Below are 56,651 nucleotides of genomic sequence, written 5' to 3' on the forward strand. Positions count from 1 at the left end.
GAGGGTGTTGCAAAACTCATAAATATCCAAAAATGAATGCATAAAGAAACCCGTTTTCCTGGAAGAATGATAGTATCCTAAAACTATCTCCAGAAAGGACGGATTTACTAGTATGATAACCAATTTTGATCAAAATCAATCCATTTTACAAATTTTATTTGCCTACGTAGACAGTTTAACCATTGGAGGCGTTCCGCCTATGACAGGCCGCCCACCCATCTGTAGAAAAGCTTTACTCAAATGTTTTTTTATAAAAACGGTATTCCAGATCAATTCATTACGTAAGTTAACTCGTTTTTTACATCAATATCCTTCATTTCGTGTATCTTGTGGCCTTTCGCTTGTTCCTCATATATCTACTTTTTCACGTGTAGGCACTTGGTTTCGCAACGAAGAAATTCCGTTGCTTCATAAACAAATTCTTCAAGAAAAGAATTTAGGGTTAATTCCGTGCGTTTTAATTGATAGTACAGCCTTACGGAGTAGTTTATATGATTCTCAAGCGAAATGGGGAAAATCTACTCGCTATGGTTGGTATAAGGGATATAAAACTCATGTCTGTTCTACACCAGAAGGTGTTATATTGTCGTATGCATTTACAACCGCAAATGTACATGATAGTAAAATAGCTCCTGCATTGCTTCGGGATATACAAAACCAAAATGTGTTATTTTCCGTTGCAGATGCCGCTTATGATAGTCAGCACATTCATGAAATTGCCGGAGCATGTGATATCTTTGCGATCAATCCAATTAACCCGCGTAATAGCGGACCAATCAAAAGTACACATCGTCGTGTAGTGTCTCATTTTCTACAAACTACCTTTGGCAAACAGTTGATGAAAGAGCGTGGAAAAATTGAACAACAGTTTAGTCATCTCAAAGATAAAGGGCTGGAACAGCCACGTTGGTATGGTCAAAATCGCTATCTATTGCATGTTCAGCTAGTTTTTCTGATTCATAACATTGCATATTTATTTTAGTTTTGCAACACCCTCATTTATACAATGGAATACTGCGTAATTCAATTTGTAACAATGCTATTTTCATAACGAAATAGCCTGTATTATGAGTAAATGCATCCCAAACAACATGCGTGAGCATACCGAATAATGCAGAATAGCAAAATACAAAGAATTCTTTCCAGGTATGTAGCCCCCACCTCTCATCTATTGCATATGAATAATAACCAGCAAACGGTTTAGGCAAATGCGTTATAAACGGCTTTTTTAAAATGTAATGATATATGTATGCGATTAGAAATACAAGCGGTAAATTTAAATATAAGAACCCAAGCCATGTATGGCCAATAACACCATAGGGTCTAAAGTGCAAAAAATATTCAAAGTCAGGCGCCATACTACCTAATATAAGAGCCGTTACTGAAATATGTTTAGAATGCTTTTTCGCAAAAGGAAGAACTGCTGCTGGATGTGCAAATGTAAACGGCATACTTTAACTCCTTCTCACATTTTCAATAGAATACCATATATCATAACGAGAGAATGGATCTCCATGCAATATTTATTTTCACATTGGAATATGATAGTTTAAATGATATAATCCACATAAAATATTCAGAAAACAAGAAGGGATTCAGGTGTCATTAACACTTGTATTTGCTGCCTTTTTAAATTCAAAATCCGTTATGAATTGAGGTTTATATATTGATTGACGTACCCTTTTTACAAAATGTCACATTAAAAAAAGAAAATATCCCTAGTTTTTCCGCATATCCTTACTGCTTACCCGCTATTCGAACATTACAATCACTAGCTTTCCATCCAAATGTAACATTCATTATTGGAGAAAACGGAACAGGTAAATCAACATTACTTGAAGGAATTGCAATTGCGTTAGGTTTTAACGCAGAAGGTGGAACGAAGAACTTCCGCTTTAGCACAAACGATTCCCATTCATCTTTACATGAATACCTTCGCATTTCAAAAAGTTTCAATACACCAAACGACGGTTTCTTTCTTCGCGCTGAATCATTTTATAACGTTGCTTCTTATATTGATGAAATAGATGCTGATAGAGAAGCACGTGGGAATCCGGTTATCAACTCTTATGGTGGTATCTCACTACACAAACAATCACACGGTGAATCATTCTTCTCATTATTTATGAACCGTTTTTCAGGACAAGGTTTATACATTTTAGATGAGCCTGAGGCAGCTTTATCACCAATGAGACAACTTTCCATGCTCATTCGAATGCACGAACTAGCTGAACAAGGTTCACAATTTGTTATCGCGACGCATTCTCCTATTTTAATGGCTTATCCTGAATCCACTATATATTCTTTAACACAAGAGGGAATTCACGAATCCACATTAGAAGAAACTGAGCATTACCAAACGACGAAACTTTTCTTTGAAAATCGCGATCGATTATTCCATCATCTATTTGAGTCGTAAAAAAAGAAGCAGCAATAGCTGCTTCTTTTTTATAGTGCTTCTATAAATAAGGCAACCCCGATACCGCCACCGACGCATAAAGAGGCAATTCCTTTTTCTAACCCACGTCTTTTTAATTCGTGAATTAAACTTACTGTAATACGAGCCCCTGTACAACCAATTGGATGCCCAAGTCCTACGCCACTACCGTTTACGTTCACTTTTTCACGGTCTAAGCCTAACTCTTTCTCTACAGCTAAATATTGAGCCGCGAAAGCTTCATTAATTTCAAGTAAATCTGCATCTTCCAATGACCAATCTACTTTTTCTAAACCTTTACGAATTGCTGGTGCTGGTCCAATACCCATAATTTTTGGATCTACTCCAGCTACTGAATATCCAACAATTCTAGCTAACGGTTGTAAACCTTTTTCTTTCGCTTTTTCTTCGCTCATTAATACTAGAACTGCACTCCCGTCATTAAGGCCAGATGCATTTCCAGCAGTCACTGATCCATCTTTACGGAATGCCGGCTTCAATCCAGCTAATTTTTCAGCTGTAATATCTGCACGTGGATGTTCATCCTTCGAAAATACAACTTCTTTTCTACGCTCTTTTATTGTAATAGGAACAATTTGATCGTCAAAGTATCCAGACTCGATTGCCTTCAGTGCCAATGTATGACTGCGAAGAGCAACTTCATCTTGTTCCTCTCTTGTAATTTCATATTGTTCAACTAAATTTTCCGCTGTTTCACCCATCATAATATGGTGAATCGGATCTTCTAACACTTCCCACACCGTATCACGAATTTCTCCGTGCTGTAGACGTTGTCCCCAGCGGTGCTGTTTCAATGCATAAGGGCTCGAACTCATCGCTTCTACCCCACCTGCAACAACAACATCACTTACACCTAATTGGATTTGCATTGCAGCTGACATAATTGCTTGCATACCTGAAGAACATTGACGTTGGATTGTATATCCCGTAACTGTGTCAGGAAATCCTGCCGCTAATGCAGCTGTTCTCGCCGTATTTGCTTCATCAGTTCTTTGAATACAATGACCTAAAATTACTTCATCAACTTCATGTGGTTCTACCCCGCCTCGTTTTACAGCTTCCTGAAGTACAGGAACAGCTAATTCTACTGGCGTTACATTTTTTAGCGCTCCTCCAAAAGTTCCAATTGGCGAACGAACTGCAGCTGTAATAACAACATTATGCATTTTGCACTTGCCCCTCTCTTATGTACCCTAGTCAGTTTTTAGGTGAAATTCCATAAGATGTATATCTATAACTATCATACTATAAACATACTAAAAAATCAAAATATTTAATATAATAAAAATAGAAGGAATTAACCTTCTATTCTGTCAGCGCATATAAAAACTTTTGTAAAATTTTCTCTGTCGTTTCATTCAATTTTGGCAACTTATCTACTGGAAAATATTGAAGTTTTAACCCTTCATGATCGAGCTTTAATTCCCCGCTCACATGATGTGCCTGATACAGATGAATAACATTGAAAATTTCATCGCCATTCGGATAACGGAAATATACTTCTTTTCCAGATAGAACACCAAGAAATTGCATTATTTTTGCAGTTAACCCCGTTTCCTCAAATAACTCTCTACGTGCAGTTTCTTCTGTCGTTTCGCCCAGTTCCATCGCCCCACCAGGTACACCCCAATCATATGTATCTGAACGATATTGAAGCAATACTTCTTGATTATCGTTTAATATAATAATTGCTGATCCTACGAGAATAAGCGGCCTTGTACCAACGACTTTTCGTAACTCTTCAATATACCCCATATGTAAATTCCCCTTTCCCTAACCTCCCTTATCATAACAAAATTTTGCTCTTTTTGTTCATGTAATTTTAAAGAAAAAAAGAAGCTTTCGCCTCCTTTTTTTCACCTTTATTTCTTAAAACTTTCATATTTTACAGCTTCAAAAGCTTCCTCAATTTCATCATTACGATAATGGACATATGTAAAACGCCCCAATTCTACTAATCTTGCTATTTCCTGTAACGCTTTATGCTGCTCATATGTTTCTTTCAGCTTAATATGTACATAAAACTTCATTAACGGATGTTCATATAAAGGTTCTCCCACCTCTACATATACATCTTCCACCCCTTGTACAACTCTTACATAACTCGCAAATTGATAAAGTGCTTCTCTGTCTGAAACGATTTTTAATGTATACATATATTCTCCCCCTTTCCTTTACTATATCAAAAAGATGATCACACTACGTTATAGAACTATGAAATTTTTTCGACTTGTCATCTATATATTCAATAAAGAAGGCGTTTATCCATACATGACATCTTTTTCCCACATATATTATAGGAAGAACTTTTTTCATTTGAGGTGTTCCTTATGGATCCATACGTCAATATATGTATTTGTATTACTCCCGGCGCCGATATTTCTGATGACCGCATCGCAAAAGATTTAGCTGTTGCAGAATCAATTTGGCACCCCATTACATTTCAAATTCAAGAAGTAATTGTATTAAATGAACTTTTCCGTTTTTTTGACCGTGAAATCAGTTATAAAAATTCCATTCAAAGTCAAGAAAAGCTGGCATCCTTTTTCCAAACATGTGTAAATGAAGCTCCTGAATGCGACCTTTATATTTGTTATATTGGCAGTGATTATTTCAAAGAAACAGCAGTAATTGCCTGCGCTTACTCTTTAGCAAAACAGCAACAACTTACAGGATATATCGTTTTAACAAACTCAGCTGCTCCTATGAAAAATATATATACGCTCGCTCACGAAATCGGTCATATCTTATTTACAAGACGTATTCACGGAAAACTTACTCATGCAGATCCTCATTCCCCAACTGGCTCGGAGCACCATCCTTCTCCAACCAATCTTATGTATCCGATAGTCCCTCGTCCAGAAAACGTTCATATTCATTCCTTATTAACAGCAGAACAAAAAGCGCTCTCTTTACAAAGCTCTTTATTACAAAGAAAAAAACAGTAACCCTCATGTTACTGTTTAAAACGACTTATTCCAATCAACAAACCAAATCCCGGCTGCTAGAAATAAAAATAGACAACTAAATGTAAATGTAATCCCTCTAAAAATCCCTATATAATATTTCTTTGGAAATAATTTTTGGTGTATCCAGAGCAGCCCTTTTCCAATAAAACCGAAGAACAGAATATAACCCGATGTGTCATCTAATAAAGTATCGAAATAGTCATCATGTACCTTTTTCAAAAAGGTAGTATAGAGCCCAAAAATCGTTAAACCTAAAAACACAATAGACAATATACCTAGAAATATACTTTGCATATTCGTTCCCCCCTTGATAAAAAATTCAGTTCGTTCACTTCACTATTAGTACAAAACTAGCTTACAGTTTTTTCCTCTTCATTTTTAAAAGACCATCTCATTAATACATATAAACTTCCGTACAGAAGTAAAGGCTCTAACATTCCCCAATATGGGTTTTGCTTCCCTAATTCTTTAAATACAAACATAATTAATAACGGTATGATAACAGCTAATATTCCAATCCATCCAAGTATGTACGCTTCACCAATTAGCAGTACTAATAAGATTATTCCAGCTAGTATATAACTTTGCATTGTAGTTAATTGCAATACAGGTGTCCCGTACCATTTATTCATAAACATTAATAACACTAATAATAAAATAGGTATCATTACTATTACATAAATAATTCCAAACTCTACTAATTTACTTTTAAAAGAAGACATTCTAAACGCAAAAACCGTTCCAATAATTGTAATAATTAAAACGATAGGATAACCAATTAACTGTACATTTGTTAACGTAAATTGTTGATTCGAATTTCCAAATAAAATATTGGTTAGTAACCAATACCCACCAATACCAATAATCATTCCTAAAACACTCTTTATACTTCCGCTTTTATCCTTCTCCATCTCTTTCGCTAATTCTTCCGCATACTCTTTTGGTGAGTCACCAAATATGTCCCTTACCGTCTTTCCCTTTTTTTCACCTTCTATTAAATGAAGTTCTGCATCTTCTAGAAAGGCGTTCACCTCTTCTTCTTTAATCCCTTTTGTTATTAAATATACTTTCGTATCGATTAAAAACTTTTCTCCTTCTTTAGAAACATTCATTATAACCCCTCCCTTATTTAACCATTTCTCTTCTATTCGTCTTCATCATAATTTCAAGGAAAATTAAAATAAACAAACTTCCGTATAAACATATAATTTGAAATAGCATTGGCATAAGATCTTCCGATGTAAATGTTTTAAACAGTAACATAATAGAAAGTGGAATGATTAAATATAAGTTTTTAAACCATCCTTCAAAATATATATTTATCGCTACTGTGATCATAAAAATCCCACCAGCTACTATATAACTTTGGACTTCGGTGAATGTGAGCATTTTTGTAGGATATATCACATCTAATATCGTAACAGCTCCTAATAAAAACAATGGAGCAATCATAACTAAAGACCACATGGAAAACCATGTTTTTGTAAAGCTTGTGACGAAGGTCATTTTGCGAAGTAGAAAATTAGGACCTATAACAACTAAAATCAATGAAAAACTGTAACCGATACACTGAATAAGTGAAATCTGTAACATTCCATGATTCACTATTAAGATAGAAGCAATAATCCAAAACGATACGATATTCATTACTGTAAAACCAATTTGCTTCCACGTTTCCTGTCTATCTCTTTCCATTACTTTGACAAGTTCATTTGCATATTCTTTCGGTGAGCTTCCGAAAATATCTTCTACACTTTTCCCATCACTCTCCCCCTCAATTAAATGGAGTTCCGCATCTTCTATAAAATTTTCAATATCGCTTTCTTTCACACTCTTTGCCGTCAAAAATAATCTCATATCTAACAAAAACTTTCGCGCTTCACTTGATAGCATTATTTTCTCCTTCCCTTCCCTTCAAGTAGACGTTCTACACTACTTTGCATCGTTTCCCAGCGATCCATAAATTCATCAAGTGCTTCCTCGCCTTTTTCTGTTAATGTATAATATTTTCTCTTTGGACCAGATGGAGATTCCTTCATTACGCTTGTTATTAGTCCTTCTTTTTGCATTCGTATTAATAACGGATAAATACTTCCCTCACTCGCCATTGTAAAACCATACTTCGCTAGCTTTTCACTCATTTCATAACCGTATATTTCGCCTTCAGAAATAATAGCAAGTAAGCATCCTTCTAAAATCCCTTTCAGCATTTGACTTGTCGACATAATTCAAATCCTCCTACTATCTTGCTTTACAAGATAGATAAGCGTAAGTATCTTGCTTTACAAAATAGTATAGCAAAGACTATTTTGCAAAACAAGATAGCTAACGATATTTTTTCCAAATGTTTGCAGGAATTTCATTATAGCTTCTCTAAATAGAGCACTATGAAAACTTTATTATGAAGGGATGTTTTTCATCATGGTTACAAATCGAGTTGTCTTTTTAACAGGTGCTGCAAGTGGCATTGGTTATGAAATGGGAAAGGCTTTTGCAAAAGAAGGTGCAAAAGTTGTGATTACCGATCGGCTTGAAGAACGCGCAAAAGAAGCTGCTGAACAATTACAAAATGAAGGTTTTCAAGCTATCGGTTTAAAATGTGACGTTACATCTGAAGAGGAAATTACAGCAGCAATTTCTCAAACAGTTGATCATTTCGGTTCATTACATATATTAATTAACAACGCAGGAATGCAACACGTTTCACCCATTGAAGACTTTCCAACTGAAAAGTTCGAGCTACTAATTCAAATTATGCAAATTGCTCCGTTTATTGCAATTAAGCATGCCTTTCCGATTATGAAACAACAAAAATATGGTCGTATTATTAATATCGCTTCTATTAACGGCCTTGTCGGGTTTGCTGGAAAAGCTGCCTACAATAGTGCAAAACATGGCGTAATTGGATTAACAAAAGTTGCCGCTTTAGAAGGTGCTACGCATGGTATTACTGTTAATGCCCTTTGCCCTGGTTATGTTGATACCCCCCTTGTACGTAATCAACTACAAGACTTAGCTACTACACGAAATGTACCACTTGAAAATGTTTTAGAAGATGTTATTTATCCACTCGTTCCACAAAAGCGCTTATTACAAGTACAAGAAATTGCAGATTATGCGATGTTTTTAGCGAGTGAAAAAGCTAAAGGTATAACTGGTCAAGCTGTCGTTATCGATGGTGGTTATACCGCTCAATAAAAATAAAGTTTGCTCAAGAAGAGCAAACTTTATTTTTTATCCCGAGGATCTTCGTACTTTAGTAATTGCCGCGGGAGCTTCTCAATTGCAACAATTACCCCCTCTAATTTACTTTCAATACGGTGGAGTAAATATAATGTTACAACAATTGGAAACCCTACATTACCTATCATCTTGATCCACTCTTCCACCCTCTTCCCCTCCTTTCATTATATAAGTAAGAGAAAACACTGCATTTAGGCATAAAAAAACAAGCTATTATGTATTAGCTTGTTTTTCAAATAATGATGCAATTTCTCGTTTATAGTCCCCGCGTATAATACCTTTCTCAGTAATAATTCCTGTAATTAATTCATTCGGCGTTATGTCAAATGCTGGATTATAAACATCCGTTCCAATTGGTGCTACTTGTTTTCCAAAGATTTTCGTAACTTCTGTTTCATCTCTTTCTTCAATAATAATTTCGGCTCCAGTTTCTTTCGTAACATCAAATGTTGACAGTGGCGCAGCAACGTAAAATGGGATATTAAAGTACTTTGCTAAAATAGCTAAATTCATTGTCCCTATTTTATTGGCTGTATCTCCATTTGCGACAATTCGATCCGCCCCCACAATAATTGCGTTTATTTCTTTCGTTTGAATAGCATGAGCTGCAGTATTATCTGTTATAAGGGTCACATCAATATTTGCTTGCTTCAATTCCCACGTCGTTAAGCGACCACCTTGTAAAACTGGTCTCGTTTCACACGCATATGCATGTAAACGCACACCTTTCTCTTTTCCAATATAAAAGGGAGCTAATGCAGTTCCATATCTGGCAGTTGCGATACTTCCAGCGTTACAGATTGTTAAAATATTATCGCCATCTTTAAAACATGTTAACGCATATTCCCCAATATTTCGACACACCTCTTCATCTTCCTGTTGAATGCGAAGCGCTTCTTCTTCTAATATTTTTTGTGCTTCTTTTATTGTAGTAATCTCTCGAATAGATTCTCTCATACGATCAATTGCCCAAAATAAATTTACTGCCGTTGGGCGTGATGTCCCTAAATAGTTACAGTCTCTATTAAACTTCTTTTGAAATTCTTCGATATGTAAAGTATTATATTTTTTCGCTGCAAGCGCCAAGCCAAATGCAGCTACAATTCCAATTGCAGGCGCTCCACGTACTTCTAACATTATGATACTTTTCCAAACCCCTTCAATAGTCGTTAATGTTTTGTATTCTGTGCTATGTGGCAATTTCGTTTGATTTAATACTGCAATTGCATCACCTTTCCAACTTACAGATCTCGGAACAGTAACAATTGTACTCATGCTTTTACACCCCTTGAAACTGTCTGTTGAAATAATGTTCGAAACAGTTGAATATCAGCACTTTTAGATTCATATTTTATTAGTTCTTTTCCTAAGGATAGCGCTTGTTTCTTAGCTTGAATTCTTGTTTCTTTATTTTCTATTTCATCTAAATCTGCTACATGAGCTAAACCAATTGTTCTACGAATTAGTTCACATCCGGCAAATCCAACAGCATCAGTAAAGATATTTTGCAAAATAATTGGTAACCATTGTTTTTCTTTCGTATATGCTTCTACACCTTCCCCAATCCATAACTTTGTAAAAGTCTCTACAAAATAACTCCACGTCTTTTCTATATGAAAAAATAGTACACTTCTCTTTTCTTCTTCTCTAGATAAAGCATTTAATAATAGATTTGCAATAAATTGACCTATATCAAATCCAAATGGGCCATATGTCGCAAATTCTGGATCAATCACTTTCGTTTCAGAAGGTGACGAAAAAATACTACCAGTATGTAAATCACCATGAATAAGAGTTTCTTTTCTTGTTAAGAACTTATATTTATATTGTGCTACTTTTAGTTTTAAAGTTTTATCACTCCAAAGTTCATCAACCACGAGCTGTAAATCTGGCTCATAATCATTTGTATCATAATGCCCAAAAGGATCTGTAAACACTAAATCCTCTGTAATTTTACATAGGTCCGGATTTACAAAGGTACCTTCTAGTATCCTCTTCTCTTCTGACTGTAAACCAAAATCTGAAGTGTAAAATAAAACATGTGCTAGAAAACGACCAATATGCTGGGATAAAAGCGGATATTCTTCTCCGTCTATTAATCCTTTTCTTGTAATTGTTAGTCTTGATAAGTCTTCTATTACCGTTATCGCTAACTCTTCATCATGACTGTACACTACTGGAACATAATCCGGTACATACTGCGCAAAAATTTGTAATGCCTTGCTTTCAATCGTTGCTCTTTTTATAGACAATGGCCAGCTTTCACCAACTACTTTAGCATAAGGCAGTGCTTGTTTTATTATAATGGATTTCTCTCCATCATCTAATTTGAACACGTAATTTAAGTTTCCATCTCCAATTTCATGACAAATGACATTTGCCTTCTCTTCAAAATAACCATGATCTTTCGCATATTGTACAGCTGTTATTTCTGTTAATGAATAATATCCCATCGTCTTCTCCCCCTTTTTAAATTCAGAGGTTTTTCTAACACAGAAAAACCTCTTTCCACTAAGAAAGAGGTTTGAAGTTTATCTTCTCCCCTCTTATCTGCCAGAAATTTTTACTTTCTGCTGGAATTAGCACCGTGCCTTTTGGCGTAATAAACGCCCCATTTCACAATGGTATTACGGTCGGTTGCTGGGCTTCATCGGGCCAAATCCCTCCACCTGCTCTTGATAAGAGTTGTATAATTTTTTGAATTTTTAACTTTATGTTGATGACTATACCAAGAATAAAAATCACTTGTCAACATTTTATTTGTATAATTCTGGACGACGATCCGCAAAAACTGGAATTCCTTTTCGTACTTCTCTAATTTTCTCGAATACAAGCTCTCCAAATAAAATTGATTCCTCTTCATTCGCCTCTACTACAACTTCACCCCAAGGATCCACAATTAAAGAATGACCTGCAAACACATTATTCGGATCCTTTCCTGCTCTATTACACGCAACAACATAACACTGATTTTCAACTGCTCTTGCTTGCAATAGCAAACGCCAATGTGCTAAACGAACTAATGGCCATTCTGCTACAACAAATAATACTTTTGCCCCTTTAGCAGTATGAACACGCATCCACTCTGGAAAACGAATATCATAACAAATTGTTCCAGCGCATTCAACATCATCTAGCTTAAATTCGCCCGTACCATTACCAGCTATTAAATATTTATGTTCATCCATAAGCTGAAATAAATGTACTTTACTATATTCGTTGACTAACTGTCCTTCATTATTTACAACATACATCGTATTTGTAACGCCTTGCTCTGTTTGCTTTGCTATGGACCCACCAACAATATGTATATCATATTGCTTCGCCCATTCTATTAACTTTTCTTTCGTTTCCACTCCATCCCTATCTGCAATTTCAGAAAGTCTCGTTAAATCATATCCTGTTGTCCATAGTTCTGGTAAGACGATAACATCTGGCCTTTCCTTCATAGCTTCACTTATTTTATTTTTAGCATTCTCAATATTTTTTTCTACATCTCCAAAAACAATATCCATTTGAATACATGCGACTTTCATTTTTTCAGCCCCATTCTTATTTTTCTCTTTACAAAATACTGGAAAGATTATATCATTTGTCACTAGAATTGTAACAACTTTCAAAAGAGGTGGAAAGTATGAAATTATTTCAACCTTCTGAGATAGTAACATCATTGCCAACACAATTTTTCGCTTCACTTGTTGCAAAAGTTAACAAAGTCGTTGCAGCTGGTCACGATGTTATTAATCTAGGTCAAGGTAATCCAGATCAACCAACACCGCAGCATATCGTAAAAGCTTTACAAGATGCTGCCGAAAAGACCATTCATCATAAATATCCGCCATTTCGCGGACATGAAAGCTTAAAGGAAGCCGTGGCTACATTCTATAAACGTGAATACGGCGTGGAATTAAACCCAAAAACTGAAGTTGCTATTTTGTTTGGAGGGAAGGCTGGACTAGTAGAATTACCGATTTGTTTTACAAATCCCGGTGATACGATTCTCGTTCCGGATCCAGGTTATCCAGATTATTTATCCGGGGTTGCTTTAGCAAAAGCACACTTTGAAACAATGCCGCTTATTGCAGAAAATAACTTTTTGCCAGATTATACGAACATTGATGACTCTATTGCAGAGCGTGCAAAATTAATGTTTTTAAACTATCCAAATAATCCTACCGGTGCTACTGCATCAAAAGATTTTTTTGATGCAACCATTCACTTTGCTAATAAACATAATATATTAGTTGTTCACGATTTTGCTTATGGCGCTATCGGATTTGATGGTCAAAAACCTGTTAGTTTCTTGCAAGCAGATGGCGCGAAAGATATAGGAATTGAAATTTACACATTATCAAAAACTTTCAATATGGCTGGCTGGCGCATCGCTTTTGCTGTAGGGAATGAAAGTGTGATTGAAACAATTAACCTATTACAAGATCATATGTATGTTAGTATATTCGGTGCAGTTCAAGATGCTGCTCGAGAAGCGCTATTAAGTTCACAGTCTTGTGTAATAGACCTTGTAAATAGTTACGAATCTCGAAGAAACGCTCTTATTTCAGCCTGTCACTCAATTGGTTGGAATGTAGACATTCCAACAGGATCATTCTTTGCATGGCTTCCCGTTCCAACAGGATATACCTCTGAGCAATTTTCTAATATTTTACTAGAAAAAGCACATGTCGCAGTTGCTCCTGGTGTTGGATTTGGTGAGCATGGGGAAGGGTATGTCCGTGTTGGTCTCTTGCATACAGAAGATAGATTACGAGAAGCCATTAATCGAATTGATAAATTAAATTTTTTCAAAAAGTAATTGACAACACGAAAAATATCTGACAAAATTCAGTTATCTTAAAAATTTAAACATTTCTAAATACTTCTTATCAAGAGCAGGTGGAGGGACGAGCCCGACGAAACCCGGCAACCGATCTACAATTGTAGACACGGTGCTAATTCTCGCAGCATTACGCTGACAGATAAGGAGCTGGTTGTAAAAAAACCTCTCCTTAGCTGAGAGGTTTTTTTATTTAACTAGGAGGTTATAACAATGAGCGGAATTATAGCGACGTATTTAATCCATGATGATTCACATAACTTAGAAAAAAAAGCTGAGCAAATTGCACTCGGTTTAACAATTGGCTCTTGGACTCATTTGCCACACTTATTGCAAGAACAATTAAAGCAGCATAAAGGCAACGTCATTCATGTTGAGGAATTAGCTGAACATGAACATACCAATTCGTATTTACGTAAAAAAGTAAAACGCGGAATTATTAAAATCGAATATCCGCTATTAAACTTCAGTCCAGATTTACCAGCGATTTTAACGACTACATTTGGAAAGCTATCACTTGATGGCGAAGTAAAACTAATTGACTTAACTTTTTCAGACGAGTTAAAAAAACATTTTCCTGGTCCAAAATTCGGGATAGATGGTATTCGAAATCTTTTACAAGTGCATGATCGTCCCCTTTTAATGAGTATTTTTAAAGGAATGATTGGACGAAACATTGGGTATTTAAAAACGCAATTACGCGATCAAGCAATTGGTGGTGTAGATATAGTAAAAGATGATGAAATATTATTTGAAAATGCATTAACACCCCTTACGAAACGCATTGTATCTGGAAAAGAAGTTTTACAATCTGTCTACGAAACATACGGTCATAAAACGTTATATGCCGTAAATTTAACAGGGCGAACTTTTGATTTAAAAGAAAATGCTAAACGTGCAGTGCAAGCTGGAGCTGATATTCTATTATTTAACGTATTTGCTTACGGACTAGATGTACTACAATCACTTGCAGAAGATGATGAAATCCCAGTTCCTATTATGGCACATCCTGCTGTAAGTGGTGCTTATTCAGCATCCAAGTTATATGGAGTTTCATCTCCATTATTACTTGGAAAGCTACTACGTTATGCTGGGGCTGACTTTTCATTATTCCCATCTCCATACGGAAGTGTTGCGCTAGAAAAAGAGGAGGCTCTTGCTATCTCAAAATATTTAACTGAAGACGATGCATTTTTCAAGAAGAGCTTTTCTGTTCCGTCTGCTGGTATTCATCCTGGTTTCGTTCCCTTTATTGTACGAGATTTCGGTAAAGATGTTGTTATTAATGCTGGCGGCGGGATACACGGACATCCAAATGGAGCGCAAGGCGGCGGTAAAGCTTTTCGTACTGCAATTGATGCTACTTTGCAAAATAAACCACTCCATGAAGTAGACGACATAAATTTGCATAGTGCACTACAAATATGGGGAAATCCCTCTTATGAGGTGAAATTATGAGTATTCAAGTATTTTGTGATTTCGATGGCACGATTACAAATAATGATAACATTATGTCCATTATGGAAAAATTCGCACCACCAGAAGCCGAAGAAGTAAAGAATAAAATTTTATCACAAGAACTATCCATTCAAGAAGGTGTTTCTCAATTATTTCAATTAATACCTACTAATCTGCACGATGATATTATTCAATTTTTAATAGAAACTGCTGAAATCCGTAGTGGTTTTCATGAGTTTATACAATTCGTAAAGGAAAATAACATTTCTTTTTACGTGATATCAGGTGGAATGGATTTCTTCGTCTATCCACTCTTACAAGGAATCATTCCAAAAGAGCAAATTTATTGTAATGAAACAGACTTTTCAGCAGAGTTTATTACAGTTAAATGGCCTCATTCTTGTGATGATCATTGTCAAAATCATTGCGGATTATGTAAATCATCATTAATCCGTAAATTAAGTGATACAGATGACTTTCATATTGTAATTGGAGATTCTATTACTGATTTACAAGCCGCGAAACAAGCTGATAAAGTATTCGCTCGCGATTTTCTTATTACAAAGTGTGCAGAAAATCATATTGCTTATACACCGTTTGAAACATTTCAAGATGTGCAAGCTGAATTAAAACTTTTGTTTGAGGTGAAGGCATGAAACAACTTTTTCGTCAATGGTATGACTTAAGCGAGATAAAAAAAGAGTTAACAACACGAAATTGGTTCCCAGCAACAAGTGGTAATATTTCTATAAAGGTTAGTCATGAACCACTTACTTTTCTTATTACGGCAAGCGGTAAAGATAAAACAAAAACCACTCCAGATGATTTTCTATTAGTAGATCATGTAGGAGTTCCCGTTTTAGAGACTGAATTACGTCCTTCAGCAGAAACAATATTGCATACACACATTTATAACAATACGAATGCCGGTTGCGTACTTCATGTTCATACAACCGATAATAATGTCATCACAAATTTATATAGTGATGCAGTCACCCTTCAAAATCAAGAAATTATTAAAGCACTCGATATTTGGGAAGAAGGTGCAACAATTCACATTCCTATTATCGAAAACCATGCCCATATCCCAACGCTTGGAGAAAACTTCCGAAAGCATATACAAGGAGATTCGGGTGCAGTATTAATCCGTAACCACGGTATTACTGTATGGGGCCGAGATAGCTTTGATGCAAAGAAGAGATTAGAAGCTTATGAGTTTTTATTCCAATTTCATATAAAACTATTATCAATTCAGGGAGGCGTTTCTAATGGCGCAAATTCGTATTCATGAAGTAAATACTCGTATTGAAAATGAAGTGGAAGTATCTAAATTTCTACAAGAGGAAGGCGTTTTATATGAGAAATGGAATATTTCTAAACTTCCTACTCATTTAAATGAAAATTATTCGTTAACAGATGAAAACAAAGCTGAAATATTAGCTATTTTTTCAAAAGAAATCGCTGATGTTTCAGCACGCCGTGGTTATAAAGCACATGATGTAATTTCACTTTCAAATAGCACCCCTAACCTTGACGAATTATTAATTAATTTCCAAAAGGAACACCATCATACAGATGACGAAGTTCGCTTTATCGTCAGTGGTCATGGCATTTTCGCTATTGAAGGTAAAGATGGGAAATTCTTTGATGTTGAACTTGAGCCAGGCGATTTAATATCTGTTCCTGAAAATGCAAGACATTATTTTACCTTGCAAGATGATCGCCAAGTTGTAGCTATTCGTATTTTTGTGACAACTGAAGGCTGGGTTCCAATCTATTAAGGTAGTTAGTTGAATAAAAGGACTTGGACCCCCTTTTCCAAACTTTTATTCACTCTACATATATACATCCTCCTATGGAACAGGCTTATTTCATTTTGAAATAAGCCTGATTTTTTATTTACTTGAAAGTACCATTTCATCACAAATTTAACACCTTGATTTTTCAAGTGCATTTTTCGAACATTTTTTGAACATTTATTGAATTTTTTCTGAAAATTCTGTTTTATGTGTGATATACTACAATTAACTAAGAAGGAAAATAATATCGCAAACAGAGGGGGATAATCATGAGCTTACTTATCGCACTTATACTTGGAGTTACATGTGGAGCATTTCCTGTTATTTTAGGAGCTATTATGGAAGAGTTAGAAATTGGTGTTTTAGGATTTGTCGCATCTTGTGTAAGCGCTTTATTATTTGGTTTATTCGGCGCTATTCCTGTTTCAATTCTGTGTGCTTTTTATATAATACGCCATGCTCGTACAAAACAATTTGGTCCTAATCATATCGCACAAATTATCCCATTCCCGGTTGAACGATGCCGCCGGGCTTCTAACTTATAATTATAAAAATTAAAGATGACTAAATAAATAAAAGTCCTCATTTGAGGACTTTTATTTATTTTCTTCTAGAAATTGAAACAATTCTTGTAGATGTAGGGCATCTTCACCATAGCTAATAGATACATAAAATATGCCGTCAATCTCAGCTTGCATATAAAGATCCACTCCATCACGATCATATTTCAATGCTAAATAAAACTCCATTTCTTCTAACATCTTTTTTGAGGTTCGAATTACATAATGCCCCTTCTCATCTCTTCCATATTCAAATTCTGGTTCAAAATCATATTTTTGTTTAAAAGCTTCTTTTTGTTTTTCATTAATTTGCATACAAGTAGCTCGCTGTACAGTATCAATCATCTCATCAAACTTTTGAAGGTCCACCTCGTTTACCCCCTTATATATTTTTTATATAGTACTTGTGTTCCACTATTTTCTTCGCCATCCTTAATTAACTCTTCATACAATTCTTTCGCCAAACTTAAGCCTGGGACTGGTAATTGTAATTTTTCTGCTTCCTCTAAAGCAATTTTCATATCTTTCATAAAATGCTTTACATAAAATCCTGGCTCAAAGTCTCCTTTTAACATTCGAGGAGCTAAATTACTTAATGACCAGCTACCTGCTGCCCCTGTTGAAATACTCTCTAACACTTTATCTGGATTCAGTCCAGCCTTCTTCGCGTAAGCAACAGCTTCACATACTCCAATCATATTGGAAGCAATCGCAATTTGATTGCACATTTTTGTATGTTGTCCACTCCCAGCTGGTCCTTGTAATTGAATGTTTGTTCCTAACTTTTCAAGTAAAGGTAAGCATCTATCATATATTTCTTTCTCCCCACCTACCATAATTGCGAGTTTTGCCTCTTTCGCACCAACATCTCCTCCTGAGACAGGTGCATCTAACGTATATATATTTTTGCTTTTTGCAACTTCATTAATCCGTTTTGCTAAAGTAGGTGTAGATGTCGTAAAGTCAATTGCTATCGTACCTTCTTTTGCATGTTCTATAATTCCTTCTATACCAAAATACACTTCTTCTACATCATGTGGATATCCAACCATTGTCATTACAATATCAACTTGCTTCACTAACTCTTTTGGCGTATTACACCAATTTGCACCATCTTGCACTAAAGAATCTGTTTTTGCTTTCGTTCTATTATATACATATACTTTATGACCATCTTGCATTAAGTGATAAACCATACTTTTTCCCATTACGCCAATCCCAATGAAACCTATTGATAAAGTTTTATGTTCCATTTTCTCATCCCCTTTGTTCTAATAAATCATTTACCATCTTTCGGAACTCTTTATTAAAGTCATCATCCATACTATTTTTCACATTTGAAAATAAAATAACAAAAGTTCCTTTTTCTTTATTAAAATTATTGAAAGTGTTCCAACCAGATAATACACCATGATTATGAAAATAATCTGGATATATATAAAAACTAAATGCATATTTCCGTTCTGCTGAAGGTGAAAACATTGCCTGTATACTTTGTTCAGAAAGAAGTTTTCCATTTATAATTGCTTCGTCTAATTTCTTCATATCTCCAACTGTCGTATACATCTCACCACAACCATATAGCCAATCCATGCCTAACTTCTGCGCTGGTACAAGCTCTTGATCTTTTTTCACATAACCCTTTGTAAAATTTTTATCTCCAGGTACCATATTTCCCATACCGGATTCATGCATATCTGCTTTTACAAATATGTTTTCTTTTATGTAATCTCCTAAAGGTTTTTTCGATATATGTTCTATTATATAAGCAAGCACCATATAATTATAATCTGTATATCTCCAACCTGTTCCTGCAGGAAATTCTAAATTTTGACGTCCAATCCAATTAATTAATTGTAAGCGGGAAGCCGCATTAATATTGCCTTTTGCGTGTTCAGGTAAACCAGAGGTATGCGTTAATAAATGATATAGCGTAATATTTTTATTCTCCGGAAATGAAGGAATATATTTATTTACATTATCTTGAATATTCAATTTCCCTTGTTCTTGCAGCTGTAAAATAGATGTGGCAACGACTGTTTTCGTAATAGAACCGATACGATATTTTGTTTGAGGCGTATTTTCTATTTTATTTTGAACATCAGCATACCCATATCCTTTATTCAATATAACATGCTCTTTATCTGTTACCAAAACTGTTCCATTGAATTGCTTTCCGACTAAATATTGATCTAATTTTTGAGATATGCTAGCATAATCAATTTGTTGCTCTTCTTTTTCTTCTATATTCCCTTGTACTTCCGATTCAATAGTAGGATTCACTTTAGTTGTTAATACAGTGTTTTCCTTTATATTGGGGCTAACAAGAAAATAGTATACTCCGCCGCCAACTATAGCAGACAGTGAAGCCACCACCATTACTTTTTTTATCATATTAATCCTCCATAATTCCTTCGCTAAAAATTGTCCCCCTATTCTATTATCAAACAATAAAAAAAAATCGCAACAATTTGTTGCGAAAAATCACATTTTTTCTTTTCTATACACACATACTTGATTCTTTCCATTTTTTTTCGCTTCATATAATGCAATATCCGCTCGTTGCATTAATTCTTCTCTTGTAGTTCCTTGTTCATATAACGCAACTCCAAAGCTAGCTGTTAACTTCGAAATTCCAGTGAATTGCTTTGTTTCAATGAAGAATCGTAATGATTCCGCAACTTGAAATGCTTCCTTTTCTACTGTATTTGTCACTAATATAATGAATTCTTCCCCTCCCCATCTTGCAAATACATGTTGCTGCTCCACTTTAGATTTCATAAGCTCTGCAAGTTGTATTAATGCCAAATCGCCAAAATCATGACCATATGTGTCATTAACTGTTTTAAAATTATCTATATCAAATAAAATAATTGCTATTTTCTCATCATTACGTATTACCTTTTCCCATTCTACCTCTAGTATTTGTTGAAACTTTAAACGATTATAAATCTCTGTCAATGAATCTATCATAGCAAGTCTTTCTTGTTCTTGATAGATTTCATCTAATTCTGTAATTTCCGTGCACTTTACAATAAATCTTGATAAATCTTCTGGCAATGGTGTCGCACGTAATAGAAAAGTAGATACTGCCCCTTCATAATTTGACATCTTAATTCTTCTACCGCTTGATAAAGTATCCTCTAGCCATGTTATATCATGCGTCGTCGAGTAGTATCCATTTTCTCTAATAAAATGTTCAGCAAATACTAAATGTTGCTCGCGATAGGCAAACAAATTTTCATATCCGAAAAACGTTAAAAAATTTGTATTACAATCAACAATTTCATCATCTTCTACTATAAATAATAAATCATTTTGAAAATCAAACATCGTTTGAAGCAGTTCCTGTTGTAAACTAACTTGCCTTACCAAAGAAAGTTGATACAAACTCTTATTCACTTCTTCTAACACTGCTTGCGGAGTTACAGGGGCTATTACAATATTACGTATTCCTAATGCAAGTACATCTGTAAATTCTTTTGTTATTTGTTGATCCCAAATGACAATGAATGTACTTTGCGAGGTATACATATTCTTTATATATTTTATTTGAGAATAATCTGTTACATACATAATTATAATGTGCGGTTTCGTTCTTTGAAATAATAGTTCGCCCTCTTCAAAACTATTTGCTATAAACATACATTTTGGATGGATATTTTCTATCGTTTGTTGATGTTTACATCCATTTTCTATATAAAGGACATTTAACTGCAGATCTTGTAACACATTTTGGAAAACCGTATTCTCTAATAAAAAATGTAGTATGTTCATCACTAGTCTTCACTCACTTCATATATCTTGTTCTACTGAATTCCTCACAAATATTTTTAAAAGACTGTTCTCCAATAAACTTTAATTTGTGAGAAATACATATTAACAAGCTAATTGAGAATGTTATCTTCCCTTTTCACTCTATAAATTCCTTTTTTAGTGTATGATTATAGGAATTATATCGTTTGTATGAATGCCCTAGCTTATTTCTTAAAACTTGACAATTAAAATAAAGATATTATATTCTTAAATTCGATAACTTACAAAATGTAAGTAATATACATTACGTTTTCCCGATAATTTTATATACAATTTGGAGGATATATTATGACAAACGACAACTTTTTTAACGTTCTATATGAACGCACATCTACACGTGCATTCAACCCAAATAAAGAAATCTCATCTACAGAATTACATGAGATTTTAAAAGCAGCAGCACAAGCACCTTCCGCTTGGAACTTACAACACTGGAAATTCCTTGTTTTTCAAGGTGAAGATGTACAAAAACGATTACATCCAATAGCTTATAACCAACAACAAATTCTTGATGCTTCTGCAGTAGTCGCTATTTTAGGTGATTTAGAAGCTTATAAAAATGTTGAGCCAGTATATGGTCCAATTGTAGAACAAGGATTTATGAAAGAAGAAGCAAAAGAACGCTTAGCTAAAAATATTGAATCTGCATATGCTCGTGAACAATTCCCAAGAGATGCTGCCTTTTCAAATGCATCTTTAGCAGCAATGCAACTTATGCTTGCAGCTAAAGCAACTGGTTGGGATACTTGTGCTATTGGTGGCTTCAATCCACAAGCACTGACAGACGAATTTAACGTTTCATCTCGTTACGTTCCAATTATGCTTATTACAATTGGTGAATCAACTTTAAAAGGCCACCCTGCACCTCGCATGAGCGTAGAGCAAGTGAGCGAGTGGGCAAAATAATAAAAAACGAAGGCAACTACATTGCCTTCGTTTTTTTATTCCCTGTCATACTTTTGTAATATTACTACAAATCATTCGACATTTATACTTATGGAAAAGTATATTCTATTCCCTTCTCATAAATAAACGTGACGTTTCGTGTCGAATTTTGTTAAGACGTTGAAATATACCCGTGTATTTTTGTTACAATTGTGATACAATGATAACAAATAGATAACAAGAGAGGGATTTTCATTGAGTTCATACGGAAGCTTTATCGCACTTTTATGTTACATAGTAACTGTACTGCTTCTATATTTTATTGGTGATGCCGCAAACATCTCCATTTTACAATTTCCAAAAGAAGAAGCATTCCAATTAGAATCAGAAAAACATACTGCACGATCCATTGTACCACTACTCCTAGCTCTTCCTGTATATATCATCGTTTTATATAAAAGTAAAAAAGTGTAAAGGCTACCCATTTCATTTATTTCGGTGGTTTTTACATTTTTTTGTTATATTCCCCCTATTTTAAACATCATTCCATACTAAACACCCAGCTAGTCATTTAAAATGAGAAAATCCCCTAGAAAAAATTCCACTCTCTGTCCAGTCACTAACTACCGAACTTACATAGATTATAAGTGTGAAGGGGGTGATGAGGATTATGTTTGGATCATTTGGATGCTGTGATAACTTTAGAGAATGTCATCATCATGAAAGAGAGCGCGACCATCGCGAGAAAGAGAGAGAGAGAGAGGTTAGACCACAACAACCAGCTGTATGTAACGTACTTGCTAACATTTCAGTTGGAACAGAACTTTCTCTTTTAAGCATTAGAGGTAACGGCACATTCAACAATGTTATTTTTGAAGGTTTCGCTAACGGTGTTGCTCTTTTCTCTGCTTTAGCTCGTAATAACAAAGACAACAAAGATAACAATAAAGACGATAAGAACAATCAAAATCGAAATACTTTTACTGGTATTTTACGTGTATGCCCAACTGATATCGTTGCAATCGCTATCTAATTCTGTCTCTTATCCTCGATAGTAAGCAAATAAGATTTACTTTTCTCATAGAAAAAACCTGAGACCGATTTCAAATCGACTCAGGTTTTTTTATTAATTATATGCTTTTAACTAGTTCAACAACTTCTTCAGCAGTTGACATCATTAATGCTTTTTCTGCTAATGTTTCCATTTCTGCTTTTGACAACTTGCTTAGCTGTGTTCTTGCAGGAAGAATAGATGTTGCACTCATACTGAACTCATCTAAACCTAATCCTAATAATAATGGGATAGCAAGTGAATCGCCCGCCATCTCACCACACATACCAGCCCATTTGCCTTCTTTATGAGCAGCATCGATAACCATTTTTACAAGACGTAAAATAGATGGGTTATATGGTTGGTATAAGTATGATACTTGTTCGTTCATACGGTCTGCAGCCATTGTGTATTGGATTAAATCATTTGTTCCGATAGAGAAGAAGTCAACTTCTTTCGCGAATTGATCTGCTAATACTGCTGAAGCTGGGATTTCAACCATCATACCAACTTCAATAGAATCAGAAACAGTTGTACCCGCTTCTACAAGTTTCGCTTTCTCTTCTAATAAAATCGCTTTCGCTTGACGGAACTCATCAAGAGTTGCAATCATTGGGAACATAATTTTTAAGTTACCGTATACGCTAGCACGAAGTAATGAACGAAGTTGTGTACGGAACACATCTTGCTCATCAAGACATAAGCGAATTGCACGGTATCCTAAGAATGGGTTCATTTCTTTTGGTAAATGTAAGTATGGAAGCTCTTTATCTCCACCGATGTCAAGTGTACGAACAACGACTGGTTGACCTTCTTTTACACCTTCAAGAACTGCTTTATACGCTTCGAACTGCTCTTCTTCTGTTGGAAGATTGTCACGGCCCATGTATAAGAATTCTGTACGGTATAAGCCAACGCCTTCTCCGCCATTATCGATAATACCTTGTACATCATTTGGTGTTCCGATATTTGCAACAAGCTCAACGTGATGTCCGTCACTTGTTACAGTAGCTTGGTCTTTTAATTTAGCCCATTCAGCTTTTTGCTCTTCAAATTTCGCTTTCTTTTCTTCAAACGAACGAAGAGTTTCTTCTGATGGGTTTACAATTACTTCTCCATCTAAACCGTCAATGATAACGATATCGCCGTTTTGGATTTTCTCCATAACAACTTTTGTACCAACAACAGCTGGAATTTCCATAGAACGAGCCATAATTGCAGAGTGAGATGTACGTCCACCGATATCAGTAGTGAAACCTTTTGCATACTTACGGTTTAATTGAGCTGTATCAGATGGTGTTAAATCTTCAGCAATGATGATTACCTCTTCAGAAATTGTACCAGGATTTGAGAAGTTAATTCCTAGTAAATGTGCAAGAACGCGTCTTGTTACGTCACGAATGTCCGCAGCACGTTCTTTCATATATTCGTTATCCATGTTTTCAAACATAGAAATAAACATTGATGCAACTTCATCCATTGCAAATTCAGCATTTACTTTTTCGCTATTTACTTTATCTTTTACTGGGTTTACTAGTTCTGGATCATTTAACACTAATAAATGTGCTTCAAAGATCGCAGCTTTGTCAGCACCTAGCTCAGCAAATGCGTGGTCCTTAATAGCTTCTAATTCAGTTTTTGCTTTCTCAAGCGCAGCGTCTAAGCGTGCAATTTCTGCAGCTTCGTTTGTAATTGATTTCTTTTCGATGTTAAATTCAGGATTTTCAAGTCTGAAAGCCTTTGCAATAGCAATCCCACTTGATGCAGCGATCCCTTGAATGTTAAGAGTCATTATTCTCCTAATCCTTCGTTTTTCATAGTTTCTTCGATAGCTGCTAGTGCTTGAGCTGCATCATCACCATTTGCAGTGATTTTAATTTCTGCGTTTTGTTGAATGCCTAAAGACATAACGCCCATGATTGATTTTAAGTTAACGTTCTTTCCGTTATACTCTAAGTTAATGTCAGAACCGAATTTGCTTGCAGTGTTTACAAGTAGAGTTGCTGGACGAGCATGAATTCCTGAGTCGCTAGTTACTTTAAAGATTTTTTCCATGATAATTTATCTCCTTTAAATTACAGTATTTTTTAGTTGTATAGACGTGAGTACTACATCATCTATTGTATATAATAGGCGATGTTCGGTCAACCACATCGCCTATTATAATTATAAACATTTTGCGTCAAATTCCTACTGAATGTCAATAATAGCGGTTTCGCCCTTCTTAACATTTCCATCTTTTTTCAATTCGACTTGTTGCCCTTGTTGTAAGTTTGTAAAGACAATTGGTGTAATGATAGATGGTGCATTTTCTTTTACAAATGCAAGATCTACTTTTAATAATGGTTGGCCTTGTTTCACCTTGTCGCCTTGTGCTACAAGCGCTTCAAAACCTTCACCATTTAATTTTACAGTATCAATACCGAAGTGGATTAAAATTTCTTTTCCTCCTTCAGATTGAATACCAATCGCATGTTTTGTAGGGAATACATTGACAATCTCACCGTTCACTGGAGAAACTACTGTTCCTTCAGTTGGCTCAATTGCAAATCCGTCTCCCATCATTTTTCCTGAGAATACTTGGTCAGGCACTTCTGTAATTGGTAAGATTTTCCCTTCGATTGGTGATACAATTGTTTCATTTTCATCAACTTTTTGAGGAGTTTCTTCCACTTTTACAGGTTCTTCTTTTTCAACATGAGGTGTACGACCTGACATAATATCATGAATTTGTGATTTTAATGTGTCAGATTTCGGTCCGAAAATAGCTTGAATGTTATTTCCAACTTCAAGTACACCAGCTGCTCCAAGTTCTTTTAAGCGGTCTTTGTTTACATTCTTTTGTTCGTTAACTTGAACACGTAAACGAGTAATACAAGCATCTAAAGAAGCAATGTTTTCTTTACCACCAAGTGCTACTAATACTTCACGAGGAAGTTCGCCTGCTTCTGCTTTTCCTGCGCCGTCATTTGCATTTGCCACTTCACGACCAGGTGTTTTTAGATTCCATTTACGAATTGCAAAGCGGAATCCGAAGTAGTAAATAACTGCTAGTACAAGACCAACAATAATTACCCACCACCATGCTGTACGGCCTGGTAGTACACCGAATAATAGGAAGTCAATTAAACCACCAGAGAATGTCATACCAATTTTAACACCTAAAATTTGCATTGTCATAAATGATAGACCAGCAAATACAGCGTGAATTCCGAATAATACTGGCGCTACGAATAAGAATGAAAATTCAAGTGGCTCTGTAATACCTGTTAAGAAAGATGTTAATGCTGCAGAACCTAAAATACCTGCTGCTAATTTTTTATTTTCTGGACGTGCTTCATGGTACATTGCTAAAGCTGCTGCTGGAAGACCGAACATCATGAACGGATACTTACCAGTTGTAAATGTACCTGCTGTTAATTCTACACCGTCTTTTAACTGTGCCATAAAGATTTTTTGGTCACCACGGATTAATTCGCCAGCTGCATTTGTATACTGACCGAATTCGAACCAGAACGGTGAATAGAAAATGTGATGTAATCCAAATGGAATTAATGAACGTTCAATTAAACCGAATATAAATGCTGCGATTGTTCTATTTGCATCAATCATTTGATGTGAGAACGTGTTTAAGCCACCTTGAATGTATGGCCAAACGAAGCACATGATAATACCTACTATTAAAGAGAATGTTGCAGTTGCGATCGGTACGAAACGCTTACCTGCAAAGAAACCTAAGTATGATGGTAATTCAATGTTGAAGTATTTATTATAGCAATATGCCGCTACTATACCGACGATAATACCACCAAATACCCCTGTTTGTAGCGTTGGAATACCTAATACGTTTGCATACGCTGGATCTGCAAATCCAATTTTTACTGGGTCTGCTCCAGAACTTGTTACTTTCACTAGCTTATCTACTTCTAAGAACACACTCATCGTTTTGTTCATAATTAAGTAGCCGACGAATGCTGCTAAACCAGCTACTCCGTCTCCACCAGCTAAACCAATTGCTACCCCAACTGCGAATAATAATGCAAGGTTAGCGAAAATAATATCACCAGATTGTTCCATAATTTTTGCAACCATTACGAACCAATCTGCTTTTAAAGCAGGAATAACATTTGTTAACTGTGGATTTTGAAATGCATTACCAAATCCAAGTAAAATACCTGCCGCCGGTAAAATCGCTACTGGAAGCATTAACGCTTTTCCGACTTTTTGAAGAACACCAAAGATATTCTTAAACATGGAAACCCTTCCTCTCTTATCTATATTGATACCTTCCGACAAACGCCAAAAAGACATGAGGAAAAAAAGATAGAACGATAGCTATACAAAGGGTAGTATATCCCTTTCTCTAGCTTACATTCCTTACTTTTCTCCACTCATGCCTGATCGAATCAGTAACACGTGTCAAAAATAGGTTTACGTATAAGTTCACTATAATTAAGGCAAACGTTTTCGTTACTCACCTTAATGTGTTTGTCGAAATTTGTATAACTTTGCAATAGTTATTATACATAACTATTGTAAGCGATTCAATCATTTTTTTTAACGTTTTCATTTTAGACAAAAATATATGACTTTTTACACATGCTCTGCCTTTACTAAGCGTTGCAAGTGCATCGTTAAATAAATACTTTCAGCTTCATATACAGGTAGTTGCAACTCTTTTTGCATGACCTTAACTAGCTTCCAAGCCAAGTTATAGCAAACTGGATACTCCGCCTTTAATAAATCAGCAAAACTTTGCGATTCCTCTACTTTTTCTCCTTTTTTCACCCTCTCAATAGCATATTGAAGATGACGAATAAGACGTAAATAATGAATGCTCTCTTGATCTAATGTAATTTGTAAGTTTGTCTCAATTAAAGATACAAGTTGTGCAATGAGACGGGAGTTTTGATTAACTGAAGATAAATCAGAATTTGTAAGCGAACTGTAAATGTGCAGTGCAATAAAACCAATTTCTCCTTCAGGCAATGTAATTTGCAAACGAGAATTTAAAAGTTCTACAACACCTTCCGCAATTTCATATTCCTCTGGATAGAGCATTTTTGTTTCAACTAAAAAAGGGTTATCAATTGTAAGTCCTTGTTTTAACCTTTTAATCGCAAATGAAATATGATCTGTTAACGCAATATGAATATGTTCATTTAGTGGAGATTTCGCTTTTCCTTGAATGTACAGCATAATATCGTTCATCAATTCAATTAATTTTTCACTAATATGCGGCACTAATAATTTGTATTGTTCACGATCACGTTCATTTTTTAAGACAAACATTTTTTCGATTTGTTCTTGCTCCAATACATCTTTCGCTTTTTTCCCAAATCCAATTCCTTTACCAATCACTACTACTTCCTCGTGTTCCGGATGGCTAGCAATGATGACATTATTATTTAAAACTTTTTTAATTTCTAGATAATTACTCATATAACACCACCCTCGTACTTAAATAGCCTACTTTTATGTTACAGAATATTCTTCTTTGTCGTCAATGTAAAACATCTGCCATTTAATAAAAATTCATTTTTTAGACATGTTTATATATGATGCGTATAATGTAAGAGCAACTGTACATAGAAAGGAGATAACAGCATGATTAAAATGTTTGTAAGTGATATCGATGGTACAATGATGCAACACGGAGGTCTTATTGATGAACAAGATGTTGCGGCACTGCGCAGCCTTGCCGAACAAAATGTTATTCTTTGCTTCGCTTCCGGAAGACTTGATAATGAAATTGCAGACTTAATGAAAGCTGTAAATACAAATTTTCATCGTATTAGTGTAAATGGTGTTTTTGTATATACACATGAAAATAAACAACTATTATCTGCAACTTTTGATTCCAGCATACTTCCCGATTTGTTAGCTATGACGAATGAAGAGCCTTATTTCCGTTATGTAAGTGATGAGCATAATTATTACATTGAAGAGAAAACACCTTTTATTCAAGAACTTGAACAACAAGTAACTATGACTTCTGTTGAAGAACCAAACTTACTACAGAAGATTGATGATACAATTTTCCCAAATAAAATTTCTGTCGGCGGAACAAAGGAGAGCTTACAACTCCTTCAGAAAAAAATTGATGAAAAATTCCACGGGAAAGTTAGTACTTTCATCTCAGCAGAACAATGTTTAGATGTAATGCCACCGAATGTTAGTAAAGGCTCTGCCATTTCTGTTTTATTAAATGAGTTTCAAATAAAACCTGAGGAAATTGCTTGTATAGGGGATTCTTACAATGACATTCCTATGTTTTCTTTAACTCCTCACAGTTTTGCTATGTCACAAGCAGATGATGCAGTAAAAAATCACGCTCACTATGTAGTAAATCACGTCAAAGATGCTGTTAACCACGTAATTGCTCATAATAAAAATACGACTCATTCCTTATAAGGATGAGTCGTATTTTTATTTCTTTACATGTTAACCATTTTCAATTCCACTGTACTTCACAAACTGAAATATACTATTTGTTACGTGCGATATTCGTAATAAATTTATAACGATCTCCACGATAAATACATTTCACGTACTCTAGCGGTACCTCACCTTCTGAATATGACCATTGACGCATTACAAGTACAGGCGCCTTTTTAGGAATATGCAGATGTTCAGCTTCATTTTCCGTCGCAACGGAAGCTTCAATTGACTGAGTAGCGCTAACAAGTTTAAAGCCCAGTTTTTTCTCTAAATGTTCATATAAAGATTGTTGCAATATCTCTTCGTCAATATCTTTTACAAGAGCTGGCGACAAATATGTCGTCTCAAAAGCAATCGGTTCATCATCAGCTAAGCGAATACGCCTCACTTCATAAACCGATTCCCCCTCCTGTATTCTCAACCGGTCTGCTATTTTAGCAGTAGCTGGAACTAGGCGGAAACTAAGTAATTGACTACTTGGGTTCATCCCACGAGAAATCATGTCTTCTGTGAATCCCGTCATTCCTTGCAATTTTTGTTCCACTTTCGGAAGTTGGACAAATGTTCCAATTCCACGCTTCCGATATAAATAGCCTTGTTCCACTAAATTATTAATCGCCTGTCTGATTGTCATTCGACTCACTTCGAACTTATCACAAAGTTCATTCTCAGATGGGATTTTATCTCCCGGCTTCCATTCGCCGTCCTCAATTAGCTGTTTCACCCACTCTTGAATCTGATAATAGATCGGAAATGGTGAATACTTGTCGATGTTCATCAGCAATCGCCTCACTGCATAAAGATAGAGCTTCTTGATCAGCGATTACGGTTACATTCGGATGACGTTGTAAAACTGTAGCCGGACACTCTTCACTATATTCACCTTGCAATAATTCTTTAACAGCTTCTGCCTTTTTAGAACCCATAGCAACAAGTAGAACTTGTTTCGCTTTCATAATGCTTCCAATTCCCATTGTAATCGCATGAGTTGGCACATCTTCTTCTTTTTCGAAGAAGCGAAGGTTTGCTTGGCGTGTAGATTCTGTTAATTCAACAATGTTTGTTGGAGAATTAAACGGTGTTCCTGGCTCATTAAATCCGATGTGACCGTTTTCACCGATTCCAAGAATCTGTAGGTCAACTGGGTTAGCAGCTAGAATGCTCTCGTAACGTTTGCACTCTTCCTCTAAATCACTTGCCATCCCGTTTGGTACATAAGTTTGTTTAAATGGAAGATGATCAAACAACTGTTCTTGCATGAAATAGTGATAGCTGTTTTTATCTTCATGTGGTAAATTTACGTACTCATCTAAGTTTACAGTGGTTACACGGCTTGTATCAAGTTTATTTTTTCGCATTTCTGCATAAATACCTAATGGAGAGCTTCCTGTAGCCATTCCTAATGTTGGATTTTCTTTTGTTTTTACAACTTCTTCAATTAATTTATAACCTGCTTCTGCTAGTTCTTCTGGAGTTTTTACAACAAGAATATTCATTTAATTACTTCCCTTCCTTCATATGAATTCCTAAACGAACCGTATCATATACATGTAAATCTTCATTCATCACCACAAAGTCTGCATCTTTTCCTACCGCTAATGCACCTTTATTATTTAATCCAAACTCTTCTGCTTGGTTAACTGATGTCATCAGTACTGCATCTTCGATTGAACAACCTGTAAATTCAATTACATTTCGGAAAGCTTGATCCATTTTTAGAATACTACCAGCTAACGTTCCATCTTCTAATCGAGCACTACCATCTTTTACATGTACTGGCTGTCCGCCAAGCTCATATAATCCATCTTCAAGACCTTTTGCACGCATTGCGTCAGTAATAACACTTACTTTTTTTGGTCCTTTTAACTTATATGCTAATTTCACCATATCAGGGTGAATATGAATACCATCTGTAATTACTTCAACCATTACATCTGGATTTAATAACACATGACCAACAACTCCTGGTTCACGGTGATGTAATCCACGCATTTGATTGTATAAATGTGTTGCATGTGTAATTTTTCTATTTTTTAGTTGCCCATCAATTGCATCTGTATGCCCCATTGTGCCAACTACACCAGTTTCAGCAAGATATTGTTCAAACTCTAATGCTCCCTCTTCTTCTGGTGCATATGTTACTAATTTAATTAAATTCCCACTTGCTTCTTGCCATTGTTTAAATTGCTCAATATTTGCAGGAACGATATGTTCCAGTGGTTGTGCACCTGCACGTTTCTTTGAAACATAAGGTCCTTCTAAGTGAATATATTCGAAATGCGCTCCTTTTTCTTTTGCTTCTTTTGCAGCAGTTAACGCTGCTTCAATTGCCTCTGGAGCTTGTGTCATTGTTGTTGGGAAGTAAGTTGTAACCCCTTCTTTTAACATTTCTTTACCTAGAGTTACTAACCCATCGCTATTTGCATCCATCGCATCAATATCGTATCCACCATGAATATGAACATCGATCATACCTGGAATTACAATCTTCCCTGTAGCATCAAAAACAGTTTCATTTTCTTGTGGTACATATTGAGCCATCAAACCAATTTCTTTAATGGTTTCTGCGTAACGAATAAATCCGTTTTCCACTATTTCTTGACCTGTGTAAATTTTGGCATTGATGACAATTTGCGTTTTCATTTTCATCGATCCTTTCCCATGAATTACCTACTTGTTATTATTACCTTATTCGCCTAGTTCCATCTTAATATACACACGAGTAGTTGTCTATACATTCTAATAAAATTTCCTTTTTATTCAACAGAAAAGGAAATTTCTTACGTCTCTTATAATTATAATATATATTATTCATTTTTCCAAAAAGGGACAGTATCGCCCCCTAATATAGAAATCACTTCAATAATGGCATTAACCCGCTAGACTCTAACATAATATGTTCACCATCTGTTTCCATTTCTACTGTACTTTTATTCGTTCTATATACCATTATACCGTGCCTTTTTAAGCGTTTCACTACACTTTGGTGAGGATGTCCATACGGATTACTACTCCCGTACGACAAAATAGCAAACTGCGGTTCCACTTTTTTTATAAACGTTTCACTTGTTGAAGTATATGAGCCGTGATGCCCCACTTTTAACACATCTGCATGGACATCAAATTGTTTTAATATTTCATGTTCTGTCCGTACATCCGCGTCACCCATTAATAAAAAATCCGCTTTTCCATATCGCACCTTTAAAACAATTGAGGATTCATTATTTTCATCTTTTGATTTCCCGTTGTTTAATACTTGTATAGAAACATGTGGATCCAGCGGTATATATTGTCCTTCCTTTACTGAAACGAAAGGTATCCTTCTTTTTTTTATATTATTCCGATACGTATGATAAGTAAGAGAACTATATGTTTTTCCGCTATCTAATATAAGCGATACTGGCATTTGCTCTACAATTGGAATTACCCCCCCTATATGATCCATATCGGGATGCGTGCTGACAATTACATCTAAATGATTAATCCCTTTCTCAATTAATTTCTGAATAATAACCTCTCCTGCTTCATAAGGTCCTCCATCAATTAACATTGTTTGTCCATTTGGCATTATAATAAGTGTTGCGTCACCTTGCCCCACTTTTAAAAAGCTCACTTTCATTTTACTAAGATGTTGCCGATGCATATGCAAAGGAGACGTAGTATGAATGGAAATCATATACCTTTTAGCTGATGCGCTATTTAAAGAAAAACATAATAATACAGAAACTAATAATAAAATAATCCGCATACCTCTCATAACTCGTCTCCTTTTTTCATTTAGTATGGCACTGTAAATAATTGATATACAAAAAAAGCTTAGCAAAATGCTAAGCTTTTATTTCGATATCTCTTGTAAGGAACCGAAGAATAAATCTGCTTCATTCATTTGTTCATTCTCTTCAGAAAGCGGTGGTAAATCATCTAATGTTTTCAATCCAAATGTGTCTAAAAATTCTTTTGTTGTTCCGTATAAAATAGGACGCCCTGGTCCTTCTGCTCTTCCCATTTCTTTTATAAGTAAATGTGAAACCAACGTTTGTAACGCCTTATCAGTTTTAACTCCTCTAATCTCTTCCATTTCAGTCCTTGTGATTGGTTGGCGATATGCAACAATCGCTAACGTTTCGAGGGCAGCTTGTGAGAGTGAAGCAGCTGTTGGTGTATCTATTAATTTTTGATAATATGAAGCATGTTCTTTCTTTGTAGCAAAACGATATACTTTTGCATACTGTACAATTTGCAAACCACGGTTTGCACCTTCACATTCTTGTTGCATTTCTTCTAAAATATTAATTGCTTCATTCATTTCAATTTCAAGAACTTTCGCTATTTGTTCTGGATAAATCCCTTCATCACCAGAAACAAATAAAAGGCCTTCAATAATTGACTTTTGTTCTTTCCTATCCATTTCACGAGCTCCTTCCTTCTATTTTCTCATAAAAATACACATCAAAAAACCGAATCACAATTAATGCGTTCGGTTCAATATTTTTTCTCTTGTTCCAAACGATACATTAAAACATAGCATGAGATAAAATGTTGCTATCCCATTTTCACATACTTGCTCTATGCAGATTTATTAGAGCTTGATACGAAAATTTCATCAAAATTATGTTCTTGCTCAATTATGATTTGTTGATTTTTCATAAGTTCCAGAACTGCTAAAAATGTTACAACCATTATTTCACGTTCATCATCAACAAACAAATCATAAAAACTTTGGCGACCACCCTTTATTTTTAACTGTTTTAAAATATCAGTCATTCGCTGTTCAATTGGTATTTCTTGACGAGTAATACGTGTTGTTACAGGTTTTTTTGCCTTTTTACGGCGCATTAATTTTTGAAATGCTGCTAGCATATCATATAACGTAACATCAAGAGGTAAGCTTGTCTCCTCTTCTTGTTGCAACGATGTAAAGTCAATTGGTGGACGTGTATATAGCTGTGCTCTTTCTTGTTCTCTTTCTTTTAACTCAGTAGCAACTTGCTTATATTTCTTATATTCAATTAACCTCTCCATCAATTCTTGACGAGGATCATCTATAAAATCATCACCGTTATCAAGTACATCTTCTTCATGTTTCGGCAACAACATCTTACTTTTAATTTGTAATAACGTTGCAGCCATTACTAAATACTCACTTGCAACATCTAATTGAAGTTCTTTCATCGTATGCACATAAGATAAATATTGCTCTGTAATATCTGCTACAGGAATATTATATATATCAATTTCATAACGATGTATTAAATGTAACAATAGATCTAACGGCCCTTCAAAAGCCTCTACTTTAAAATTATATTGCACAAAGCATCCCACCACATTTTTTCTATAACAACATAAGTATAGAGCATACTCATGTTCTATCCAACCTTTTTAAGAAATTTAATTAAAAATAGACCGATGCCTATGTCATCATGCCCACCACTTCATATGATAACAGTGTAGTAAGAACAATGTAGGAGGTCAAAAAACTATGGGTCACGTTGATTGTGGTTTTAGCGGTGGGTTCGCATTACTTGTTGTACTGTTTATTTTACTAATTATTGTAGGAGCAGCTTGCTTCTGCTAATATGAACAATAACGGCTAGGGGGAAACCTCCTAGTCGTTTATTGTTCATATTTCTATGATACACTTATATGTATAACCGTTAGATAGGAGCGAGAAAACATGTATCCTACCGAATACATACAATTTTTAATTCATTTCCATGGAGATTATGACTATTTTGAATGCCACGAAATACTAGAAGAGTATTGGAAGACAAAACCAAGAGGTAATCGTGATCATTACTTAGTTGGTCTCATTCAAATTGCAGTTTCTTTATACCACCAAAGACGTGCTAATTGGAATGGTTCTACAAAAATGATGAAAAGCGCAATTACAATTTTAGAAAAAAGCGGTGTGCCTTTACAACGTTTAGGAATTAATCAAGTACAACTTCTTTCCTTGCTCAATGAAAGATTGCAATCTATCCATAAAAAAGAACGTTTTGTACCTTTATTTTTACCCTTATCAGATTCATCGTTAGAGAAGCAGTGCATAGAGTTATGTCAAAAACAAAACCTCTCTTGGAAAGACTTGAATGCTATCCCAGGTGAATATATTATAAACAAGCACACTTTGCGTGATCGCACAGAGGTCATTACTGAACGAAACGAACAATTACAAAAAAGAAAGCAGAGATAATAAACTACTTATCTCTGCTTTCACGAATGTATATTTTGTTCTAGCCCTTTACATTTTTCGCAAAAACTTGCTGTTTGCTCATTTCCGCAAATTGTAAACTCAAGAAATTTACTCTTTAACTCTTGAACCATCTTCGTCCCAATCCCCACATGACGGTGAGACGGGTTCACACTCAAATGCTGAATTTCTAATACTTGATTCTCTTTTTTTACAATCCCCATTATTCCAACAAAATCTTCATTTTCTTTCCACAAATACAATTGCCAATCATCTTTTGCTTCATATTCTTTCATTGTCAATTGTAATGTTTTCACATCTTTTTCAGTTGGCATAAACGAAAGAAGCCCCATTGCAATTTTTTCATAACTTTTTTTAAAACGAATTAACATAACCCTTATCCCTTCTTACAAAAGTTACAAACTAGTAATCCCCTCAATCACTCTTTTCATATCACATTCATTTTACAATATTTTCAACAGAGTGAGAAGAGTCTAAAACAACTTGATAATCATACAAAGCGAAAAGAAGAAAGTCAAATCTATGTTTCAGCACTATTCCTTTAATAAATAGAGTTAAAAAAAGAAAATTTTATATGGAATGGAAAGAAACATATCATTCAACAGCACTTCATTTATAGTTACTCTAAAGCAGCACAATTCTAGCAAAATTAATATAACAAAAAATATTTATTGAAACATATAATGTAATGTATTCTATGTAATTGGTTAAAGGTTTGTTCTCACAAGCAATATATTTTAGCAACAATACTACTTGTATGATGAGCTGTAGAAGTAGTACTCAATCTCATTAAAAATAAAAAAGAGAGCAAAAGCTCTCTTTTTCCTTACCTTATTCTTCCCAAACTTTAACTTCTTTCATTACATCGCCTTGACGCATTTTTAATACTGTTTCAATACCGCTTGTTGCTTTACCGAATACAGTATGAACACCATCTAAATGCGGCTGTGGCTCATGAACGATAAAGAATTGGCTACCGCCTGTGTTACGGCCAGCGTGAGCCATAGAAAGTGATCCTACAAGGTGTCTATGAGGGTTTCCATCAGTTTCACATGGAATAGAGTATCCTGGGCCACCTGCACCTGTACCTGTTGGGTCTCCACCTTGGCTTACGAAGCCAGGAATAACACGGTGGAATGTAACACCATCATAAAATCCTTGCTCTGCTAATTTTTTAAAGTTTTCTACTGTTTTCGGTGCTTCTTCTGGGAAAAATTCCAAGTCGATTTTTTCACCGTTTTCCATTAATATGTATCCTAAAGTTTTCATACGTATATGTCTCCTTTCAAGTATCTCAGCACTATATTACCACATTCATGACTAGAAACAAAAAGAATCCGACAATCTAGATACTTCTTTTTTGAAATGTGGAAAAAGCTAGGTGACAAATAAGAAATATATACTATAATAACTTTGTTGCCCGAAAATTTTAGAAAGAGAAAGGGAGCGATTTTTCGTGAAAACGAAATTACTAGCTCTGCTATTAGCTGTAACGGTATTTATGATGCCAACAGCTTCGTTTGCAGACATCATCGAGGGAGAATCAATTGTTACATTAGGAGAGAACTTATCTGAACAACAAAAACAAGATCTGTTAAAAGAAATGAAAGCACCGAAAGATGCTACAATTATTACTGTATCTAATGCGGAAGAACATAAATTTCTAGAAGGCATTGTTCCAAAAGCACAAATTGGTACGAGAGCAATTTCTTCTTCTATGATTACATACACAAAACCAGGATCTGGTCTTATTGTACGATCAAAGAACATTAACTGGGTAACAGATGCAATGTACACTAACGCTTTGATTACAGCAGGTGTAAAAGATGCAGAAATTCAAATTACTGCACCTTTTAAAGTTTCAGGAACTGCAGCTTTAACTGGATTAATGAAAGCATACGAAACTGCGTCCAATAAACAAATTCCTGAAGAAGTTAAAAAAGTAGCGAATGAAGAAATGGTACAAACAGCCCAGCTTGGTGATAAAATTGGTGAAGAAAAAGCAGTTCAACTTGTTGCAAAAATTAAAGAAGAAATTGCAAAAGAACAGCCAAAAACAACAGAAGATTTACGTTCATTAATTAAAAAAATTGCTGATCAACTCGGCATTACATTGACAGATGAACAGTTAGATAACTTAGTATCGTTATTTGATAAAATGAAAAATCTTAATATCGATTGGAATCAAGTTGGTAGTCAATTAAACAAAGCAAAAGAACACGTTTCTGCCTTCTTAGGTTCTGAAGAAGGACAAAGTTTTCTAGATAAAGTGAAAGATTTCTTCTCAAGTATCATTGATTTTGTTAAATCTTTATTCAAGTAAAAAAGAAGCCCGCCAGTGACGGGCTTCTTTTTTTATACAAGTAACGGTAATTTCATAACAGCCTCTTCAACCGAACGCACTATATGATTTGCTTTCTCCTTTACATATGGATGGGCATGATGAAGAGTAAATGAATGCGGGGTTACTTCAAACATAGAAATATCATTGAAAGAATCTCCAATACAAGCAACTTCATTTGCTTCAATTTGCAAATGGTCCATTAGTCGCTTTAGAGCACTCCCCTTACTCACGCCTCTTGGCATAATATCAACATAGCGTTTACCTGATATAAAAACTTCCGCTTCGCCTTGAAACATATCTCGTAGCTCTTGATCTAACGTCACAATTTTCTCTTCTTCTCCAAAAACAAACAATTTTGCAGGGTGTACAGTCTTACCAAACTCTTCTTCTAACGCTTCAATTTCAGCGATATGCACGCCCATATACGCTTCAAAATTATGGTGATGTTCATTCTTCCTTTTTGTATATCGCTGCTCATTTGCACAAACAATATCCGCTAGTCCTTTTCTATGTATATATCGATATATTTCCTGGGCAACCAGATTTTCAAAACTCGATTCATGAAATAAATTTCCATCCGGAAGCAACATTGTCGCTCCATTTAAGCCAGTTGTGTAATATGGGAATGAAAACCTTTTTACAACTTCATCAATTCTGTGTGTAAAGCGGCCAGAGGCAAAACAAATATTTGTCCCTTTCTCAGCTAACCAACACAGCGCACGTTCATCTTCTTTTTGCATATGATTCACATCGTAAACGAGCGTGTCATCTAAATCACTTACAAATAATTTAATCATGTCCTCTTCCCCTTCCATACACAATATCTACTCTAAGTGTACACAAAAAATGTTTGATTTTTGTTAAAAAATAATAAATTTTTGCTAAAAAAAAATAAACGGGTGTATAATCCCGTTTATTTTTGTCTTTTTACATTTTGAGGTCTTACAATACTTGGTCTTACTTTTAAACTAGACATCGTTGGACGGAGTAAAATTTTTGTTAATGCGCCCCAATCAAATGGTAAAAACGGCCATAAATAAGGTGTTTGTAAACTTTTTATAGACGTTAAAAATAAAATTAATATCGTCATACCAATTACAAATCCCATCTCATGGAAGAGGCCTGTTAAAATAATAACAAACAATTTCCCAACCTTATTCCCTAATCCTAATTCATAACTCGGTGTTGCATATGCACCAATCATCGAAACTGCTACATACAAAATCACTTCTGGCACAAACAAACCTACATCAATTGCAATTTGACCAATTAATATAGCGGAAATCAACCCTGCTGCAGACGATAACGGCGTTGGAGTATGAATGGCTGCCATCCTTAAAAACTCAAGTCCGACCTCTGCCATTAACACCTGTAATAAAATTGGTAAATGCGTCATCTTAGTCGGTCCAATAAAAGCAAGATTTGCTGGCAAAAGAGTTGGATCAAATACAAACACTAACCAAAATGGTAATAAAAATAACGAGAATATAACACCTAAAAAGCGCACCCAGCGTAAAAATGTACCGACAGCTGGATTTTGTCTAAACTCTTCCGCGTGCTGTAAATGATGAAAATATGTTGTCGGTGTAATCATAGCACTTGGCGATGTGTCAACAAGTACTAACACATGTCCTTCTAGTAGATGATTTGCTGCTACATCTGGCCTTTCTGTATATCGAATAAGTGGGAATGGGTTATAGCTTTGCTTTACAACAAATTCTTCTACTGTTTTATCCGCCATCGTAATTCCATCTACATCGATGTTATTTAATTCTTGTTTTATAATCTTTACTAAATCTGGATTTGCAACATCTTGAACGTATGTAATACAAATATCCGTTTGTGATCTATCTCCTACTCGAACCATTTCATTTCGAAGACGTGGATCTCGAATTCTTCTACGGATTAATGCTGTATTTACAACGATATTTTCAACAAATCCATCCCTTGCACCGCGTACTACCTTTTCGGTATCTGGTTCTGTCGGCGTTCGCCCTGGATAACTACGAACATCGATTGCGAACGCTTCCGTTTCACCTTCCACAAATATCACGATCAGTCCTGATAATACTTGGAGCATTACCTCATCCATCGTTTTCACTTTACTTACTTGTTGATGGATTAAGCGATTCTCTAAAAGCTTCACTGTATCTTCTTCTACATCCCTTATCTCATTTGTATCCACCGCTTCTTCTAAAATAGGGATAATATAATTTGTATCACAAAGTCCGTTTACAAATAACACACCAATTTCTTTATTCAAAATTTGAAATTTACGAATACCAACATCGTATGTAACGCCTAGTCCAACTGTCTGCTTTAAATAATTTTCATTGTCACTTATGAAAGTTGATATAGGGATATCCACTTTTTTAGGCTTCGTCATAAAAACCACTCCTTTCCAAAATTAATTGAATTGCTTTCTTCGTAATAGGTGATCCCCTCTCCCATTCATCATTTCCACACATCTTACCAATGTCACCGACTCCAACGATGACAGGAACATTCAAGTCATCTAAACAATAAATTGTATCTCCGCTAATTCTGCCAATTTCACCATCTGGAAGTCCAAATTTATCAACACCGTATTCGGTTAAATTCCCGTTCCGATCTACACTTACACCTACACGTGCCCATTCCCAATGATGCGTATTAGACGCTACCGCTAAAATACCGAGCACATCAATTTGTTTATGGGTAGCCACATATTTTAAAGCCTTTTCACCAGATCCTTCTCCAATAAATCCACTGTCATCAAACATGACAAATACAGGGTCATATGGCGTTTGCATAATAAGCTCAACAACTTTTTTCCCTGTCAATTTGGTTGGATTACTTTGTGATGCTGAAATACACCTTCCCCCAAATTCCTTCGTTAAAAGCTCAATTGTCCGCTTTGCATATTCATCTCCATCTGTGACCAAAACAACCCTTCGTCTCATTTGATTTATCCTTTCGGTTTACATATAAGTGCTATAAAAGACGAAAACAATATCGCTGCGGAAATGCCCGCAGACGTTAAACTAAACATGCCAATACCAATTCCTAAATATCCATGTTTTTCTGCTGCATGCATTGCTCCGTGCAATAGTGAATGTCCAAAACTTGTAATAGGGACTGTTGCTCCAGCACCTGCAAACTTTATTAGTTTATCGTACAATCCAAATCCATCTAAAATTGCTCCGATGACTACAAAAGTTGCCATTAAATGAGCTGGTGTTAACTTTACGAAATCTAACAATAGTTGCCCAATTAAACAAATAACTCCACCTACAAGAAATGCATATATAAAATCCACAATTCACTCTCCTTTAACTCTCTCAAATACGACACCATGTGCAATTGTTGGAATCGTTTCCTTCTGTTGCATCATCATCGGGCTTAATAATGCACCAGTCGCAACGACAAAAATTCGTTGTAAATTCCCTTTTTGCATCTCGTGTAATAAATGACCATATGTGACAACTGCTGAACAAGCGCAACCACTACCACCTGCAAACACTTCCTCTTGACTTGATTCATAAATCATCAATCCACAATCATTGTATATATGCCCAAGATCATAACCTTCCTCAAGTAAAAGTTGTTTCGCAATCGGCGTCCCAACAGCTGATAAATCACCCGTAACAATCAAATCATAATCATCGGCACTTCTTCTTAAATCTTCAAAATGTTGTTGAATTGTATGAGCTGCTGCTGGAGCCATCGCTGCTCCCATATCCAAAGGATTTGTGATTCCTAAATCTTGCACTTTTCCAATTGTAGCCGACGTAATTTTAATTGCACTTTTTTCATTGCTAATTAATATAGACCCTGCACCAGTCACAGTTGAATTTGCTGTCCCTGGCTTTTGTCCACCGTACTCTGTTGGATAGCGAAATTGTCTTTCAGCCGTTGCATTATGACTACTTACTGTAGCTAAAACACGATTTGCAAATCCACCGTCTATAAAAGCTGAGCCAACTGCTAAAGTCTCCATAGACGTCGCACAAGCGCTAAACATTCCTAAAAAAGGAATGCCCCATTTACGCGCAACATAATTTGCTGTCACTGTTTGATTTAATAAATCTCCCGCTAAAAAGAAATCAATTTGCGATGTTTTTATATTCCCTTTTTGCACTGCTTGTTGAATTGAGTCTGACATTAATCTTCGTTCGGCAAGCTCCCAATTTTCTTCTCCACAATGCAAGTCATCATATGAAGTATCAAATTTTTTCCCAAGAGGGCCCTCAGCTTCTTTCGGACCGACAGCAGTACCCGTTGCATTCACATATATATCATTTTGAAATACCCACGTTTGTTTTCCGGTCAACCTCATACTAGCCCCTCCTTTAAGACATAAAAATTTTAAAGGTATACCTTATTAACCCAATGATATATGCACCAACAACCCCAAATACAATCACACTTCCTGCCAGTTTAAACATATTTGTAGCAATCCCTAGAACAACCCCTTCGCTCTTATGTTCTAAGGCAGCGCTCGCCATAGAATTTGCAAATCCTGTTACCGGTACCGCTGATCCTGCTCCAGCAAATTGACCGATTTTATCATATACACCACACCCTGTTAAAATCGCGGATAATAAAACAAGGGTTGCAACAGTTGGGTTTCCTGCCTCTTGTTCACTGAAGTGAAAATAATGTATATAAAATTTCATCAATACTTCTCCAACTGTGCAAATGAGTCCACCTACAAGAAATGCTTTGATACAATTTAGTAAATAGTTTGGCTTTGGATGATACTCCTTCACTTTATTTATGTAATCATCCTTCAATTTCTGACTTGTCATTTATATACTGCCTCCTACTTTACGAAATAAATCCAGTGAAACAACGATCCTATTACTTTCCCAAGTACAAGAGCAACGAGTAAAACAATAATCTTCCCCTCTACCCCTACTCGTTTCGCTAAAATAGGTAGAACATTTAACACCTCTGTTAATGCCGCAGCAAGCATTCCGATGAATGTGCCACAAAATATCCCTAATATAACGAGCCAATATTGCGACGTTTGAAATGTAATGTTTTTCAAACTGCACCAAGCCCCTGTTAAAGTACCTGCAATGACTGCCCACTCAAAATATTGAATATGCTTTCCACTTCTCGTTAATTGAGCTAAACGGGGGATTATACCAAGTACAGCTAAAAATGCGACATATCCGCTACCTACCGCAATCCCTCCAGCTAAACCAATTAAAATAACAAATCCAGACTCAATCATCGGCAAGTTGTTTCATATTATCCTTGTTTTCATTAACGATTACATACTGATCAAGTGACTGTTGGTATTGAAACATCTCAACTTCTAACGGACTCGGCTCTTCATTAATTCGCTTTTGAAATACATGATTAAAGAATAAAACCATCCCTAAGCCAAGACCTAAAGAATAAGGAATTTGAAATAAAAGTGGTTGTGCATTAAATTCTCCAGTAATCATGTAATATAACCGTTGATGTACTTGTTGCATACTTACATCTTCATGGAAATAAATGATCGCAAGGGCCGCTCCAATGAACAGTAACAGCCATACAAGCCCGAAAAAAATTGGGTGTGTCTTCTTTTTTTCGTATATAATTTCAACAAGAGTTTGTCCAGAACCGAGTAAATTAATTTGTACGTGAGATGCTTTCTGTTGAATAATCTCAATTACTTTCATAACATCAATTACAACATGCGTCTTATCATGCGCTGTTATTTTGTAAACTATCTCATTTTGTAACAACTCAACTACGGAAGAATCTCCGGCAAGTTGAGCAACATCGCCCAGCTTTACTTCATAAGTAGGAGAAACTTTTAAACGATTGCGCATTTTAATATAAATCGTTTGTTCCAACTTTCATTCACCCCTTCACTCTTCCTCGTAGTTGTAGTATGGTTATTGAATTTTTTTCTAATACAATTTTTTCATAAAAAAACATCTGCACCATTTCGGTACAGATGTTTTTTACTTATGCCTTTTTCTTAAATAAGTTTGCAATACTTAATGCAAGCCCTCCCCAAATGACTACTATTCCAATAACCATCATCATAATCGCTGATCCACTCATTATGAAACACCTCGATCTTTCCATTCTTTTTCAAGCTTGGCAGAATCCGAATGAATTTGTGCATCCCATTTTTTCAGGCCAATGATTATTGCAACTATGAGGAATGCTGCTGCTATCGACCAACCATACGTTACAACAAACTCAGTCGGATAATCTCCGTAGTTCTTTTTAATATTTTGGATTGTACCATCAATTAGCATATACCCTAACATAAGCGGAGTAATAACGAGTAAACTCACTCTCCAAAACGTTCCTAATTTAATATCAGATACAAAGTTTGCATGATTTTGATAAACTGGTAAACGGCGTAAAATGAGCCCTATCGTAACTACTTCCGCAAGTGCAATTGTAATTAATCCGAAATTATTAGCGAAATAGTCGACAACATCTAAGAACATAAGTCCACCACGTGTTGCAAAAACAAGAGAAACTAACACGAGAAGGGTTCCCATAATTCCAATAGTTTTTTCCCGACTTAAACTGAATTTTTCAGATACAGCGGCAAAGCATACTTCCGCGAGTGAAATAAGTGATGTAATTCCAGCAACCGTTAACGATAAGAAAAATAAAACACCAAACAACGGTGACATCGGCAATTCATTAATAATTTGGGGAAATACTACGAACGCAAGCCCAACGCCAGCACTTGCTACTTTATCAACCGGTACTCCCATATTATTTGCCATAAATCCAAGAGCTGCAAAGACCCCAATACCTGCTAATAATTCAAATCCTGAGTTTGCAAATCCAGTAATAAAGGCATTATTTGTTGTATCCGAGTTTTTCGGTAAATAACTAGAATACGTAATCATAATTCCAAATGCTAAAGATAAACTAAAGAATATTTGACCGTAAGCAGCAAGCCATACTTTCCCATCAAAAATACGACTCCAATCTGGTTTAAAGAATGCATCTAGTCCTTGCATAGCACCTTCCATCGTCACTGCACGAACAACGATAATAAGGAACATAACAACTAATAAAGGAATAAATATACGGTTAACAACTTCGATTCCTTTTTTAACTCCTTTAAATGCAACGCCAAGCACAATAATCCAAACGAGAGCTAACGGAATTAATACTTCTGGTACAAGTCCTCCAAATTGTCCTGGCTTATCTGCAACATGTAAGTACTCTTTAAATAAAAATGATTGCGTGTCTTTTCCCCATGCTCCAGTAATTGCAAAGTATGTATACGATATAGACCAAGCAATAATCACTGCATAATATGTTGAAACAATAAATGTTACGCACATTTGCCACCATCCAATAAATTCTGCACGCGGGCTAATACGGAAAAATGTAAGTGGTGCTGAGCCACGATGACGATGACCAAGGGCAAACTCAAACGCTAACAATGAAATACCAGTCGTTAATAATGCAAATAAATACGGTAAAAAGAATGCTCCTCCTCCATTTTCATACGCTGTATAAGGAAAACGCCATATGTTTCCTAATCCAACGGCAGATCCGACCGCTGCGAAAATAAATCCAGCTCTCGTTCCCCATTGTTGCCTCGTTTCCATGTTTCCTTCCCCCTCGTAGAATATAGTTTAGATCAGTATTTCTGCTTTCTAATTACCCTGATTTTAAAAAAAATAGATAACAAGATTCCTTACGGAATTTGTTTCGATATTATTGAATTTCCCAGATACAATGGATGTATGGAAAGGATCCATCGGGAATTTGCTCATTTCCCCTGTAGCTCTGTCTACGATAAAAAGTCTGTTACCCGAGCCATTGCTATCACTACCAACACACTAGCTGTTTCGATAACTGATTGGGCTTTTGGATAGTAGTTCAAAAGGTAGCNATCTGGAAATTATCAGTCTGAAAATACGCCCTTAACCAAACAAGGCAATCGTTATCTTCGCTATTACTTAGTTGAGGCTGCCAATTCAGTAAGAAGATATTTGCCTGAATATCAAGCATTTTATCAAAAGAAATACAAAGAAACACCCAAACATCAACACAAAAGAGCCATCGTCTTAACCGCAAGAAAATTTGTGCGTCTGGTGGATACGCTACTACGTAACCATCAACTCTACACGCCACCAAGGAGCGTGATAGAAAAATAACACTTTGTTATTGACGCAATCTTGGAAACGGCCCGAAAAAATTTCATTTTTGGTCGGGTCTATTTCCGTATGCTGAAAAAATCGCACCTAGAAAAAATCAGTCTTGTTTTACTCTTGACTTATTACCACTAGACTTTATGACAAGTTCATACTTGGATTATATTTTAAATTTACTAAATTATCAATAAATTCTGTTAATTTTTGCGAAAATTAACATCTCTCTCCTATTAACGGCATAAAAAAATCGAATAGACAATTATTCGTCTATTCGATCTTTCATCTGTTTTAATATTTTCTTTTCAAGTCTTGAAACTTGTACTTGCGAAATGCCTATGCGCTCGGCTACTTCTGACTGTGTTTGATCTTTATAGTAACGCAAGTATACAATTAAGCGCTCTCGTTCATCTAGTTCTCTAATCGCTTCTTTTAAAGCAATTTTATCGAACCATTTCGTTTCAGATTGATCTGCAATTTGATCTAAAATAGTGATTGGATCTCCATCGTTTTCATATACAGTTTCATGTATAGATGAAGGGGCCCGGCTCGCTTCTTGTGCTAGAACAACTTCCTCTGGCGTTAGTTCTAGTGCCTCTGCCACTTCATTAATCGTTGGAGCCCTTCCGAATTCTTTCGAAAGCTCATCTCTCATCTTTCGAATTTTGTTTCCTGTTTCTTTTAAAGACCTACTAACTTTCACTGATCCATCATCACGTAAGAAACGTTGTATTTCACCAATAATCATTGGAACTGCATATGTTGAAAATTTCACGTCGAAAGATAAATCAAATTTATCTACCGATTTCAAGAGCCCAATACATCCAATTTGAAATAGGTCGTCTGGTTCGTATCCTCGATTAAGAAACCGCTGTACAACCGACCAAACGAGGCGCATATTACTTTGAACGATTGTATCTCTCGCTTGTTGATCTCCATCTTGACTTTTTTGAATTAACGCTTTTAGCTCGTGGTCCTTTAACTGAGGTTTCTTCTTCTCATTTTTGACCTCTATGTCCATAGGCTATTCTCCTTAATTGCATAGAGCGTTACTATTTGATAAGTATTTTGTCAAATGGATTGTTGTCCCGAAAGATTCGTTTGAAATAACTTCTACTTCATCCATAAAATTTTCCATGATAGTAAATCCCATTCCGGAACGCTCTAATTCAGGTTTAGTTGTAAAAAGGGGTTGTCTCGCTTCATCTAAGTTAAAGATTCCAATCCCTTCATCTCGAATCGTGAGTTTCACCATTGCTTCTTCCAAAATTACAGAAATATAAACAATACCTTCTGCATTTCCTTCGTATCCATGAATAATTGCATTTGTAACCGCTTCTGACACAACTGTTTTAATCTCCGTTAATTCTTCCATCGTTGGATCTAGTTGTGCAATGAAAGCCGCCACAGTAACGCGAGCGAACGATTCATTTTGACTTAATGCTGAAAATTGAAGGTTCATTTCATTTCTCATCTATGCCACCCCCAACGTCGCGAGCGCGTGCGCTTCACTTTCTTCTAAGCGAACGATTTTGAATAAGCCCGACATTTCAAATAAACGCTTAACAGGCGGTGAAATTGCACAAACAACCATTTCTCCACCTAATCCCTTTACGTGTTTATATCGGCCTAATATAACACCTAGACCAGAACTATCCATAAAAGATAAGTTCTCTAGGCTCAAAACAATATGATGAACACCATGTGTCTCAATCATATCTGTTACTTTCGTTCGCAACTCTTCAGCCGTATGATGATCTAATTCACCCTCTAGTCTCACACATAGGACGTCACGTTTTACTTCTAATTGCATGGAAAGACTCACACGATTTCCTCCTTATGCTCAAACTTTACTTATTCACATACATAAAGATTTTCGTGATACAAAATAAGAATCCTTCCTGCTGACAAAAGAAGAACTATTTCGTCATAAAGTGAAACCTTTCAGCATTATTCACTTATATACGAATAGAAAAGCGGCAAAATATTTGCCGCTATTTTGATGTTGAAAACATCCCAAAACTTCTTTTAAATAACTCCCACCAGCTCGCTGCAGCAACATCTTCTTTTGCTACAATTGTTTGTTTTAATAAAACATCTTTATCTTTTTTAATAACAAGTGTACCAAGCGCGTCACCTTTTTTAATCGGCGCTTTTACTTTCTTTTCAGCAATTACTTCTTGTTTTACCTTGTCCATATTCTCGCCCTTCTTCATAAGAAGAGAAACATTATCTGACGCAACTAAATCTACTTTTTCTTTTTTCCCTTTTCCTACTTGAACTGTCTTAATTTTTTCGCCGCGCGTATACAATTTCTTTGTCATATATTGTCCAAATGCATAGTCAAGAAGCTTCGTCACTTGGTTGTTCCGTTCTTTTGATGTTGGTGCTCCCATGACAACTGAAATGACACGCATGCCATTTTTTTCAGCCGATGCTGTTAAACAATATTTCGCTTCTGTCGTAAAACCTGTTTTTACTCCATCTACGCCAGGATAAAAACGTACTAGTTTATTCGTATTAACGAGCCAAAACTTTTTATCCGTATCTTCACGTAAATAATCTTCGTACTTACCTGTGTATTTACGAATAAGTGGATACTTCATCAATTCTCTCGCCATTATAGCCATATCATTTGCTGTCGAATAATGGTCTTTGGCCGGAAGACCTGTTGGATTTTGAAAATGTGTATTTTTCAGCCCTAAATCTTTCGCCTTTTTGTTCATCATATTTACAAATCCTTCTTCTGAACCTGCGATGTGCTCGGCTACTGCAACAGATGCGTCATTTCCAGATGCAATTGCAATACCCTTTAACATCTCATTTACAGTCATCTCTTCCCCAGGTTCTAAAAAGATTTGCGATCCACCCATTGAAGCTGCATGTTCACTCGCTCTAACTTTATCGGTCAGTTTTAATTTTCCTTTTTCAACTTGTTCCATAATTAAAAGCATTGTCATAATCTTTGTCATACTAGCAGGTGGTAATTTTTCATTTGGGTTTTTATCAAATAAAACTTTACCTGTATCTTGCTCAATTACGATTGCTGACGACGCTTGTTCCGCTAACTTCGGCGTTGTTTCTTCTGTTTTCTCCTGCTTCGTTTTTTCAGATTGCGCAAAACTCACTGAAGTTCCAGAAAGCAATAACATGAAACAAACAAGTATTCCAAAAACTCGCTTCATGACTAACCCTCCATTCTATATCAGACCTATTTTTTCCAATTCTCCTTTTTTTAATACCAATTTTTTCTATTATTTTCAGTTGACAAATACATTCGTCCCCTATATTGTATTAAGTGTATTACATATAGTAGTACACTTAATACATATGAGGAAGGAGACATTGCTCTTGCATATTCAACTTGACCCAAGAAGCAACACTCCGATATGGGAACAAATTGTTCAAAATATAAAAGAACTCGTATTGAAAAACATGTTGGCTCCAAGTGATAAACTTCCTTCTGTACGCGAACTCGCTTCTTTACTCGTTATAAATCCAAATACAGTGAGTAAAGCGTATCAAGAGTTAGAGAGACAAGGAATTATTGAAACGTTACGAGGAAAAGGAACATTTGTATCCCAATCGATTACCCCAACATTAGACGAAAGGAAAATCGCTATGGTTGAAAAGCAATTTCATCAATTACTATTAGAAGCCTCTTATCTTGGTATTACGAAAGATAAAATTCATGATTGGATAGATTCATACTATAAAGAGATTGGAGGGAATACGGATGTTGAAAGTGACAAGCTTGAAGAAAACAATTGATAATCAAACAATTTTAGACGATGTTTCTTTCACATTACAAAAAGGTAGTATCGTCGGATTACTTGGAAGAAACGGCGCGGGAAAAACAACTTTATTACGAACGATGGTCGGCATTTTAGACCCAGACGAGGGAACTGTTACATATGAGGATATCGACATCCATAAAAATCCTGAAACGAAACAAAAAATCGTATATGTTCCGGATTCTACTAACATACTGAACGGTTATACAGTAAAAGAAATCGTGAAGTTTTATAAAGCAGTTTATACAGCATTTGATGAACCATATTTCTACGAACTACTAGAACGTTTCAACTTACCAAACAAACGAATTCGTAGTTATTCAAAAGGAATGAAAGCACTGCTTGCCATCATTTTAGCTGTTGCTGCAAAAGCAGAATATATTATTTTAGATGAACCAACAAACGGACTTGATCCTATCGTTAAAAGACAGATTTTACAGTTTCTCGTTGGAGAAGTTGCAGAAAAAGAAATTACCATTTTCATCTCTACCCATCATTTAGATGAAGTGGAACAAATTGCAGATACAATCATTATGTTAAAAGGACATACTGTAGCATCTATTACGTCACTAGACGATGCAAAATCACAATTTGCAAAAATACAAGTAGCTTACGAGCGTTCATTACCTCAAAAACTAGAAAACTTAAGCAATATTAAAATATTAAATCAAACAGGAAAAGTGTATACGATTTTAATTGAGGGAAATGTGGCTACAACACTGGAGAAGTTTTATAAAGAGCAACCACTGCTCATTGAAGAATTAACAATGTCACTTGAAGATGTCTTCGTTACGACACTGGAGGAGGATGGATATGTTTCATAAAGCGTTGTGGATGTGGAATTGGAAGCGCGGGAAATATGCTGCGTTACTTTTTCTCTTCAGTTCACTTTATCTTCTATCTCTCGGATACTATAGAAGTGCTCAGATGGAACTCGATAAATATTACGAATTACAAGAAAAAGGGAAACAGTATTATTATTTTTATACCTTTTCTTCAGGAGAAGGTAATAGTTTTTGGTTAACTGTTCTTATCATTGCTTTAGCCTGCTTATTGATAGGATGGGAACGTAGCAACCAATCTAATACACTACTTATGACGATGCCATTTAAAAGAAAACATGTTTTCTTATCTAAATGGGCTTTCGGTTCTTTCTGTATTGTGAGCTCGTTACTTATAAATTGGATTATTATGTATGTTATTTATAGAACAACTATCCATTTTGATTATCAATCATTTAGTCCATTTCACCGATACTTTCTTTATGCAATAGAGGGTGTTGCAAAACTAAAATAAACATGCAATGTTATGAATCAGAAAAACTAGCTGAACATGCAATAGATAGCGATTTTGACCATACCAACGTGGCTGTTCCAACCCTTTATCTTTGAGTTTACTAAACTGTTGTTCAATTTTCCTACGTTCTTTCATCAATTGTTTACCAAAGATAGTTTGTATAAAATGAGATAATACACGACGATGTGTACTCTTATTTTGTTCACCATTCCTAGGATTGATTGGATTCATGGCAAAGATGTTACATGTTCGTGCAATTTCATAAATACGTTGACTATCGTAAGCAGCATCTGCAACGGAAAATAACACATTTTGATCTTTTATATCCTGAANCAAGATACACGAAATGAAGGATATTGATGCAAAAAACGTGTTAATTTGCGTAAAGAGTCAATTTGAAATACAGTTTTCAAGAAAAAGCATTTCAGTAAGGCTTTTCTACAGATTGGTGGGCGACCTGTCACAGGCGGAACGCCTTCAATAGTTAAACTGTCTACGTATGCAAATAAAATCTGTAAAATGGATTGATTTTCATCAAATTTGGTTATCATACTAGTAAATCCGTCCTTTCTGGAGATAGTTTCGGTTACTATCATTTTTCCAGGAAAACGGATTTTTTTATGCATTCATTTTTGGATATTTATGAGTTTTGCAACACCCTCTGCAATAGTTTCTTATGTTGCAGTCTATACAGCTGCTCTATGTATCGGTACTTTTACTGGAAGTATTGTTTCACAGGTCATTTTTTGCATTCCATGGCTACTAATGGGCCTTACATTTATTCCACTAGTGTACACTTTTACACTAAACCATTTAGGGGCTACCGATACTAAAAATAATAAATTAGATCAACAACTATATGAAATCAATCAAAAAACAAATATAGTTGTACCAATATATCGCTTTTCTATTGATTATAACTATCAGCCAGATTCTCGGAAGAGGGACAACGATCCAACTACTTTAAGAAATCCAGCATCTCACGTATATTATTCAGCCAAATCAATGTTAGTCCCTATTTTCTATACAATATTTTATTTACTACTTGGGACATATTTATATGTGCGTTCACCAAATGAAAATAGTCAAAGGATATTTATTTTCCAAAAACATTTAAAAATATGTATATGGGGGACAACCATTTACTTTTCATTACTAGGTGGCTATAAAATCAATCAATTTTATTTCTTACCTAACTACTATATCAGTTTGTTTCTCGCTGGAATCATTACTTATGTTGTATTATCACGCCTAACAAATTATAAAGTTTTTTAAAGGAGAGATCCTATGTTTCAAAAAGCACTGTGGCTAAGAACGTATCAACAAAGTAAATATGTTGTATGGTTATTTTGGCTCGTCAGCTTCTATAGTTTGTCATATAAATACTATATGACTTCTATTCAACAGCAATATTTTCTAAATATGAATAAAAAATGGAAAGCTATATATCATTACAGTTTTGATTTAACACTTCTAGATTCTATCATGCTGTTAGGTAGTTTGCTAATCATTCTAGCTTGTACGTTAATTGGATGGGAAAGACAAAATAACACTAGCGACTTGTTATGGTCTATGCCCTTTAAACGTTCGCACCTCTATATAACAAAGTGGTTGTTTGGAATCTGTAATATCGCGGCTGTTGTCGTTTTAAACTGGGGACTATTTGCTATTATGAAAAAGTTGACTTTTCATAATAAATATCAAGTATTCTCCCCCTTTCATAGTTACTTTATATACATGTTAATTGTATTAATTGCTATTTATACACTTGCCTTATGTATAGGAACAATCGCTGGAAATGTGATATCGCAAGGATTTCTTACTGCAGCTATATTAATCTTCCCAGTGTTACTTCCATCTCTAATATCAGGAGTTATTGCTGTTCACTCGAATGCCGACTTTCATGAGAACAATGGCATTATACATGATGTTATGGAAAACATACGTATTTCTAGTCCAGCAGAAGATTTTAATATTTACTTTAATTATGATCCACAAAGCGCTTATACTGATCAAAATGGAGTGCGTCATAACGAGCCAAACTTTACAAAGATTCCACCGGTCAAAACATTGATTGGACCTATTGCACATATCCTTATTTTATTACCACTCGGTATATATTTATATGCCCGTTCAGTCAATGAGCGAAATGGTAACTACTTATTATATCCAAAACTACAAAAAGTAGTTTTAGCTTGTGCGATTTTCTTTGGTGGAATCATCGGAGGTTTAATACTAAGTCATGAGCAGTCATTGTCTAGCTTTTACATCGGATTTTTAGTGACTAGTTTCATTACGTATTTCCTCCTACCTAAAATATTAAAATGGAAAGTCTCTTGGAATTTTAAATAAAATAACCTCCTCTCGATGAGGAGGTTATTTCACATTCTCTCTCCTATCCCCATACACCATCTCTTCTTTCATCCCAAATCCATCACCATTTTGCACAATTTGCTCTGTCGGGGCAACTACACTTTCAGCAATTTTCCATTCCCCACGCTCTTTTACGAATACTTGTAGAAAATAGTTCATGCCATCTAATTGATATGCATTTTCTTTTTTTACATTATAGTGAATCGCAATGTAGTACACTTGAATATTTTCTTTTCCTATTTTTGATACGTATTGCGATAGTCTCGGTATATAGAGTGCTGCTTTCTGAAAAGATAGTTGCTTCGCTTTAACAAGCGATGAACTTGTTACATTACGTAATGTGTCCCGATTACGAATATTATCGCTATGGTGGAATAATACTGCGTTTTGCATAGAACGAACCCATAATTTTGAATATAAGACTGTATTATCGTTTTCGATGTACTTCACTTCTTTTCGCACCACTTGGATAGGCGTATCTGCGTACGTGAATGTTTGAAAATAGAAAAAACCACCAAATAAAATGGTAAGTGCAGCAATATATTTCATAATCTTTCCTCCGATCTTTTAATTAAAGTATCGGAGTTTCAAAATATTTTTATTCAAAAGAAAAAGGATAGGAATGCTTTCGCTTCCTATCCTCATTTATTATAATACGCGGCCAAATAGTTCTAAGACCATTTCTATTTCTTGGTCGCTCCAACCTTTAAATCTCTCTTTATAATATTCTTTACGCACAGCTTCAAGTTTTTCAGTTACTTCTCTTCCGTGCTCTGTAATTTCTAAGTACACGATTCGACGATCTGAATTAGAACGTTTTCTTTCTACTAATCCTTTTCGTACGAGACGATCTGTAACAGCTGTAATATGACTGGAGGTTACGTTTACTTCACTCGCAATTTGCGAAGCCATCTGTGGACTCTTTAAAAATAACGCACGTAATACAGAAAATTCATTATATGGCATATGTTCTGCAAAACGTGTATTAATATCATTTTGTAATAAACGTATCATTTTTCGAAATGATGCAGATAAATCTAAAATCAGTGTTTCTCTTTTTTCGTTCAATAGCCTCGTCCCTTTTTTATCATATTTACACATATTATAATCTATAAATACCTATGTTGTATATGCTTTCTTTCCTCAACATTCTCATTTATGTAACTTTTTTCATATAAATTTCTTTTTTGTTCACACATATACATATAAAAAGGATGGTGATGGAAAATGCAGGGTGGAATGAATCCTTATTTACACAACGTACGCACAGCTAATACTGGTAAAGAAGCTACTATTACTGTACAAGGGGAAGGCGTCGTTAAAGCAAAACCGAATGTTGTTATATTAACGCTTGGCATTCGAACAGACGATAAAAATGTAAAACAGGCTCAAGAAGAAAATGCAGTGCAATCCAAACAATTGCTGGATGCACTTAAACAGCTTGGTATTGCCGATAAAGATATAGAAACGATTTCTTATACGATCACTCCTCAATACGAATATGTAAATGATAAAGCATTGCTACAAGGATACCGCGTGGAGCATTTGTATGAAATTACCGTTTTAAATGTACAAAAAGCTGGGGAAGTATATGATATAGCCGTTTCAAATGGTGCAAATGTAGCAAAAGGTTTACGTTTCCGAGTATCTCATCCAAATAAATATTATGAGCAAGCTCTCATTCAAGCTCTGCACCAAGCAGTAGAAAAAGCTCGTGCTATTGCGAGTACATATAATTTAAATATTAATCCTGTTCCCCTCTCATTCGTTGAAGAATCTGCCCAATTACCAAGGGAGGTTACGTCTTATGCTACTTTACATGCACAAGCAGCCCCGCCTATTCAATCGGGTGAATTAGAAATCATTTCATCCATACGGGCTATTTTTACGTATTTATAACGAATTCTCTTTACAAGTAAACGTTATCATTTTACTTGTTGTAAAAACATGATGTTCTGATATAATAAAGAACGGTGAGCTCTTACAAAAGAGATATCACGGGTGGGAGAGGGATATGAAAAAGAAGGTTTAACATGAAAGGAATACTTGAAAGAACATTTAAATTAGGTTTACACGAAACATCACCAAAACAAGAAGTTTTAGCTGGAGTTACGTCATTTTTCACAATCGTATATATTATGATTGTAAATGCGTCAATCTTATCAGATGCTGGCATTCCTCTTGAAGCTGGAATTTTAGCAACTGTTTTTAGTTCATTTGTCGGATGTCTACTCATGGCATTTTGGGCAAATGCACCTGCTATTCTTGTCCCGGGTATGGGTGTAAATGCATTCTTCACGTACACAGCTGTGCATACACTTGGACTAACTTGGCAAGAAGCATTGGCTGCTGTCTTTATCTCTGGTATTATTTTTGCAATTGCCGCTTTTACACCAATCGCTCGCGTGCTATCAATATCAATTCCAAAGTCATTAAAGGAAGCGATTACTGTCGGCATCGGATTATTTTTAGCGTTTATCGGATTGCAAAAAGGTGGTTTAGTCGTTTCGAACCCAAATACTGCTGTGGCAATGGGGAAATTAAGTAATCCTGTCGTTCTTGCGACATTACTTACTCTTATCATTGCACTTGTATTATTTATTCGTAACGTACGTGGAAACTTTTTATGGACGATTGCAATAGGAACTGGTATCGCATGGTTATTTGGTCTTGTGGATACGAGTCAAGTGGGAAATAGTTCATTCTCATTCGCTAATTACGGTGATGTGTTTGGAGCTATGTCATTTGGGAAACTTTCTTCCTTACCGTTTTGGATTGCAACATTCTCCTTAAGCATGGTGCTTATTTTTGAGAACATGGGACTTCTGCACGGTTTATTAGAAGATGACCGTAAATTCCCACGTGCTTACCAAGCCAATGCAATTTCAGCAATGACATGTGGTCTATTTGGCACAAGCCCTACCGTATCAACAGTAGAAAGTGCCGCAGGTATTACTGCAGGCGGAAAGACAGGTCTGACGTCTATCGTTACTGGGTTG

At 35.4% G+C, this 56,651-nt stretch carries 65 protein-coding genes, 5 pseudogenes and 2 riboswitches (1 of these 72 only partly in view); of the genes and pseudogenes, 25 read left to right on the forward strand and 45 right to left on the reverse strand.

From position 1 onward, the window contains the following. Positions 1 to 112: 112 nt before the first annotated feature. Positions 113 to 982, forward strand: coding sequence for an ISNCY family transposase (locus tag V6946_RS21445; protein ID WP_023520903.1), 870 nt, complete (start codon positions 113 to 115; stop codon positions 980 to 982). Between the two features lie 16 nt (positions 983 to 998). On the opposite strand, the pseudogene V6946_RS21450 reads toward V6946_RS21445, so the two are convergent. Beyond that, positions 999 to 1,451 (reverse strand): annotated as a pseudogene (locus tag V6946_RS21450) (DUF4184 family protein); the annotation flags it as partial. Between the two features lie 215 nt (positions 1,452 to 1,666). On the opposite strand from V6946_RS21450, the gene V6946_RS21455 reads away from it, so the two are divergent. After that, on the forward strand, positions 1,667 to 2,419 hold the full coding sequence (locus V6946_RS21455; RefSeq protein WP_000567998.1) for an AAA family ATPase: 753 nt from the start codon (positions 1,667 to 1,669) through the stop codon (positions 2,417 to 2,419). A 29-nt stretch (positions 2,420 to 2,448) separates the two neighbouring features. Here the strand turns inward: V6946_RS21455 and V6946_RS21460 are convergent, their stop codons facing one another. From V6946_RS21460 to V6946_RS21470, 3 genes are all read right to left on the reverse strand, one after another. Next, positions 2,449 to 3,624 (reverse strand): acetyl-CoA C-acetyltransferase, encoded by a 1,176-nt coding sequence (locus tag V6946_RS21460; RefSeq protein ID WP_000552078.1) that lies wholly within the window; start codon positions 3,622 to 3,624, stop codon positions 2,449 to 2,451. A gap of 139 nt (positions 3,625 to 3,763) precedes the next feature. After that, entirely contained in the window at positions 3,764 to 4,213 is a 450-nt protein-coding gene (locus V6946_RS21465) for an NUDIX hydrolase (RefSeq protein WP_000540529.1), read from the reverse strand. 107 nt (positions 4,214 to 4,320) lie between these two features. Continuing rightward, positions 4,321 to 4,614, reverse strand: coding sequence for a DUF3928 family protein (locus V6946_RS21470; RefSeq protein WP_000288330.1), 294 nt, complete (start codon positions 4,612 to 4,614; stop codon positions 4,321 to 4,323). Between the two features lie 174 nt (positions 4,615 to 4,788). Here V6946_RS21470 and V6946_RS21475 point away from each other — a divergent pair, with 174 nt between their 5' ends. Continuing rightward, positions 4,789 to 5,406: an ImmA/IrrE family metallo-endopeptidase gene (locus V6946_RS21475; protein ID WP_000371605.1), complete on the forward strand. Its 618-nt coding sequence runs from the start codon at positions 4,789 to 4,791 to the stop codon at positions 5,404 to 5,406. A 15-nt stretch (positions 5,407 to 5,421) separates the two neighbouring features. Here the strand turns inward: V6946_RS21475 and V6946_RS21480 are convergent, their stop codons facing one another. Genes V6946_RS21480 through V6946_RS21495 form a run of 4 tightly spaced genes read right to left on the reverse strand, consistent with a single transcriptional unit; the run spans position 5,422 to position 7,652 of the window. Further along, entirely contained in the window at positions 5,422 to 5,721 is a 300-nt protein-coding gene (locus V6946_RS21480) for a hypothetical protein (protein WP_001190641.1), read from the reverse strand. 56 nt (positions 5,722 to 5,777) lie between these two features. Beyond that, positions 5,778 to 6,539 carry a DUF1129 domain-containing protein gene (locus tag V6946_RS21485; protein ID WP_001103078.1) on the reverse strand — a complete coding sequence of 254 codons (762 nt, stop codon included), beginning with the start codon at positions 6,537 to 6,539 and terminating at the stop codon, positions 5,778 to 5,780. Between the two features lie 13 nt (positions 6,540 to 6,552). Beyond that, entirely contained in the window at positions 6,553 to 7,320 is a 768-nt protein-coding gene (locus V6946_RS21490) for a DUF1129 domain-containing protein (RefSeq protein ID WP_000952889.1), read from the reverse strand. Continuing rightward, entirely contained in the window at positions 7,320 to 7,652 is a 333-nt protein-coding gene (locus tag V6946_RS21495) for a PadR family transcriptional regulator (RefSeq protein ID WP_000107982.1), read from the reverse strand. Before V6946_RS21495 ends, V6946_RS21490 begins: the two co-directional genes overlap by 1 nt. Before the next feature lie 196 nt (positions 7,653 to 7,848). On the opposite strand from V6946_RS21495, the gene V6946_RS21500 reads away from it, so the two are divergent. Continuing rightward, positions 7,849 to 8,625 (forward strand): 3-hydroxybutyrate dehydrogenase, encoded by a 777-nt coding sequence (locus V6946_RS21500; protein WP_000258427.1) that lies wholly within the window; start codon positions 7,849 to 7,851, stop codon positions 8,623 to 8,625. Positions 8,626 to 8,654: 29 nt separating this feature from the next. Here V6946_RS21500 and V6946_RS21505 read toward each other — a convergent pair whose 3' ends face one another. From V6946_RS21505 to V6946_RS21520, 4 genes are all read right to left on the reverse strand, one after another. Then, on the reverse strand, positions 8,655 to 8,816 hold the full coding sequence (locus tag V6946_RS21505) for a YvrJ family protein (protein WP_000393336.1): 162 nt from the start codon (positions 8,814 to 8,816) through the stop codon (positions 8,655 to 8,657). Between the two features lie 67 nt (positions 8,817 to 8,883). Further along, complete coding sequence (gene mtnA / locus V6946_RS21510; RefSeq protein WP_000104624.1) at positions 8,884 to 9,945, reverse strand: S-methyl-5-thioribose-1-phosphate isomerase; 1,062 nt, start codon at positions 9,943 to 9,945, stop codon at positions 8,884 to 8,886. Next, positions 9,942 to 11,123: an S-methyl-5-thioribose kinase gene (gene mtnK, locus V6946_RS21515; RefSeq protein ID WP_000542682.1), complete on the reverse strand. Its 1,182-nt coding sequence runs from the start codon at positions 11,121 to 11,123 to the stop codon at positions 9,942 to 9,944. Before mtnK ends, mtnA begins: the two co-directional genes overlap by 4 nt. Before the next feature lie 90 nt (positions 11,124 to 11,213). After that, positions 11,214 to 11,355, reverse strand: a riboswitch (SAM riboswitch). A 71-nt stretch (positions 11,356 to 11,426) separates the two neighbouring features. Further along, positions 11,427 to 12,290, reverse strand: a complete 864-nt coding sequence (locus V6946_RS21520; RefSeq protein WP_033692904.1) for a carbon-nitrogen family hydrolase — start codon at positions 12,288 to 12,290, stop codon at positions 11,427 to 11,429. 14 nt (positions 12,291 to 12,304) lie between these two features. Here V6946_RS21520 and V6946_RS21525 point away from each other — a divergent pair, with 14 nt between their 5' ends. The 6 genes from V6946_RS21525 (at position 12,305) to V6946_RS21550 (ending at position 17,306) form a co-directional block, all read left to right on the forward strand. Then, positions 12,305 to 13,483: a pyridoxal phosphate-dependent aminotransferase gene (locus V6946_RS21525; protein WP_006928142.1), complete on the forward strand. Its 1,179-nt coding sequence runs from the start codon at positions 12,305 to 12,307 to the stop codon at positions 13,481 to 13,483. A gap of 64 nt (positions 13,484 to 13,547) precedes the next feature. Beyond that, positions 13,548 to 13,653, forward strand: a riboswitch (SAM riboswitch). Positions 13,654 to 13,717: 64 nt separating this feature from the next. Beyond that, positions 13,718 to 14,962, forward strand: coding sequence for a 2,3-diketo-5-methylthiopentyl-1-phosphate enolase (gene mtnW, locus V6946_RS21530; protein WP_000014180.1), 1,245 nt, complete (start codon positions 13,718 to 13,720; stop codon positions 14,960 to 14,962). Further along, the gene (locus V6946_RS21535) at positions 14,959 to 15,618 is read left to right on the forward strand and encodes a 2-hydroxy-3-keto-5-methylthiopentenyl-1-phosphate phosphatase (RefSeq protein WP_006928141.1); all 660 of its coding nucleotides are present in this window, start codon (positions 14,959 to 14,961) and stop codon (positions 15,616 to 15,618) included. Before mtnW ends, V6946_RS21535 begins: the two co-directional genes overlap by 4 nt. Beyond that, entirely contained in the window at positions 15,615 to 16,253 is a 639-nt protein-coding gene (locus V6946_RS21540) for a methylthioribulose 1-phosphate dehydratase (protein WP_000811341.1), read from the forward strand. The genes V6946_RS21535 and V6946_RS21540 overlap by 4 nt, the downstream gene beginning before the upstream one ends. Then, the gene (locus V6946_RS21545) at positions 16,231 to 16,743 is read left to right on the forward strand and encodes an acireductone dioxygenase (protein WP_000057313.1); all 513 of its coding nucleotides are present in this window, start codon (positions 16,231 to 16,233) and stop codon (positions 16,741 to 16,743) included. Before V6946_RS21540 ends, V6946_RS21545 begins: the two co-directional genes overlap by 23 nt. A 287-nt stretch (positions 16,744 to 17,030) precedes the next feature. Beyond that, positions 17,031 to 17,306, forward strand: a complete 276-nt coding sequence (locus tag V6946_RS21550; RefSeq protein ID WP_000054659.1) for a hypothetical protein — start codon at positions 17,031 to 17,033, stop codon at positions 17,304 to 17,306. 51 nt (positions 17,307 to 17,357) lie between these two features. On the opposite strand, the gene V6946_RS21555 is transcribed toward V6946_RS21550, so the two are convergent. The 4 genes from V6946_RS21555 to V6946_RS21570 form a co-directional block, all read right to left on the reverse strand. Then, positions 17,358 to 17,690: a DUF3909 family protein gene (locus V6946_RS21555; RefSeq protein ID WP_000365620.1), complete on the reverse strand. Its 333-nt coding sequence runs from the start codon at positions 17,688 to 17,690 to the stop codon at positions 17,358 to 17,360. 5 nt (positions 17,691 to 17,695) lie between these two features. After that, positions 17,696 to 18,574, reverse strand: a complete 879-nt coding sequence (locus tag V6946_RS21560) for an NAD(P)-dependent oxidoreductase (RefSeq protein WP_000400431.1) — start codon at positions 18,572 to 18,574, stop codon at positions 17,696 to 17,698. A 4-nt stretch (positions 18,575 to 18,578) separates the two neighbouring features. Continuing rightward, entirely contained in the window at positions 18,579 to 19,715 is a 1,137-nt protein-coding gene (locus tag V6946_RS21565; protein ID WP_000592910.1) for a serine hydrolase, read from the reverse strand. Between the two features lie 90 nt (positions 19,716 to 19,805). Next, on the reverse strand, positions 19,806 to 21,098 hold the full coding sequence (locus tag V6946_RS21570) for a GGDEF domain-containing protein (protein WP_366981365.1): 1,293 nt from the start codon (positions 21,096 to 21,098) through the stop codon (positions 19,806 to 19,808). A gap of 327 nt (positions 21,099 to 21,425) precedes the next feature. Between V6946_RS21570 and V6946_RS21575 the strand changes: the two genes are divergently transcribed. The 3 genes from V6946_RS21575 (at position 21,426) to V6946_RS21585 (ending at position 23,055) form a co-directional block, all read left to right on the forward strand. After that, complete coding sequence (locus V6946_RS21575) at positions 21,426 to 22,043, forward strand: nitroreductase family protein (protein ID WP_000180387.1); 618 nt, start codon at positions 21,426 to 21,428, stop codon at positions 22,041 to 22,043. Between the two features lie 234 nt (positions 22,044 to 22,277). Continuing rightward, entirely contained in the window at positions 22,278 to 22,496 is a 219-nt protein-coding gene (locus V6946_RS21580) for a hypothetical protein (protein ID WP_000100485.1), read from the forward strand. Positions 22,497 to 22,692: 196 nt separating this feature from the next. After that, positions 22,693 to 23,055: a DUF3915 domain-containing protein gene (locus tag V6946_RS21585; protein WP_006928123.1), complete on the forward strand. Its 363-nt coding sequence runs from the start codon at positions 22,693 to 22,695 to the stop codon at positions 23,053 to 23,055. A gap of 97 nt (positions 23,056 to 23,152) precedes the next feature. On the opposite strand, the gene ptsP is transcribed toward V6946_RS21585, so the two are convergent. The 4 genes from ptsP to glcT form a co-directional block, all read right to left on the reverse strand. Beyond that, a complete protein-coding gene (gene ptsP / locus V6946_RS21590) occupies positions 23,153 to 24,865 on the reverse strand; it encodes a phosphoenolpyruvate--protein phosphotransferase (protein WP_406622112.1) in 1,713 nt (570 codons plus the stop codon). After that, positions 24,865 to 25,128: a phosphocarrier protein HPr gene (gene ptsH, locus V6946_RS21595; RefSeq protein ID WP_000411080.1), complete on the reverse strand. Its 264-nt coding sequence runs from the start codon at positions 25,126 to 25,128 to the stop codon at positions 24,865 to 24,867. The genes ptsP and ptsH overlap by 1 nt, the downstream gene beginning before the upstream one ends. Before the next feature lie 135 nt (positions 25,129 to 25,263). Further along, the gene (ptsG, locus tag V6946_RS21600; protein ID WP_000475799.1) at positions 25,264 to 27,327 is read right to left on the reverse strand and encodes a PTS glucose transporter subunit IIABC; all 2,064 of its coding nucleotides are present in this window, start codon (positions 27,325 to 27,327) and stop codon (positions 25,264 to 25,266) included. Between the two features lie 339 nt (positions 27,328 to 27,666). Then, positions 27,667 to 28,515, reverse strand: coding sequence for a glucose PTS transporter transcription antiterminator GlcT (gene glcT / locus V6946_RS21605; RefSeq protein ID WP_000073858.1), 849 nt, complete (start codon positions 28,513 to 28,515; stop codon positions 27,667 to 27,669). A gap of 165 nt (positions 28,516 to 28,680) precedes the next feature. On the opposite strand from glcT, the gene V6946_RS21610 reads away from it, so the two are divergent. Then, the gene (locus V6946_RS21610) at positions 28,681 to 29,487 is read left to right on the forward strand and encodes a Cof-type HAD-IIB family hydrolase (RefSeq protein WP_000594248.1); all 807 of its coding nucleotides are present in this window, start codon (positions 28,681 to 28,683) and stop codon (positions 29,485 to 29,487) included. Positions 29,488 to 29,560: 73 nt separating this feature from the next. On the opposite strand, the gene phnF is transcribed toward V6946_RS21610, so the two are convergent. From phnF to scpA, 6 genes are all read right to left on the reverse strand, one after another. Further along, complete coding sequence (gene phnF, locus V6946_RS21615; protein ID WP_366981358.1) at positions 29,561 to 30,292, reverse strand: phosphonate metabolism transcriptional regulator PhnF; 732 nt, start codon at positions 30,290 to 30,292, stop codon at positions 29,561 to 29,563. Next, complete coding sequence (gene nagB / locus V6946_RS21620) at positions 30,222 to 31,010, reverse strand: glucosamine-6-phosphate deaminase (RefSeq protein WP_001024210.1); 789 nt, start codon at positions 31,008 to 31,010, stop codon at positions 30,222 to 30,224. The genes phnF and nagB overlap by 71 nt, the downstream gene beginning before the upstream one ends. A gap of 4 nt (positions 31,011 to 31,014) precedes the next feature. Continuing rightward, positions 31,015 to 32,157: an N-acetylglucosamine-6-phosphate deacetylase gene (gene nagA / locus V6946_RS21625; protein ID WP_006928115.1), complete on the reverse strand. Its 1,143-nt coding sequence runs from the start codon at positions 32,155 to 32,157 to the stop codon at positions 31,015 to 31,017. A gap of 211 nt (positions 32,158 to 32,368) precedes the next feature. Beyond that, positions 32,369 to 33,271, reverse strand: a complete 903-nt coding sequence (locus tag V6946_RS21630) for a ComEC/Rec2 family competence protein (RefSeq protein WP_406622113.1) — start codon at positions 33,269 to 33,271, stop codon at positions 32,369 to 32,371. A 78-nt stretch (positions 33,272 to 33,349) separates the two neighbouring features. Next, on the reverse strand, positions 33,350 to 33,922 hold the full coding sequence (scpB, locus tag V6946_RS21635) for a segregation/condensation protein ScpB (protein ID WP_000375168.1): 573 nt from the start codon (positions 33,920 to 33,922) through the stop codon (positions 33,350 to 33,352). A 158-nt stretch (positions 33,923 to 34,080) separates the two neighbouring features. Beyond that, on the reverse strand, positions 34,081 to 34,824 hold the full coding sequence (gene scpA, locus V6946_RS21640) for a segregation/condensation protein A (protein WP_001199753.1): 744 nt from the start codon (positions 34,822 to 34,824) through the stop codon (positions 34,081 to 34,083). Positions 34,825 to 34,993: 169 nt separating this feature from the next. Between scpA and V6946_RS21645 the strand changes: the two genes are divergently transcribed. Then, complete coding sequence (locus V6946_RS21645) at positions 34,994 to 35,089, forward strand: YjcZ family sporulation protein (RefSeq protein WP_000510194.1); 96 nt, start codon at positions 34,994 to 34,996, stop codon at positions 35,087 to 35,089. A gap of 99 nt (positions 35,090 to 35,188) precedes the next feature. Continuing rightward, positions 35,189 to 35,707, forward strand: a complete 519-nt coding sequence (locus tag V6946_RS21650; RefSeq protein ID WP_000283597.1) for a DUF309 domain-containing protein — start codon at positions 35,189 to 35,191, stop codon at positions 35,705 to 35,707. A gap of 20 nt (positions 35,708 to 35,727) precedes the next feature. Here the strand turns inward: V6946_RS21650 and ribT are convergent, their stop codons facing one another. Both ribT and V6946_RS21660 read right to left on the reverse strand, forming a co-directional pair. After that, complete coding sequence (gene ribT / locus V6946_RS21655) at positions 35,728 to 36,096, reverse strand: GNAT family N-acetyltransferase RibT (protein ID WP_000908401.1); 369 nt, start codon at positions 36,094 to 36,096, stop codon at positions 35,728 to 35,730. Positions 36,097 to 36,556: 460 nt separating this feature from the next. Continuing rightward, a complete protein-coding gene (locus V6946_RS21660) occupies positions 36,557 to 36,994 on the reverse strand; it encodes a peptidylprolyl isomerase (RefSeq protein WP_000853782.1) in 438 nt (145 codons plus the stop codon). A gap of 187 nt (positions 36,995 to 37,181) precedes the next feature. On the opposite strand from V6946_RS21660, the gene V6946_RS21665 reads away from it, so the two are divergent. Further along, positions 37,182 to 38,048 (forward strand): DUF1002 domain-containing protein, encoded by an 867-nt coding sequence (locus V6946_RS21665; protein ID WP_000850515.1) that lies wholly within the window; start codon positions 37,182 to 37,184, stop codon positions 38,046 to 38,048. 32 nt (positions 38,049 to 38,080) lie between these two features. Here V6946_RS21665 and V6946_RS21670 read toward each other — a convergent pair whose 3' ends face one another. From V6946_RS21670 to V6946_RS21715, 10 genes are all read right to left on the reverse strand, one after another. Next, positions 38,081 to 38,884, reverse strand: a complete 804-nt coding sequence (locus tag V6946_RS21670; protein WP_366981361.1) for a Cof-type HAD-IIB family hydrolase — start codon at positions 38,882 to 38,884, stop codon at positions 38,081 to 38,083. A 98-nt stretch (positions 38,885 to 38,982) separates the two neighbouring features. Further along, positions 38,983 to 40,455, reverse strand: coding sequence for a spore germination protein SpoVAF (spoVAF, locus tag V6946_RS21675; protein WP_000165595.1), 1,473 nt, complete (start codon positions 40,453 to 40,455; stop codon positions 38,983 to 38,985). Next, positions 40,442 to 41,011, reverse strand: coding sequence for a stage V sporulation protein AE (locus V6946_RS21680; RefSeq protein ID WP_366981362.1), 570 nt, complete (start codon positions 41,009 to 41,011; stop codon positions 40,442 to 40,444). Before V6946_RS21680 ends, spoVAF begins: the two co-directional genes overlap by 14 nt. 5 nt (positions 41,012 to 41,016) lie before the next feature. Continuing rightward, on the reverse strand, positions 41,017 to 41,367 hold the full coding sequence (spoVAE, locus tag V6946_RS21685; protein WP_366981363.1) for a stage V sporulation protein AE: 351 nt from the start codon (positions 41,365 to 41,367) through the stop codon (positions 41,017 to 41,019). 3 nt (positions 41,368 to 41,370) lie between these two features. Further along, a complete protein-coding gene (gene spoVAD / locus V6946_RS21690; RefSeq protein ID WP_006921412.1) occupies positions 41,371 to 42,387 on the reverse strand; it encodes a stage V sporulation protein AD in 1,017 nt (338 codons plus the stop codon). Between the two features lie 13 nt (positions 42,388 to 42,400). Beyond that, positions 42,401 to 42,859, reverse strand: coding sequence for a stage V sporulation protein AC (gene spoVAC / locus V6946_RS21695; RefSeq protein WP_000203810.1), 459 nt, complete (start codon positions 42,857 to 42,859; stop codon positions 42,401 to 42,403). Positions 42,860 to 42,873: 14 nt separating this feature from the next. Further along, a complete protein-coding gene (gene spoVAB, locus V6946_RS21700; RefSeq protein WP_000572936.1) occupies positions 42,874 to 43,290 on the reverse strand; it encodes a stage V sporulation protein SpoVAB in 417 nt (138 codons plus the stop codon). After that, positions 43,283 to 43,903 carry a stage V sporulation protein AA gene (locus V6946_RS21705; protein ID WP_000438369.1) on the reverse strand — a complete coding sequence of 207 codons (621 nt, stop codon included), beginning with the start codon at positions 43,901 to 43,903 and terminating at the stop codon, positions 43,283 to 43,285. The genes spoVAB and V6946_RS21705 overlap by 8 nt, the downstream gene beginning before the upstream one ends. Positions 43,904 to 44,018: 115 nt before the next feature. Next, positions 44,019 to 44,117 carry a methionine/alanine import family NSS transporter small subunit gene (locus tag V6946_RS21710; protein WP_000016826.1) on the reverse strand — a complete coding sequence of 33 codons (99 nt, stop codon included), beginning with the start codon at positions 44,115 to 44,117 and terminating at the stop codon, positions 44,019 to 44,021. Further along, positions 44,117 to 45,643, reverse strand: coding sequence for a sodium-dependent transporter (locus tag V6946_RS21715; RefSeq protein ID WP_000450088.1), 1,527 nt, complete (start codon positions 45,641 to 45,643; stop codon positions 44,117 to 44,119). Before V6946_RS21715 ends, V6946_RS21710 begins: the two co-directional genes overlap by 1 nt. A 288-nt stretch (positions 45,644 to 45,931) precedes the next feature. Here V6946_RS21715 and V6946_RS21720 point away from each other — a divergent pair. Beyond that, positions 45,932 to 46,195, forward strand: a pseudogene (locus V6946_RS21720) (transposase); the annotation flags it as partial. A gap of 256 nt (positions 46,196 to 46,451) precedes the next feature. Here the strand turns inward: V6946_RS21720 and sigF are convergent. The 4 genes from sigF to dacF all read right to left on the reverse strand — a co-directional run bounded on the left by sigF (position 46,452) and on the right by dacF (position 49,374). Then, positions 46,452 to 47,210, reverse strand: a complete 759-nt coding sequence (gene sigF / locus V6946_RS21725; protein ID WP_000350729.1) for an RNA polymerase sporulation sigma factor SigF — start codon at positions 47,208 to 47,210, stop codon at positions 46,452 to 46,454. Between the two features lie 12 nt (positions 47,211 to 47,222). Beyond that, entirely contained in the window at positions 47,223 to 47,663 is a 441-nt protein-coding gene (gene spoIIAB / locus V6946_RS21730; RefSeq protein WP_001243398.1) for an anti-sigma F factor, read from the reverse strand. Next, positions 47,664 to 48,014: an anti-sigma F factor antagonist gene (gene spoIIAA, locus V6946_RS21735; RefSeq protein WP_000059135.1), complete on the reverse strand. Its 351-nt coding sequence runs from the start codon at positions 48,012 to 48,014 to the stop codon at positions 47,664 to 47,666. It lies immediately after the preceding gene. Positions 48,015 to 48,183: 169 nt separating this feature from the next. Continuing rightward, positions 48,184 to 49,374, reverse strand: coding sequence for a serine-type D-Ala-D-Ala carboxypeptidase DacF (gene dacF / locus V6946_RS21740; protein WP_000831998.1), 1,191 nt, complete (start codon positions 49,372 to 49,374; stop codon positions 48,184 to 48,186). 166 nt (positions 49,375 to 49,540) lie between these two features. Between dacF and V6946_RS21745 the strand changes: the two genes are divergently transcribed. The 3 genes and pseudogenes from V6946_RS21745 to V6946_RS21755 all read left to right on the forward strand — a co-directional run. Further along, a complete protein-coding gene (locus tag V6946_RS21745) occupies positions 49,541 to 49,960 on the forward strand; it encodes a GntR family transcriptional regulator (RefSeq protein ID WP_000548027.1) in 420 nt (139 codons plus the stop codon). Further along, complete coding sequence (locus V6946_RS21750; RefSeq protein ID WP_000922137.1) at positions 49,926 to 50,807, forward strand: ABC transporter ATP-binding protein; 882 nt, start codon at positions 49,926 to 49,928, stop codon at positions 50,805 to 50,807. The genes V6946_RS21745 and V6946_RS21750 overlap by 35 nt, the downstream gene beginning before the upstream one ends. Continuing rightward, positions 50,797 to 51,255, forward strand: a pseudogene (locus V6946_RS21755) (ABC transporter permease); the annotation flags it as partial. The gene V6946_RS21750 and the pseudogene V6946_RS21755, both read left to right, overlap by 11 nt. A gap of 15 nt (positions 51,256 to 51,270) precedes the next feature. Here the strand turns inward: V6946_RS21755 and V6946_RS21760 are convergent. After that, a pseudogene (locus tag V6946_RS21760) lies at positions 51,271 to 51,830 on the reverse strand (transposase). A gap of 112 nt (positions 51,831 to 51,942) precedes the next feature. Here V6946_RS21760 and V6946_RS21765 point away from each other — a divergent pair. Together V6946_RS21765 and V6946_RS21770 are read left to right on the forward strand one after the other, a co-directional pair. Then, positions 51,943 to 52,554 (forward strand): annotated as a pseudogene (locus V6946_RS21765) (ABC transporter permease); the annotation flags it as partial. A gap of 12 nt (positions 52,555 to 52,566) precedes the next feature. Then, positions 52,567 to 53,631, forward strand: a complete 1,065-nt coding sequence (locus tag V6946_RS21770) for an ABC transporter permease (protein WP_000486541.1) — start codon at positions 52,567 to 52,569, stop codon at positions 53,629 to 53,631. A gap of 24 nt (positions 53,632 to 53,655) precedes the next feature. Here V6946_RS21770 and V6946_RS21775 read toward each other — a convergent pair whose 3' ends face one another. Together V6946_RS21775 and V6946_RS21780 are read right to left on the reverse strand one after the other, a co-directional pair. Continuing rightward, positions 53,656 to 54,201: a hypothetical protein gene (locus V6946_RS21775; RefSeq protein WP_000873779.1), complete on the reverse strand. Its 546-nt coding sequence runs from the start codon at positions 54,199 to 54,201 to the stop codon at positions 53,656 to 53,658. A gap of 99 nt (positions 54,202 to 54,300) precedes the next feature. Next, the gene (locus V6946_RS21780; RefSeq protein WP_001003305.1) at positions 54,301 to 54,720 is read right to left on the reverse strand and encodes a MarR family winged helix-turn-helix transcriptional regulator; all 420 of its coding nucleotides are present in this window, start codon (positions 54,718 to 54,720) and stop codon (positions 54,301 to 54,303) included. Positions 54,721 to 54,879: 159 nt separating this feature from the next. Between V6946_RS21780 and V6946_RS21785 the strand changes: the two genes are divergently transcribed. After that, complete coding sequence (locus tag V6946_RS21785) at positions 54,880 to 55,551, forward strand: SIMPL domain-containing protein (protein ID WP_001161448.1); 672 nt, start codon at positions 54,880 to 54,882, stop codon at positions 55,549 to 55,551. A gap of 134 nt (positions 55,552 to 55,685) precedes the next feature. Next, a protein-coding gene (locus tag V6946_RS21790; protein WP_000676238.1) for an NCS2 family permease crosses the window boundary here: on the forward strand, positions 55,686 to 56,651 show its 5' portion. It continues 324 nt past the right edge of the window; 966 of the gene's 1,290 nt are visible here — the first part of the coding sequence; the start codon lies at positions 55,686 to 55,688; its stop codon lies off the right edge, out of view.

This window comes from Bacillus sp. PPSBB_2, from assembly GCF_045291115.1.
GTDB lineage: Bacteria > Bacillota > Bacilli > Bacillales > Bacillaceae_G > Bacillus_A > Bacillus_A cereus.

What these genes read in the sequence shown, in the direction of transcription:
- spoVAF (WP_000165595.1), bottom strand. Translation starts at nt 40,455, where the DNA reads ATGACGAAGCCTAAAAAAGTGGATATCCCTATATCAACTTTCATAAGT.
- V6946_RS21525 (WP_006928142.1), top strand. Translation starts at nt 12,305, where the DNA reads ATGAAATTATTTCAACCTTCTGAGATAGTAACATCATTGCCAACACAA.
- V6946_RS21480 (WP_001190641.1), bottom strand. Translation starts at nt 5,721, where the DNA reads ATGCAAAGTATATTTCTAGGTATATTGTCTATTGTGTTTTTAGGTTTA.
- V6946_RS21710 (WP_000016826.1), bottom strand. Translation starts at nt 44,117, where the DNA reads ATGAGTGGATCAGCGATTATGATGATGGTTATTGGAATAGTAGTCATT.
- V6946_RS21670 (WP_366981361.1), bottom strand. Translation starts at nt 38,884, where the DNA reads ATGGAAGGGGAAGAGGACATGATTAAATTATTTGTAAGTGATTTAGAT.
- V6946_RS21785 (WP_001161448.1), top strand. Translation starts at nt 54,880, where the DNA reads ATGCAGGGTGGAATGAATCCTTATTTACACAACGTACGCACAGCTAAT.
- V6946_RS21495 (WP_000107982.1), bottom strand. Translation starts at nt 7,652, where the DNA reads ATGTCGACAAGTCAAATGCTGAAAGGGATTTTAGAAGGATGCTTACTT.
- glcT (WP_000073858.1), bottom strand. Translation starts at nt 28,515, where the DNA reads ATGAGTAATTATCTAGAAATTAAAAAAGTTTTAAATAATAATGTCATC.
- V6946_RS21470 (WP_000288330.1), bottom strand. Translation starts at nt 4,614, where the DNA reads ATGTATACATTAAAAATCGTTTCAGACAGAGAAGCACTTTATCAATTT.
- V6946_RS21460 (WP_000552078.1), bottom strand. Translation starts at nt 3,624, where the DNA reads ATGCATAATGTTGTTATTACAGCTGCAGTTCGTTCGCCAATTGGAACT.
- ribT (WP_000908401.1), bottom strand. Translation starts at nt 36,096, where the DNA reads ATGTTAATTCGTTTTAAAAAAAGTTATGAAAAAATTGCAATGGGGCTT.
- V6946_RS21570 (WP_366981365.1), bottom strand. Translation starts at nt 21,098, where the DNA reads ATGAACATACTACATTTTTTATTAGAGAATACGGTTTTCCAAAATGTG.
- scpB (WP_000375168.1), bottom strand. Translation starts at nt 33,922, where the DNA reads ATGGATAGGAAAGAACAAAAGTCAATTATTGAAGGCCTTTTATTTGTT.
- V6946_RS21645 (WP_000510194.1), top strand. Translation starts at nt 34,994, where the DNA reads ATGGGTCACGTTGATTGTGGTTTTAGCGGTGGGTTCGCATTACTTGTT.
- V6946_RS21445 (WP_023520903.1), top strand. Translation starts at nt 113, where the DNA reads ATGATAACCAATTTTGATCAAAATCAATCCATTTTACAAATTTTATTT.
- V6946_RS21585 (WP_006928123.1), top strand. Translation starts at nt 22,693, where the DNA reads ATGTTTGGATCATTTGGATGCTGTGATAACTTTAGAGAATGTCATCAT.
- V6946_RS21485 (WP_001103078.1), bottom strand. Translation starts at nt 6,539, where the DNA reads ATGAATGTTTCTAAAGAAGGAGAAAAGTTTTTAATCGATACGAAAGTA.
- V6946_RS21535 (WP_006928141.1), top strand. Translation starts at nt 14,959, where the DNA reads ATGAGTATTCAAGTATTTTGTGATTTCGATGGCACGATTACAAATAAT.
- V6946_RS21545 (WP_000057313.1), top strand. Translation starts at nt 16,231, where the DNA reads ATGGCGCAAATTCGTATTCATGAAGTAAATACTCGTATTGAAAATGAA.
- mtnW (WP_000014180.1), top strand. Translation starts at nt 13,718, where the DNA reads ATGAGCGGAATTATAGCGACGTATTTAATCCATGATGATTCACATAAC.
- sigF (WP_000350729.1), bottom strand. Translation starts at nt 47,210, where the DNA reads ATGGACATAGAGGTCAAAAATGAGAAGAAGAAACCTCAGTTAAAGGAC.
- mtnA (WP_000104624.1), bottom strand. Translation starts at nt 9,945, where the DNA reads ATGAGTACAATTGTTACTGTTCCGAGATCTGTAAGTTGGAAAGGTGAT.
- spoVAC (WP_000203810.1), bottom strand. Translation starts at nt 42,859, where the DNA reads ATGACAAGTCAGAAATTGAAGGATGATTACATAAATAAAGTGAAGGAG.
- ptsH (WP_000411080.1), bottom strand. Translation starts at nt 25,128, where the DNA reads ATGGAAAAAATCTTTAAAGTAACTAGCGACTCAGGAATTCATGCTCGT.
- spoIIAB (WP_001243398.1), bottom strand. Translation starts at nt 47,663, where the DNA reads ATGAGAAATGAAATGAACCTTCAATTTTCAGCATTAAGTCAAAATGAA.
- nagA (WP_006928115.1), bottom strand. Translation starts at nt 32,157, where the DNA reads ATGAAAACGCAAATTGTCATCAATGCCAAAATTTACACAGGTCAAGAA.
- V6946_RS21680 (WP_366981362.1), bottom strand. Translation starts at nt 41,011, where the DNA reads ATGAGACGAAGGGTTGTTTTGGTCACAGATGGAGATGAATATGCAAAG.
- ptsG (WP_000475799.1), bottom strand. Translation starts at nt 27,327, where the DNA reads ATGTTTAAGAATATCTTTGGTGTTCTTCAAAAAGTCGGAAAAGCGTTA.
- V6946_RS21770 (WP_000486541.1), top strand. Translation starts at nt 52,567, where the DNA reads ATGTTTCAAAAAGCACTGTGGCTAAGAACGTATCAACAAAGTAAATAT.
- nagB (WP_001024210.1), bottom strand. Translation starts at nt 31,010, where the DNA reads ATGAATATTCTTGTTGTAAAAACTCCAGAAGAACTAGCAGAAGCAGGT.
- V6946_RS21465 (WP_000540529.1), bottom strand. Translation starts at nt 4,213, where the DNA reads ATGGGGTATATTGAAGAGTTACGAAAAGTCGTTGGTACAAGGCCGCTT.
- ptsP (WP_406622112.1), bottom strand. Translation starts at nt 24,865, where the DNA reads ATGACTCTTAACATTCAAGGGATCGCTGCATCAAGTGGGATTGCTATT.
- V6946_RS21560 (WP_000400431.1), bottom strand. Translation starts at nt 18,574, where the DNA reads ATGGAACATAAAACTTTATCAATAGGTTTCATTGGGATTGGCGTAATG.
- V6946_RS21715 (WP_000450088.1), bottom strand. Translation starts at nt 45,643, where the DNA reads ATGGAAACGAGGCAACAATGGGGAACGAGAGCTGGATTTATTTTCGCA.
- V6946_RS21650 (WP_000283597.1), top strand. Translation starts at nt 35,189, where the DNA reads ATGTATCCTACCGAATACATACAATTTTTAATTCATTTCCATGGAGAT.
- V6946_RS21630 (WP_406622113.1), bottom strand. Translation starts at nt 33,271, where the DNA reads ATGAGAGGTATGCGGATTATTTTATTATTAGTTTCTGTATTATTATGT.
- V6946_RS21610 (WP_000594248.1), top strand. Translation starts at nt 28,681, where the DNA reads ATGATTAAAATGTTTGTAAGTGATATCGATGGTACAATGATGCAACAC.
- phnF (WP_366981358.1), bottom strand. Translation starts at nt 30,292, where the DNA reads ATGAACATCGACAAGTATTCACCATTTCCGATCTATTATCAGATTCAA.
- V6946_RS21750 (WP_000922137.1), top strand. Translation starts at nt 49,926, where the DNA reads ATGTTGAAAGTGACAAGCTTGAAGAAAACAATTGATAATCAAACAATT.
- V6946_RS21475 (WP_000371605.1), top strand. Translation starts at nt 4,789, where the DNA reads ATGGATCCATACGTCAATATATGTATTTGTATTACTCCCGGCGCCGAT.
- spoVAB (WP_000572936.1), bottom strand. Translation starts at nt 43,290, where the DNA reads ATGATTGAGTCTGGATTTGTTATTTTAATTGGTTTAGCTGGAGGGATT.
- V6946_RS21490 (WP_000952889.1), bottom strand. Translation starts at nt 7,320, where the DNA reads ATGCTATCAAGTGAAGCGCGAAAGTTTTTGTTAGATATGAGATTATTT.
- V6946_RS21575 (WP_000180387.1), top strand. Translation starts at nt 21,426, where the DNA reads ATGACAAACGACAACTTTTTTAACGTTCTATATGAACGCACATCTACA.
- V6946_RS21660 (WP_000853782.1), bottom strand. Translation starts at nt 36,994, where the DNA reads ATGAAAACTTTAGGATACATATTAATGGAAAACGGTGAAAAAATCGAC.
- mtnK (WP_000542682.1), bottom strand. Translation starts at nt 11,123, where the DNA reads ATGGGATATTATTCATTAACAGAAATAACAGCTGTACAATATGCGAAA.
- V6946_RS21565 (WP_000592910.1), bottom strand. Translation starts at nt 19,715, where the DNA reads ATGATAAAAAAAGTAATGGTGGTGGCTTCACTGTCTGCTATAGTTGGC.
- V6946_RS21540 (WP_000811341.1), top strand. Translation starts at nt 15,615, where the DNA reads ATGAAACAACTTTTTCGTCAATGGTATGACTTAAGCGAGATAAAAAAA.
- dacF (WP_000831998.1), bottom strand. Translation starts at nt 49,374, where the DNA reads ATGAAGCGAGTTTTTGGAATACTTGTTTGTTTCATGTTATTGCTTTCT.
- spoVAD (WP_006921412.1), bottom strand. Translation starts at nt 42,387, where the DNA reads ATGAGGTTGACCGGAAAACAAACGTGGGTATTTCAAAATGATATATAT.
- V6946_RS21775 (WP_000873779.1), bottom strand. Translation starts at nt 54,201, where the DNA reads ATGAAATATATTGCTGCACTTACCATTTTATTTGGTGGTTTTTTCTAT.
- V6946_RS21500 (WP_000258427.1), top strand. Translation starts at nt 7,849, where the DNA reads ATGGTTACAAATCGAGTTGTCTTTTTAACAGGTGCTGCAAGTGGCATT.
- V6946_RS21550 (WP_000054659.1), top strand. Translation starts at nt 17,031, where the DNA reads ATGAGCTTACTTATCGCACTTATACTTGGAGTTACATGTGGAGCATTT.